Genomic DNA, 53,336 nt, shown 5'->3' on the forward strand with positions numbered 1-53,336 from the left:
TCGCCGTCATCGGCTATCGCGACCCGCGACCGGACTGATACTGTCGGCCCTGACTGTTTATCTGCGCCAGGATGCGTGCAGCGCGCAACAGCGTGCGCTGCGTGACTCACCATGCTTGGTCCCGATCCGCACGACGACACGAGTCGCGACTACGAACAGTTCGAGAAAGAACAGCTTGCCCAGGACCGCGACGCCACCAGCGTCGACATGGCGGACATCGACGACGCGTCGGTCCAGCGCCTGGTCAACGACCTCGTCGACGCGGCCGTCGTCACTCCGGTTCCTGAAGACCACGTTCTGGTTCACGAGCCGAGCGGTACGGCGTTCGACTCATCGACGCAGCTGGCCGTCTTCCATCGCGGCTGGACGGCCGGCCGCGACGCTGACGCGGAGGGCGAGTGATGCAGCAGACCCTCGTCGGCTGCGCGTTCTGCGACGCGCCGCCCGGTACCGAGACTGGCAAAGCGCACACCTGGGGACAGGACGAGCGGGTCACCCACCCGATCTGCGTCGACTGCGCGATTCAGACGCGGCCGGATCCCGACGAGCGCGATCACGTCGCCTGTGACGGCTGTGGACTGGTCGTCGACACGCTCGCGGCGCTCACCCGATTCCGGGTCGAATTGGGGCATCTGGAAGGCCCATTGCAACTGTGCGCCCGCTGTAGTCCGAGTGGTCTCGCGACGTACTGGACGCGCGATCTCGAGGAGCATCTCGTCGCGACGCCGGCAGAGTGACCCAAACACTCTTTACTGGTTCGCTGTAAACTGTAATCAAGACCGAATCGTGTCACGTACCTCAAACCGCGCCGACGGCGACATCGTCCAGGACTTCCTCTCGGTCGCCGATCTCCTCGAGGAGCCACAGCTCGCCCAGCTGTACGCGTACCTCGCCCGGGAGGGGGAGGCGACCGTCCAGGACGTGATGGACGACCTCGAACTCGCTCAGGGGACGGCCTACAGCTACGTCAACCGGCTCGTCGACGCCGGCGTCGTCGACGTCACCGACGACGAACAGCCACGCCGGTACGCCGCCCGGGAGATCGACCTGACCGTGACGACGGCCGCCGGCGACCGCGAGTACACGATCACGCCGGCGCTCATCGACGCCGTCGGCCGCCGCGAGACGGACGCCGACATCGACACCTACATCGACCGCCACGGCGTCGCCGGCCTCGCGACGGCGCTCACCTACGCCGTCGCCCGCGAGCGCGGCGAGGTGACCCACCGCCTGATGGCCGAGGATCTGGACATCTCACCCCTGGCTGCGGAGATGATCCTCCAGGCGCTGCGACCCGTCGTCCACGAACATTACGAGATTGAGGAAGCTGGGGCAGGACTCGAGCAGTTGGACATCGACGCCGACGGCGCTGGCGACGCGTGAGCCGGCTCCACATCGCCGACACCGGCCTGTTCGTCGCGATGGGGCAGCCCTCGAACAGCCGGTACAAGGCTGTTCGGCGGTTTGCTCGCAGGAACGACATCACCTTCGTCCTCCCCGAACGGGTGTACGAGGAGCTGACCGTCGACGAGTCCGACGTCGAGGCGCCACCCGTCGACACCGCGATCGACGAGGGATGGGCGACGGTTGCGGCGCCGCTCGAGTTCTCCGAGCCGGTCGTCTCGCGGGTGATGGATGGCGTCCAGCGGTACATCGCGAACGCCGATGACCGTCCTGCCGACGAAGTCGAGCGTGCCGACGCCGCCCTCGCCGCCCTAGCTGCCCAAAACCTCAGCGCGGGAACGGCGACCAATGTGTACATCTACACGACCGATATCGCGGCCGGCGAGGGGGCCGAAACCGTGCTCGCGAGCGAGGGGTACGGTGACTCGATGACGTTCGTGAACGGGTTCCGGTTCATCGAGGACCTAGTCGCCGGCGACAGCTGACGCTATTCGGGGCCAAGGTCACGAGCGTCGAGGTCGCCGGCGAGATACTGCTCTCCCGTTCGCGTGATATCGTAGACGCCGTTGCCGAGGTGGACGAGGAGGCCGTATTCGACCAGCGTCTTGCAGCGGGCATTAATGTGTTGACGGGAGAAGCGAACCCGGTCACTGTCCGCCATTTCCTTTGGGGTATCGGGACCGGCTTCAGCAAGATGCTCCAGAATGCGGTCATCAGCGCGAGACATCCAGTCGGCGTCAAAGCGCATAATCGCTTGTGGTTGCGCCGACGCTATCCCGAACGCGCTAAGTCAACCAGAAAATCTTCAAGCAACTACAATTGACTCATTGGTCTTTAAATGCCGGCCGCCCTAAGCGTCGAGCGTTGAGATGAATTGCTCTTCAAGGACGGGACCCGGGGCATCGCCGAACCTCGTCGTCGAGATTATCGAGACGCTCGAAGCGTGTGGGTTGGATCGGGACGAGTACCAGCTGTACGACGCTGTCGACGTCGAAGCACTCGAGCAGATCTTGAACTCGTCGAACGGAAACGTGGAAGTACAGTTCACCGTGGAAGGAATCCGCCTTGCGGTGACACCAGAGAGCGTCGACGTCCTGATTGACGACGAAGACTCGAATTCTACGGAGCAGTAGCTAGATCGCGGTCAACATCGGGAATGGCACCCGAAAGCCCTCGGCCGCTCGACGTCCCGCGACCGCCGCTGCGCGCCTCGTGCCTGCGGTGCTTGCGGGGTCGGGGGACGGCCGAGGCGGCCTCGCCCTTTCTGAGTCCGCCAGGCCGGTAGATGCCTCACCGAGCGACGTAGCCGGGTGAACAGGTGTGTACGTAGCGGCCCGCCCCGCTCGCCGCTGCCGTCCTCCGCGTCGCTCGCGACCGACCATTCCGGGCGTGCGGGCGCTCTCCGCACCGCCCGCGCCCGTTCCGGGCTAAAGTGCATGTGCCCTCGGCGCCAGCGGGTAAGCGCGAGGGGTTGCGCGGCGTGGCTGCTCACCCCCCACGCTTACTCCGCTGGCCGCTCGCTCCGGGCGGGTCGGCGCGCGGTGCTGGTTGGGGCCACCTCATGCAGGCGCGCTCTCGCTCGCGCCCGGTAGGGCGCTCGCGAAGGCGCGAGCGAGAGCGCGCAGATGGTTCTGTCGGTCGTTGTCGTCGGAAAACCGCGATGTAGGAGCATCGCGGAGTCGGCGCGTGAGCGCCTTCGGAATCTGGTGTGATTCCAATGTCCAGTAACAACGCTAGCGGAAAGGTCGTTTCGGTCGATGAACAGGCATTCGAGAAAGCGGGCGGTCAGGCCGTCGATGAAGACGGCTTCCCGGTCGTCGACGAGACGCCGGAGTTCGAGGCCGCGGTCGAGCAGGAGACGCAGGCGAAGGTGGATGCGAACCACCCGGACGGGATCGCGGACACGAGCGAGGACCGGATTCACGGCGTCACCCTCGAACAGGAGGAGCGCATTCGGGCGCGGGAAGCTGAACTGGAGCGCATCAGTGCCCAGGCCGAGCTGGGCACGCAGGAGAGTCGGGAGCAGCGCACGCGGGAAGTCGTCAGCGAGCAGTGTGGCCGTGACGAGCCGGCGCCGGCGGAGCGCACGGATCCCCGGGAGAAGCTGACGCAAGAGGAACTCGCGGCAGTCAACGAGCAGGCGATGCGGATCAGCGACGAGGTGCAGGGCGGTTGGTCGAGAGCGGTCGTCGCGAAGCAGCTGGCCGAGAAGGTGCAACACGGGCGGGACCTCACGAAGGCGGTGTTGGAGACCCTCGAGGAACTGAAGGCGGCGCCGGGGGCAATCGTGCCCATCGCGGATGTGCCGGACGTCCCGGTCGGTGAGGTAACGGTCGAAGGCGAGGTAATCGAACTCTGGTCTCCCAGTAGTAGCGTGATTCAACAAGTCGGGCTGATAGCAGATGACAGCGGGAAAATCAAGTTCACCTGCTGGGAGAAATCCGGGCAGACGGTGGTGCGTGAAGGTCAGACAGTGCGGTTCCGGGCAGCAGCCAAGAACTGGTACGAAGGTCGGTGCTCAATCGCGCTGACCGGGTGGTCGCGGATCGAGTTCCCGGAGCGCGGTCGGTGGTGGGAAGAGTAGCCAGCTGACGCAGCCTTCTTTTTTGCTGTGTGCCGGACCGGCCCAGGCCCCACCGCCCCACCCTCCGCTCCGTGCTCGCTTCGCTGCGCGCGCAGCCACGACCTTCGTAACCAGCCAATCACGTCAGAACTCGTCCTTGATCCGACAGTCAAGGAGATGAATTCGGAGGGATTGTTGTGGTTCAGTCCGTGTTTTGGTACAGCCGGAAGCCGCTGACAGCGCACCCGAGGAAGGCGATTCCTTCCCAGACTAGAATCTCGATTAGGCCAGTGGTGACAGCTCGCCGCACAGAGGTGATTCCCCAGAGAGCGGTAGTTCGGCGTAGACTTATCGCTCCCACTGTTTTGATGGCTTCTACCGGTGAGACACCGAGGAGTGCTGATCCGGCGAGGGCAAGTACTACGAGAAGAGCTAATTGCTGGCGGCCGAACTGGAAGAAGTTACCGACGGCACTACTGAGATAGGTGTTGATGACGTATCGAATTGTCCCGAGGACACCCACCATTCCTTACCTGTTCCCTTTCAGACGAAGTCGCATAAATTCTCTCACGGATGTAGGGTTCTATTGGCCGCCGATCCCTCGCTTACGTGCGATCCAGAGAATCAGTGGTTCGGGCGGGTACTGGATTCGGAGGCGGATATTGTGAAGGAGTCCAGCATCGGATTCTTCCTTGACCTCGTCGAGTACGGATCGATACTGTGATCGTCCGATCTTGGAGATAGCAAAGAGTTCGGCCAGTGTCTCATCGATCCAGCAAACGGCTACGAACGGAAGTATAGCGGCGATAGTGATCCCGATCCCTATGATCAGGTAGGCAGGCAGCATCACCGTGGAGGGTGCGAACTGGAAAGCTACAACGAGTGTGCGTGGTAAGGCCATTATCCCGGCGAGGAAGAGCAGGCCGAACGTTAGGTAGAATGTCCAGAACAGGGCCCTCCCAATGAATCCCATCTGGTCGTGGCCAACCTCATGGAGGAAAACGTAGTCGACGACATCTTCTGAAAAGTCCTCCTTGGCTTGCTCGTTCATCAGGAGGGTGCCGAGCGGAGAGTAGTCTCCCATCCGTTTGCTCTCGTCGTGGAACCAGTACACGGTCCGTGAGATCCCGCTGGCAGAGTATTCTCCGGTGTCGGTAACTCCTCCCCGGTTCTTTGCGTAGAGTCGAGTCAGCCCGGACTGTATTTTCCCGAACACGGCCACGTAGCACCGTCTTGGCAAATATATATGAGAAGCTTGTATTTAAGCGAACTGACGGTGATGGTCACCGGATTCCTGAGCCTTTGGTTACGGGAGCGGACCACCGTTGACGTAGAGATATTTACATGGATGGCCGAATTTCGCTACGAAGGGGGTAGGTCTGAGCTGGTAGCCGATCCGGAGGATGTCTACTATTGGCATGACGGCGTTGATGTGGTGGTCCTGTCCTATTCGGAGGTGACCGTGCGCTGTCCGGTTTCTCATGTTGCCGTCGGCGGTTTCTCCGGTTTTCTCGTTGTACGCGTACTCGATGTATTCCTGAAATTCTTCTCCTGCGTGGGTGTCGATCTGGGAGATGAGTGGTGTGAGTGTTCTTGTGCCGGTGCCGCCGTCCATTTGCCGGACGACGTCGTCTCCGAGATCGTTCAGGAGTTCGTAGAGGGTTGATTCGAGTCGGGGGATGCTGATGTGGATGGAGGCGACATATTCTTTGTCGAAAAGGTGGTTGACGGCATCCGTAAGGTACCAGATGGTGTGGTTTGAAAGCCCGGAGATCATATTCAGTAGACGGAAGAAGTCCCGTTCCCGAAGCCATCTCTCTTCGATCAGTTTGATGACCGCTCCGGAGATCACTACATGGGATTGGAGTAGGTCTTGAGCGTAGTCCTGAGTGATGTCGTCGTCAGGACCGACCTGAGTGAGGTGGCCTGACAGCTGCGGATGAAGGTTGTCTACGTGATCGATTAGCGAGAAGTGCTCCGAGTCCTGTTCTCCGAACGGTGGGAGCAGCTCGAACTCGTTTACAAGCCAGTAGAGTGCCTTCGTAGGGTTGTCGTGGACTGCGATATTTTTGAAGATATCCTGAAGAGTTTCTGACTGTGCTTTCAGCGTTCCTGGGGCTGCTTTCTGGATTTTCTTCCCGGAGTTCTTCAGCTCTCGTCCACCTTCCCGGATCGAGTCCTGCATCTCGTTCTTCCACTCCACCTTCTCATCGTCGTCCAGCGTTTCGGATACGATCGGGTCACGAAGAGCCTCGTCGATTATATTACCTTTCAGCAAAGCGTCTCGCTCGCCTTGTGTTTCGACGTATCGCCAGTATTCTTCCGTGTATCTCCGTTTGAGGCCGGCGTCGTCGATATCGAGTGCTCTTCCGATCTCGATGGCTTTTCCCAGGAAATCGCGGCAGGCGTTCTGGTCGGTGACATTCTCCCCCAGTTCGTGGTCTTCCTGTCTATACCGGTTCGCACGGACGATACAAATCACAAAGAGCCGTTGGAGTAGACCTCGGTCGAAGGATTTGTCAGGGTCCGTGTGTTCAAGTACGAGGTCTATCGTTTCCTCGAATCCGGTTCTCGTGCCCTTCTCCTCTTCGTAGTATCTGTCGTCTAAGAAGTCGACGGCGGTGGAGAGTTCAGACGAGTTGTCGTGAGATAGTTTGGCTTGGAGGGCGACCAGTTCCTGAAGAGATCTGACGATGATCGAATCGTGCTCCTCCCTTAGTCCCTGCTGAAGAGATTTGCTGAGGAGATGTTTCGCGGCTCGTGCGTGGTCGTAAGATCCATTGTTGATCTTCCACTGGCGCAGGGCTTCGATTGCTGCTATCAGAGGGTGGAAATGGGATATCGGCCCTAAGTTTTCTGGGATCTTCTCGTTCGCTGTCTCTGGGTTATCATCGATGAACCTGATAAAGATCTCTAAGTCGGAGGTGAAGCTAAAGGCTTCTCTGGGTTCTTCTTCAGCCTTCTCCCAATGTTCCTGTATAGTCTCTGTAGAAGGCACGTAGACGTACATCAGCGCTTTATTTTCATTATATCTTCCGTAGGTGTTTAACACCTGACTCCGGGTTCGCGTTTTCCTTGGGAATGACATCTGATTCCTCAGGAAATTAGATTTTCCTTATTGGTTCAACCAGCAAGTGGACCCGCTTATGTAGCTCCGTTCAGCGACATAAATAACACACTCCAGAAGTACAGAGCGTATGTTACTACTGTCATAAATATTATCAGCCCGACAGAATAGGACGAGAGGCTGACGGTATTAAGGAGGCGTAGATCCATCGCTCGAACTGTGTTGAATGTCGTCAAGTATCCTCGGAGCTCTGGAACGGTATTCTCTAGCCGACCGATTCTGTCCCAGAGTGCATCCCTTGAGTCTTTGTAGGAGTTTGCGGCGATTGCGAAGGCAAGCATCACTATTGACGCCAGCATCACTATTGCTGGTATCGCTTTGGAAGATGTCTCTGTTGTGAGGATTCCAGCGAATAATGCTATTGCACCGAGTGCGAAGTACGTTGTCCGGAGCAGCAGTTTGTCACGGTACTGTGCCTCAGATACTAGTGACTGGTATTCGACTCGGAGTGTGTCCAAGTCAGGATCCTGATTGTATTCGATCTTTGTCGGCGGTTCCACAGGATTATAATCTGGAGCCCACTTCCCTGACTGTGGAAGGCCGATAATAGTATCCAGTTCAGTTTCTCCGATCTCCCGCTGGTAGAATCCGATATCGTCGCGTGCCTCAGAGTGATGGATAACACCGATCACTATAGTAACCGTTAGAACTTTCCGCCCTTATATCGTTATTGTATCCAATGGACCATCTCGACGAGATATCCGTCGAAGAACTCCAAGACGCCCTTGACAAGGTTGAAGGAAACAGGCCGACACAACGGTTGTTAGCGGCGATTGCGTACAAGAATGGCGTGACACAGACCGAACTTGCAGAGTGGCACGACACTGGTCGAAGAACGATCTATAGCTGGCTCATGCGACTCGATACGGACGAACCGCTTGAGCAAGCCGTCTCTGATGCTCATCGATCCGGGAGAAAACGAAAGCTATCAGAAACACAGCAAGAAGAGTTTGACCAAACTGTGCACGAATCTCCCAAAGAAGTTGGGTTCGACGCGCCGGCGTGGACGCCGGCGCTCGTCCAGCAGTATCTCGACGAGACCTACGATGTCGAGTACTCAATCCCGAGCTGCCGGCGGTTGCTCAAAGAAGCGGGATTGAGCTATCAAAAACCACGCCGGACAGCCGCCGAATCCGATGCTGACGAGCAAGAAACGTTCCGCGAAGAGGTCAAAAAAAGCGGCGGGAAATGGACGCCACAGTAGTCTGTATCGATCAAACCAAGAAATCCGTGCAAGTCGAGCCGCGTGCCGCGTGGTTTCCCCGCGGCACGCGGCCGTCTGTCGAATTATCCGGCCAACGCGACTGGACATGTCTGTTGGGCGCGATCACCGAAGACGGTGATCGCTTTTTCGCTCGATTCGAAGAGTACGTAACCGCCAAACACGCCAAACATTTCATTCTTGCATTATGCAAAGAATTCGAAGATGACTTACTCATCGTGCTGGATGGAGCGCCGTATTTTCAGGCGTCGGCCGTCACGGACCTGGCGGCCCGTGACGACCTCGCCTTCGTAACGTTGCCGGCGTACTCGCCAGAACTCAATCCCGTTGAGGAGTGCTGGAGACAACTACAATCAGCACTTAGCAACCGATTCTTCGACTCGCTTGCTGAGCTCACAACAGCGATTGATACTGCTCTTGATCAACTCTCTATCCCCAAAGTGAGCAATTATTTCTAACGTCTACTATAGCCAGACAAGGGGAAATAGTAGACAAATCAAGGCCCCTATGATTTGTAGCGTAGAGTCTGGAAATGTCCAGTTCACAGCTTTGAGGATGGCAGGGATGGCGTAGATTCCCAACACAACAGGTATCTTGAGTATCTGAAGCCCGCTGTGCTTCGGGTCTCGCGGGCGTATAGGATACTGATCTGGATTGTCTTCTGTCCCCATATATCCGATATGCTGCTTAGTTCTTAGGCAAATGTCGTAAAACGTGGGAATATGGTATGGGCAAGAAATCAGCTGATGAATATGGGCGTCTTGAGACCGCTGTTACAACTTTTCATAGTATACTTCACCAGATTCTCTGATCTGCTCCACTTCGTCGTCCTCGATCGAACTCTGTGGGATATAACTCCACACTTCGACATCGTCCATTAGGCCACCGTAGTGGTCGACGTAGTATTCGGCGAGACTTTTGCCGTCGCTGTCTCTGAAGTCGTCTTGTATTACTATCATTTTCCGTTCTGCTTCGACGCGGCTCAGAAACAGCAGAGTCTCGTTCAGAGTGGATATCTTGGCAGGAGGGATATCTTCGCCATTAACCCAAGTGTAGCTCTTACATTCGATAACGATCTCTCCATCTTTCGAGACCGAATCGAACTTATGGACTTGTTCTCGACCAACTCGCCATTCTTTCTCCCGGATGAAACTCCGTCCGAAATACTGCTCAAAGTAGCGATTTACCCGGTCTTCGAATGCTCTCCAGTCGACCCGCTCCATAGAGCTATCTCAAATACTCTGAAACAATAAAGTGGCATATATCTTGAGTAGCAGACTGTTTGCTGTAAACTGTGTCTCGTGTTGGGGGCAACTCTTCTGCGCCCGATATAGGCCCTTCAGTCCCGCGTAGAGTTTATTTACCCCTCAATGGGTGAGGGGCGCGCCGAACTGGCGAGTTCCCTGAACACGGTGAGAACGATGGCAACCAGAGACATCTACGAGAGCGGATTCGACGAAGACGTCCGAACGGAATCGAGTGCGAACCAGTGTCCCGAGTGCGACGGCCGAGTCACCACGAACGCGGTCGAAACGGTCTGCGAGGACTGTGGCCTGGTCATCGACGAACAGCGCATCGATCACGGGCCGGAGTGGCGGGCGTACGACGACGAGGAGCGCGAGCGAACGGGTGCTCCACTCACTGCGGCCCGCCACGATCGCGGCCTGTCGACGGAGATCGGTCGCGGCACCGACGCGAAGGGGAACGAACTCTCCGGGCAGAAGCGACGGCGACTCGCGCGGATGCGCCGTGAGCAGACTCGGGGTCGCTGGCGGTCGAAAGCGGAACGCAATCTCGCCCACGGATTGGGCGAAGTGCGTCGGTTAGCGAGTGCCCTCGAGCTCTCCGATTCGGTCCGTGACCAGGCGTGTCAGCTCTTCCGGAGCGCCCAGAACGAGGATCTGCTTCGAGGAAGGTCCATCGAGGCCATCGCCGCGGCTAGCGTCTACGGGGCCTGCCGGTGTAACGGTCGAGCAGTGATACTCGATGAAGTCGCTGATTCAGCACGCGTCGAACTGTCTCGAGTGAGAAACGCGTACAAAACGCTGAATACAGAATTAGGGCTTCCTACCCCACCGAGGAGGCCGCAGTCATTCATTCCGCGCTTCGCGTCAGAATTGGACGTCGCTGACACGGTCCGACAGCGGGCGTTTGAACTCGCAAAGAGCGCTGAAGAGACAATTATCTCGAACGGATGCCAACCGACAGGTGTCGCAGCGGCCTGCCTCTATAAGGCTGCTCGAGAGCAGGGACAATTTCTCACGCAAACAGATCTCGCAGAGGTGGCGGAGACAACGCCAGTAACGATACGCACACGATGGAACGAACTAGAGGAGGTCGACGATTCGAAGTCAGCCCCCGCGTAGCGCGAAGGCTCTGAAACCTTGGTTAATCGTCGAAGGCTTTCACCAAATACTGACCGTTCTGGGTAAGTCGATAGATCTTCTTCCCGTCGCGTTCCTCCGCTACTTCGATCATCCCTGCCTCCTGTAGTTCACCGAGATGTGTGTAGATATACCCATGACTCAGGTTCAGTTCAGCGGCAAGCCCATAGCCGTGAAGTGGTTTAGAGCGTAGCTGTCGGAGGATATCCAATTGGCCGTGGTGAATCGCCATACGACGCTTGATTTCGCTAGTTGACGGCACGCTTGATGTTGTAGACGGCACACATCAGGACGATTTCACGGAACTCACGGTACCAACTTCGCGCACGCACGGCATCGCCGAGCGTGCGCTTGATCACGGAGAAGACGGTCTCAGACAACGCTCTCTGGCCGTAGAGAGTCCCATCGATCCGCGCGTTATGCGCGTGATCGATGGGACGGAACTCTCGATGCTTGATCAGCGGTCTTACGTCCTCTTCCCGGAGCTTATCACGTAATCGCTGCCAGTCGTAGCCTTTGTCAGCGGCGAGACTGCGCAACTCGCCCGCGTTGCGCCGGGCGAGTTGCCAGCCGATCTGCGTGTCGTGACGTTTCTCGGTCGTGCAGTGAACGTCGAGGATAGCTTGTGACGCTGTATCGACGAGAGCGGTTGTTTTGAGCGTCTGAACACGATAATTCGTCCGACGGCAGTAGTGTTTGCTCGCGTTTTCGCGGTCGAAAAACGTCGCGTCCATCGCAGCATGACCAGATGGCTCGTGCAGCTGCGCCGATAGGCGCAGCAGCACTCGCCAGACCGCCATCTTGATCCTATCAAACGCTTTTACTAGCGTCGAGTGATCAGGGAGATCGGCCTTCTCAAGGCCGATCTCCGCCAGTATTTGTGGCATCTCGCTCAGGAGATCGAGCGCTTCGCGGTAGGATTTCTCCAAGTAAATCCGCAGACAATGCAGCGAAACAACCGCGTAGTCGGCGAATCCGCCGCCACCCTGCGGGGCGGCGGATTCGCCTCTGCCACCAACAGCACTTTTAGCCAACGTCACTACTTTTCCAGTGAAGCGGGAAATTTTGGACATGAACCATCCGCCGTTTCCCGCTTCACCTTCCTAGATTTGACGGACGAAGTCCGTGCTGTCCGGCGATTCACCAGAGCCATCCAATTTGGTATCGCTGATGAGACCGCCCATTACCACAGGGTATTCTGACCGGTCTGGGGAAACTCATAGAATAGAAATCTCTGACCGGTCAGAAAAAGCAAACAAGTCAAAAGACCTATTGGACCGGGAGAATTGGAATCTATGTACTACCCCAAATTACGTTTCCGGTCCACCGATCAGGCCCGGCGGGAGAATCGTACTCAACGGTGCTACTATCAATGGGACCAAACAACGAGACCAACCCCCCATCCTTCAACTACGGCGATAGTCCGAGTACAGGAGTGATTCGAGCAGTGGCATGGTTCAAAGGTGTTGAACCGACCGCGCTCACGCCATTACAAGACGTAATCGATGTAGACGCATTGGACGCCCTGTTCAACCAACCAGAGGAGACAGATCTCTCGGTGTCGTTCGAATACGAAGAGTGTGTAGTGGAGGTTACTCACGAAGGCACGATAACGATCCGAGGAGCATCGGACGCTGGGTCCAGAGAACTTGATCAAGAGACAAACGTGCTGTTTCTCGCGCCAAGCAGCAGTCACCCCGAAGATGAAGGATGCAACGACTTGTTGTCCGCCCTCCCGTCCAGTCGAGCAAACGTGCTCGGGGTAACATACGAGTCTCAAGGCACGAACCGACTCAACGCATGGGAGTTCGAGGAAGAGACCCCCGCACGTATTTCACTCATCAATGTTGGAGACTTCACACGTTCATCTGCCTCTCGGCCTTTCAAGAATGCGCTTCCACCTGAACGGATAGAGGTTGACACCGTTCTCGACCCATCGGATCTGACAACCCTCGGAATACGAATTAGTGAACAGCTTTCGGAGTGGGGAAGTACCGATGAGCAACCCGTTATCTGCTTCCATTCACTCACAGATCTTCTCGAAGCCACAGAACTCAATCGGGCGTTCAGATTTCTCCATCTCCTTACCAGGCGTCTCTCGTCGGCAGGAGCGATAGCGCACTTCCATCTAGATCCCGAGGCGTATGACGAGAAGACGGTTGAGACCCTCCGACCGTTATTCGATGCCGTTCTCGAAATTGACGAGGACGGAACGTGGTCGATGTGCGTGCAATAGAGGACTACCACCGACTGTCTCCAATTGCCGTGCGAGGGGCTAGTTACCTTCAGCGGAGGCGTCATCCCTGAATACAACACCGTTCAAGGAGGATTGCCACCCCCTCAGGTTGAAGTACCATTACGGACGAATCCATGAGCCAATCGATGAACGACTACTACACTGACTTCGAAGAACTCCGACCGATCGGCGAAGCATTGCATATTCCGGATGAGAAACTTAGCGAATGCGGTGACAGTGAAGCCCACCGGCAGCGCGTTGCCACAACCGAGAAAGGGTATCCAGGCGACGCGACTGAAACAAACACGGAGTGTCGGTCCTGTGGTGCGTCGATTCCTGCCGGGCGGACGAAGTGCCGGTTCTGTCTCACCAACCATCTCGGTAGTGACGCCACTAGCACGAACGAGACAGCGTCGACGATGTGCCTCGGCATCGTCCACCTGGTCGTCGAGTCGACCACGTTCTACGGCGCCGTGGCGAAGGGCGGCGCCGCGGCGAACCTCCTCTCCGCCAACGAGGCGGAGCCGGCCGTCGACGACTACACACTCCTCTACGATCTCGACGAGGCGCCGGCACGCCAGCTGGCCGAGGAATGGCCCTCACTCCCTGACGCGGTACAGGTGTCGTCAGAGGAGGGAGAGCGGCTTCTCAGTGCCGCCCGTGACCGGACTGGGTGGCACGGGGAGGGAGCGTCGGAGCGTCAGGAGCAGGCCCCGACGCGGCTCTACGACCAGCGTGGGGACGGCATCCGCGACGTGTCGCGTCTCGACGCGGTCCTTGACGACGCCGACGACGCGGTGTGGCTGGTTCCAGCGATAGCGCTGACCGAATCCGCTGGCGAAGCTGGGGCTGGTCGGCAGGAGTCGTCGGTACCGACGACGCAGGAACTCGACTGTCAAACCTGTGGACGGGCGACCGACCATCGGTTCAAGACCCACGAGTCGGTCCCGGATGCGGCGTGGACGGGGCAACCGATCTGGGAGTGTCGGGTGTGTGGCTCGGCTCGCTACGGACCCAGCCTCGAGTAGCGCCAGTGCTGGGCGTCGATTAACCAACACCCTGCGAGTAGCGTCGAGGGTCGTTGGTTAAGGCAGCGAGCTCCTGCAAGCCCGACGCCAGTCTCGATGGGGTGTCTTTCCGCGCCGGCGAGTGGTGAGGCGCTTCCGATGGAGCAAGAGTTCAAACATGGCTACCGGATGCATCGTATACTCAGCAATCTCAACCGACTCGACGTCGACCGATTAGACGACGCGGATCGAGAGCGAGTCGAGACCGCGAGAGACCTCCTGGAAGAGGTGAGCCTTCTCACGCGACCGGGCGACGGAGCCGGGATGGACACCCACGCAGATTCCTAACTGGCGTCTCCGGCCATGCCTTGAGAGGCAACTCTCGCGTCGGTTTATCGCCCCCGACAGGGGTGCGGGGGCGACCTCGTGAAGTCCAGACATGGCGACACTGCAAGCTGCGACGACGTCGACTGGCGCGATCGTATCGGATCCGCAGGCAGTTCGCGAGCTCTGTGAGAGCTACTGCTTTGGGACGCTCGACTGGGAGGTGACCGAAGACGGAGAGCTCACCATCTGGGGGTACGACGACTTCGTGGTGTACGAGGCGCGGGAGAACGGCCTGCCGGACTACGAAGGCGGGATCGTGACCCACGAATTCCTGCGAGAACTCGCCAACCACCTCGAAGCCGACGAAGAGTTCGATATCCAGACGGCGGGGTTCACCAAGTGCCGCTTCCCAGTCCTGGCCAAGCGGTACGTCGTTCGAGATGGCGAAGTCCTCCACGCGGACCTCAGTTCCCTCGACCCGATCGACGAGTAGCGTTGTTCGTCCCCCGGGAGGGGTGCGGGGCGATCCAGTCGCGGTCGCCCTGTGAGGTGATTGCTCGATGGGACACCGCGCACTCGTTGCGTACGAACGCACAGACGGACAGTACACGCTCCACTACAGCCATTGGGGCGCAGCGAACCTGAAGCTCAAGCGCCGAATCTCGGCTGAGTCGCCGTTCGGTGGCGACGACACCGACTCAAAGTGGGCGAAACAGCTCCTCGCAGAGCTTGCTGATGGCCTCGAGGCAGAAGCCGTCGACGGCTACTTCGCTGACGAGGAGCGACCGTCGACGGTCGTCGAACCGAAGCCCCGCGCCACCGGGCTCACCCTTGACGAGATCGTCGCTGACCATCTCGACTACCTCCACCACGAGGCGTTCTTCGTGGTGTCGACGACGTTCGAGGTGACCGCCTATCGGACGCTGTGGTTCGGGCTCCAGTACGACTCGGAGACAGTCGAACAGGGAGAAACGGTCGGGAACGGCGCGCTCGCGACGGTGCGCTGGTACGACGGCGAGCCGGTCGGCGACGGCCACGTGCAGGGCCAGTTCGCAGCCCTCAAAGACGTCGTCGGCGATATGCTCGACAAGGGCGTCTTCACGCCGTCGACGGCGAGACAGTACCTGAAACGGAAGCTGGCCGAGCGAGTCGGAGACAGACAGGAGCTGCTCATTCCGACCGGAGAATCACCCTTCGAGAAGGCGAGCTTGAACCACTCCTAGTTCGATCTGCTTCGTGGCAGCTGCTGTTTTTCAGGGTCGGAATGGGTGAGCCCCGCCGTAGGCTCGTGATTCGATGACATCAGAGGACGACCCGTTTCACGACTGCGAGTTGGATCCCGAGGCGATCCTCGGAACACACACCTTCGAAGACGTCCTGTTCACCGACGAGACGGAAACCCCGGTGAACGTGCTGACCGGCGAGACACCGGCACATTCGCGAACGACAGTCGAGGAAGCAAAGGAGTTCGCTGCGAGTATCGACACGGAGACGCCCCAGATCGCGCTCCCCGCATCCGTCGAGTCGCAGGTCGAAACACAGAGCAAGCCCTACACGGCGGCCGCGTTCTTCCACTTCAAGGCGACAGGCTCGCTCGAACGCCACCGTGCTTACCACGCCGCCTACGAGGCGGACGCGTTCGCTGTCGACTTCGAGGTAGACTACGCGTCGGGCGACCTGACCATCACTGTCGAACGAGCGGACGAATCCTGAGAATCCGCCGTCACGAGGAGAGTTTTTCGAGCGCCGGCGATGGGTGCCGGCGCAGCTGGAGCGAGCAACGATTCCCGGTGCGTCGGCGTTTCGAGGTGTTCGAGATGCATATGGTGATTTACGCACTGGTAGAGGCATCGACGCACGACGACGCGCTGGCCACCGGAAAGACGGTGTTCGACCGACTGGTCGGCGCGGACCCACACGCCGGCGCCGTCTTCGATTACTATGTGACCTTCGACGAGGAGGACACGTCCGTTGCGGGGAAGGCACGATGGGGGGAGTTGCCGACGGCAGCCCCCGTCGACTCCGATGACGGCGAAGACCTGCTCGAGCGTGGCTGGGAGGCGACGAAGGAAGAGTTCGAGCGCAACCTCGAGCGGGTGAAAGAGGCCATCGACGAGCTCTCCGACGAGGAGATCATGCGCGACGAGGACCTCACCCGGCACGCCTTCCACCAGGTCGGTGCGTACGACGGCCCGACGATCTTCCTGTACACCGAACATGGAACTGGCATTCGCCACCGTGGACAACTGGATCGACTCCTCGAGGAGAGTGAAGAGCTCTGGATCGTACCCGCTGACGTCCACTTCTGAATAATGCCTCCCATCACCAACTGGCGACGCGAGAGCCGCTCGCCGACGCTTGCGTATCGGAACACCGAGACCGGTGCGCGAGCCGTCCTGCATCGAGCCCCGGACTCCTACCGGTACAAATGGCGTGGGGCAATCCTCGTCGACGGCTATCCGGTGTGGTCGCGGGGGTACGAGACGAAGGACGCGACGTCGTTCCGTGACGAACTCCGGGAGCGGCCGGCTCCGGACCTCAACTGCCCGGAGTGTCCGAACAACGACGTTCGCGTCGGCGAGAAGGCAGCAGACGGGGCGAAAGTCCAGCGGTGGTACGACTGCCCCGACTGTGGGTACGAAGCTCAGTCGAAGATCGTCTACGGCAACGAACGATAATCCGGCTAGACGGTACAGTTTGTGTCGGGTTATTCACCATCGGAACTGTGCATCCGTCGATACAGGTTGTTTGGCCATCATAACCACTTTATCAGGTGACAGTTAAGGTAAGGTATGCAACCGATGGCCTACCAACAGGGGTCATCAGTACTCAAGCAGTGGCTGTTGGTGCTACTACTTTTCAGTTATCTGCTGCTGTTTTTTCCGGTTCCTGAATCCCCGTTTGTGCTTGGGGCCACTCTCGCAATCATTTTGTGGATGGTCGAAAAGGCCATTCAGTAACCTATCGAATACCCCTATTGATACAGCAGCGGGGTGGTTAGTGGTGTGTGCACACGCAAATACGGCTTAGTCTATCTTTGAATCCAAAATAGACCGCGTTTCAGCTGGCCAATGCCAAATCGTAAAAAGCGCCTCCTTCATAGCGAAATACGGTTGTGGGCACTTCGAACTGTGGTTCTACTTACCGGTAGAGATTAAATCGTTGGAATATCGAACCTAGCAGGACCGCGATGGGGATGATCTCCAGACGACCCACCCACATATTGATTATCAACATCGCTTTGGCCGTACTGGGCATTGTCGGGCCCGTAATCCCGGAATCCAGTCCGACGTTGCTCTGTGCGCTCATAAGGTCGAATAGCACGTATTCGACTGGGTACGCCGGCGAGAGTACCCGCAGCAGGACAGCCAGGCCGATAATCAGGAACGAAATCCAGAGGAGGAAGACGACCGTCGCCTCGGTGTACTCACGCTGTGCCTGTTCCTCGTCGAGTTTTCGGTCACCGATTTCGAGATACCGAATCGCACTCGAGGGTTGGAAGACATCTCGGATCTGCCACGCAGTCCCCTTAATCAGGGTGACCATCCGAATGATTTTCAGCCCACTGGTTGTCGACCCAGCCGCGCCCCCAGTAAGCATCCCAAGACACAGCAACAGTGTCGCGCCGGCACTCCAGACCTGTTCGGTCCCACCACCGATCGATTCTGTACCGAATCCAGTGTTCGAGACCGCAGAGACGAACTGGAACAGACTCGCCCTGAATGTATGTTCAAGCGTATCGTACTGACCGTTCGCCCACAGGATCCCCGTCAGCGCGAGCGAGCCAGCCGTGAACCAAATAAGCACCCACCGCGTCTGTATGTCGGTGTAGAAGTTCCGTATGTCGCCCTTGAATATCAGGTAGTGGATAGGGAACGCGATACTGCCAGCATACATGATCGGCACTGTCACATACTGAACAAGCGGCGAGTAGTTTCCGATAGAATTGGCGTTGACGGCGAACCCGCCGGTCGCGATGCCAGTCATGCCGTGGTTGATCGCCGCCCATGGCGGCATCCCGGCCAGCAGGAACAACGCAATTGAACCCAACGTGAGACCGACGAAAATCTTCCAGATCTCCCGGACAGTCGTCACGATACTCGGGTGAATCTTCTCAGACCGGGCCTCGCTCTCATAGAGGGTGTAAGAGCCGCTGCTGCCGCCGCCACGTCGCAGAATCGCGACCGTGAGGACGATCACGCCGACGCCGCCGATCCATTCGATGAACGAGCGCCACCAGTGGATCGAGCGGGGGAGGTTCTGTTCCGTCGTAGCCATCGTGAGCCCTGTCCCCGTGAAGCCACTCACACTCTCGAACACCCCGTCCAAGGGCCGAAGGAAGGCAGCCGTAGTGTCGTTCATCGGGGGTGTATTCATCCAGACCGGGAACGGGTCGATCTGGATCGTCCAGGCAATGAGTAAGAATGGTAGTCCACCGAGGACGCCGACGACAGCCCACGCTGTCGCCGCGGTTACCATCGCCTCACGCTTCTCCGGGGGTGCTGCGTCCCGGTAGTGCCGGACCAATCCTGTGCCAATACCTGCCGTTATGATTGCAGAGGCGACGAATGCTGGAATCGTGTAGAATTCACGGTTGATGGCCGCAACGATGATCGATACCACCATCATCAGCGAGACAGCCTGCACTATCCGACCGACGTCGCGGCCGACTGTGTTCGTATTTACTCTCAGCATAGCCACGCGATAGTTATGTTGTCAGATGCCTCAGTCTGTAAACCAACTGCCTCATTCGGTACCAACGCAGCGCGAGCTTGTGAGATTAGAGCATTCATAGCAATCGAATTTGGCCTCGACATCCTGTATCGTCGCGCATCATCCGGTGCGTTCGTTTGTATCTGAGTTTTCCATCGCCCGTGTGTATCGGTAATAGAGCGAGCGCGTTGTCCGATCGGCATCACGCCCCATCAATACCGTGACATCTCTTTCCCCAACAAGGGTTTCTTGTACTGGCTTGAATACTAAATCGCGAAGCCTGAACTTCTGTTCTGGAGAACCAATCGATGTGAAGTCGTGTTTCTGGGCCTCCTCGATGATGACATCAGTTGGGTCCGATGCTTCACTTAGTTCGGTCTCAGACTCCACTTCGGGTCCGAGAATGTACTCCGCGAACGTCAGCAGATCCTTCGCATCGCTACGCTCTTTCCCGGACGCGTCCGGATCGATGACGTGCAGAACTGTTACTGATGCATCAAATGTACGAGCGACAGCCCGCGCTGCCTCAGCGGCGAGCGCCGAGTGTGGCCCTGCTCCGACCGGCAGAAGGATCGAGTCAATCGTTTCTGCTTCAGATTCAGCAAGCGAAGCGACAGTATGCCCTTCGACGTCGGGGACATACAGCGCATGTGATCCCTCTTGAACGCCGACGTTCTCTACGAACACATCACACTCGGCCTCATCAACGACTGCATCAATTGTGCTGTTCCCGAGTAACCATCCCTCTTCAAATCCGGTTCCGCGGAGGAGAAGGACAGCAGTCTCGCTCCCAGTACCGAGAGCATTTAGAATCCCCTGTGTCGTGTTGGTTACGACTCGTACCACCGCTCGGACCGGCAGGTCTTGATTAATTCCCTCTGCAACGTTCACTACCTGCGCCAGCTGCGATTGTCGCTCAGTGACGACTTCAGGCATCAGCTGCTCCTCTCCGCCTCTTTCGTCATCAGATTGCGAGTCCTTTCGTATCTGCTCGAGAGCGGCCTCATCATCCACGGTTGCGATTCCCAGCAATACCACTCGTCCGTCATTGTCATCTGCCAGAGCTATCGCTGTTTGAAGGAATCGACGAGCGTTGATTCCAGTATTGCTGTCGAACAGATCACTAACGACTGGGACGACCACGGAGTAATCCGGATGATGGATGACCTCCCCATCGTATCCGTACGAATCCGCGTCGGTCTCTGAAGACAGCTCCTGAACCGTAATCGGAACAGTAGCCTTGTTATTAGTGTTGGACATAGTTACGGTCCAGTGAATGCATCGGTAATGTTGTCGCTGGCTCCATTCTTGGCGAAGATTGTCACAGTATCCCCTGCCTGGATATCCGACTCTCCTCGCGGGATGTGCAGGTCGTCATCACGGACGATTGCCACGATAATCGTCTCTTGGGGAAGCAATCCTTCCGAGTCGGCGTCGATGAGACTGAGTCCGGCGATTGGCGCCCCCTCCTCTACCGTTAGCTCGAAGATTTCGCCACCACCACCGATCTCCATGAAGTCCCGGATAGCGGGGCGTTGAACGGCACGATAGAGGTGCTGTCCGTTGAGTTCGTGGGGGCTTTCGACAATATTCACACCGAGATCGCCGAACAGTTCCATGTGTTCGGGATCATTGATCGAACTCACGAGCGTCTCGACGCCGTACTGCTTGCCAAGCATCGAGATCATGAGGTTCACCGAATCGTTCTCCGTCGTGGAGATGAGTGCGTCAGCTTCCTGTACGCCAGCTTCGAGCATGATCTCCTTCGACGCTGCATCCGCGTTGATGACCATGCAGTCGTAGGTGGCACTCACCTCCTCGGCGAGTTCCTGATCGCGTTCGATGACGACCACTTCGTTATCGTCCTTGGTTGCGAGTTCGATGACTTTGCTTCCGGTGCGGCCGGCGCCGACGACGATGATGTACATTGGGATTTGTGTGGGATGTTCGCTGGTTAGGAGACGATGCTATCGGCCGGGTTCGAACGGTATGGTGGCCCAGGAACATTGAGCACGGGCGCACTGAAGGCGTTGAAATCGTGCATACTGATCACCTCCTGATGACGCTGTTAATGAGCACCAAGACGGGAATTATCTCCAGTCGCCCCATCCACATCTGGAAGATGAACAGTGCCTCCGCGATGACCGGCATTTGCGGTCCAGTGATGCCGGCAGAGAGACCGACAGTCCCCTGTGCTGTTGCTACCTCGAAGATCGCGTCCGCGAGTGTGAACTCAGATGGTAATACCGCCAAGAGCACGAACAGCGAGATGCCCAGCAGGATGAGATACGTGAACGCGAAGGTCGCTGCGGCGCGAATCTCGTCGTTCGCCTCGTCGGTCTTGAACGTCTGCTGTCCGATCCGGAGATCGTCGACGGCGTGTCCCGGAAGGAAGACGCGCGAGACTTCCCAGCCAATCCCGCGAGCGATAATGTAGCCACGGAGGATCTTGATCCCGCCGACGGTCGCACCAGCAGACCCACCAAGCAACATCGCGCCGAGGACGATGAACATGACTGCGCCGTTATTCCAGTCCCCGATTGCAGACGTTTGCCAGCCGGTGGTCGTCTGGGCGCTGATGAACTGGAACAGACCATCGCGGAATGCCTGGCTCGTCGCCACCTGCCCGACATACCCTACCGGGTCACCGCTATACGGAACACCGACCCATCGGGCGAGGAACGCCGTAAGGCCGATTACACCAACGACGAACATACCGAAGAGGACTCTGACCTGCGGGTCCCGCGTGAATTCCCGAATATTCCGCTCGGAAAGTACCCCGTAGTAGACCGGTATCGAGATCGCCCCGGTGATCATCGCTGGGATGTGGACGAGTTCCATAGCGTAGGAGCCGTAACCGGCGATCGAATTGTCGAGGGTGCTGAACCCGCCGGTCGACTGTCCAGTCATCGCGTGATTGACCGCATCGAAGATCGTCTGCTCGATGCCGTAGTTCGGTTGGACGAGGAACGTCGCCGCTGCGAGATAGACCGCGACCAATGCAGTGATTCCGACGTATATCTTCCAAATCGCACGCGCAGTCCCAACGATACTCGGTCGTAACTTCTCATTTCGCGCTTCCGACTGGTACAACGAGATCCCTGCGGTTCCGTGCGGCTGTCGGAGGATCGCCAGCGAAAGGACGATCATCCCCGCCCCGCCGACCCACTGCATTTGGGAGCGGTACCAGAGGAACCCGTGCCCAACCGACGGTTCGTGAACACTCATCGTCAGGCCGGTGGTTGTGTACCCGCTCATACTCTCGAAGAACGCGTGTAACGGGTTCTGGAAATTGAGAAGGCTCGATTGGTAGCTCGCTCCCGCCGGCACGAACGACTCGAGTACAGCAGGTGGCGTAATGTACGCCGCGATGATGAACGGAAGGGCGCCAAATGCTGCCGTGACGAACCATCCGAGTGCAGCGACGATCATCGCGTGATGGCGTTTCGGTTCGGGCGCATCGTTACACAGTCTGTACGCGGTCCCGCCTGCAAGTGCTGTAACCCCCGCAGCAATCAGGAATGACAGTGCACTGTGCCACTCCTGATAGAGTAGCGAGACGAGCAGTGGTACTAACATCAGCCCGCCGATGAGTACCTGGAGCGCTCCGATGTCTCTCACAACTGTCTTCGAGGCAGTCACGGCGCCAAGCCGACCGGCGGATGATTCTGACATGATGGGTTCTCGTTCGGTGTTCTATCGGTCGGTCCGGTCTTCGTAATGTCCGAAGATATCCGTGAGCTCTGGCTCTGCTCCTGTCGCGGAATATACCGTCAACAAATCGTTTGCCTCGATCTGGGTGTTCCCCCGCGGAGTCAACGGCTTGTCCTTAGTCTCCCGCTCGATGGCAACGATCAAAACGTCGTCTGGCAGAAGGTTTGCTTCCCCAGCTTCCGTGAGTGTCTTTCCGGCGATCGGTGCGTCTTCTGTGACCGTGATCTCAAATACTTCTGCTTCATCCCCGATTCGCATATAATCGACAATCGCTGGTCTGGCGACTGCCCGGTAGAGGTATCCGGCGATGAGTTGTTGCGGATTTTCAATCGTATTGACGCCGATCTGCCGGAAAAGGTTCATATGCTCTGCATTATGAACGACTGACGTAATCGCCGGAATTTCGAACTCTTTTGCAAGCAGACAGACCATTACGTTCGTCGCGTCCTGGTCGGTCGTCGAAATGATGGCGTCAGCTCGTTCAGCACCGGCATCGTCCAACGTCTCTTTTACCGTCGCATCCGCGTTGAGAACCAGACAGTCGTACTCACTCGCGATTGAGTCGGCTTTCTGTGTGTTTCGCTCAATAACGACCACTTCGTTTCCGGAGCGAGTCGCGATGTCGATCAGCGGCGTGCCAATGTCGCCTGCTCCAACGATTATGATGTACATGTATCAGTTTATTGTTATTAGTTTGTTAATTTCCGTGTGCCGAGAATCCGATCGGGTCTACTCTTCGTACTCCTCTCGGTCTGGTAGAACCAGAATCGGGATGTCACTACTCTGAACGAGGTTATGCGTGACGTCGCCCGTCAACAGTTTGCGCCAGCGGCTCCCTCCACGAGGAGTGAAGACGATTGCACTTGCCTCCCTGTCGTGCGCTGTACCGACGATAGAGGACGCGATATCGGTTCCGTAGCGGAGGTCTGTTTCGAGAGTAACATCAGTGTCATCGAATCCGTCTGTAATGATGGAGAAGATCTCTTCTGCACGCTGTTCGCGTTGTTCGACGGATGCTTTATCGGGTGCTCCTCCAGCCTTCTCAATGACGTGAACGGCAATCACCGTAGAGTCCGCAGTAAGGTACTGACTGAGTGTAGCCGCCGTAGATGCGGCGTCATCGCGGTTAGCAACCGGGACGACGACGCGGTGGAAGAACGCTTCAGTCATTTCGACCACCTCGGCCATCACCGTAGACTCTCCCAAGATAATGCCACTTGTACCGGCCCCCCTCATCGTCGATATTGGGCTCCCATTTGACCCTATACGCGAATGGCCCCCGTGCTTCACCTGTTTCATCCGGGCGCTCTACGATTGCGATGGTGTACCCACCGTGATCCTCTACGCGGACGAGTTCTTCTCCGTGGCGGGATTCGATTGCATCCGTAATCGGAGGATGTTCGTGGAGTAGTTGCTGTGCGTAATTGATGATCTCCCTGAGTTGGGAATTATTACTGCTTCTGAGTGCAGCAATTAGTTCGTCAGGGACATCTTCCGGAGGGTTAGGGTCAGATGAGGTCATACGTAATTTTTGGTCTTATCTCAGCCGGCCGGTCGGACCCGATGTCCACCAAACCGGTCCTTGAACGACGAGATGTTATTGTTGGCTCAGTCTACACCATCCCGAGTTTTCGCACTGTCATAAGTATTGCCCTTCAATTTCGCCAGAGGCCATTTTTCCACCAGTATATTTTTGCCTGGCGAATTCAACTCAACAGACCGAACACAAGTGAACAATAGATGAGCTCCCCCTCAGAATCCGATGGCCCCGAGATCCCTCCGAAATCACTTCGTGCACGAATCGCAGAATCCATTGAAAACGTATTCGTGACTACTGCACGATGGTCTATTCCACTGTTTCTTCCTGTTGGTGGTCTATTCGTGGTGTATCTTTTCGGCGGCTATTTAGCGATCTCACTGGGATTTTGGACACCTTCATATGAGTTCCTAGCCATTTCGGAGGACGTTTATTTTGCGTGGCTTGCGTTCAGTATTGGAATCATTGTCTGTTGTGGAACAGGTTCATTGATTGGTATTGCATTTCTCACCAACGGAGAGGGACGAGTCCACAACGAGGTCTCGATTTTGTCTTCGTTCATTGGCTTTGGCTTTGGAGCAGGGCTGATTCGAATCACCCATATGACGGTTTTAGCGACAGTATCGCAGCTATTGTGAGGTGTAATTGTGGAAGCGTGTGACTTGCTTTGACCACGAGGTTAAACCGTCCAAGCTACATTCGTAGCTAGTAGGATTCGATAGAACGGCAGGGAAGACGCTTTATTACCGCTGACCCTAGTTTCGGTATGGCCCATCGCGTCGACGAGATCGACAAACGCATCCTCTACTACTTTGCACTGGACGCTCGGAACACGTCTACATCAGATATCGCAGAGGAAACGGGAGTGACATCGGCAACGATTCGAAATCGGATTGATCAGCTCGAAAAGCAAGGTATTCTACAAGGATATCTTGCGGACATCGACTACAAATCGATTGAGGGCTATGTCACCTATCAGTTTATTTGTACAGCCCCTATCCCAGACCGTCCCCAGCTGGCCCAGTCGGCTCGGGAGGTTTCCGGGGTAATCACGGTACGGGAGTTAATGGCCGGGTCTGAAAATCTCATGATCACAGTCGTTGGTGCAGACACCGACGACATCAACCAAATTGCGGGTGAATTAGCCGACCTTGGCATGGAAATCGAGGATGAGAGTGTAATTGAGGGCGAGTATCATACACCGTACAACCCATTCGGACCGGATAACGTACCGAAGGGGCCTTCACTGACTGACTTTATGAGTCTCGCCGGTGACGCGGAAGTTGTCGAGTTCACCGTCTCGGAAGGTGCACAGATCGCTAATATGACGATCGAACAAGCTGTCAACGAAGGTCTGCTGGCCGACGAAATGCTCGTGGTAGGGATTGAACGCGGGGGAGATGTACTCACACCCAAGGGGGAAACTGTGATTCAAACCGGGGATGTTGTCTCCCTATTTTCAAAATCACCTCTCAAAAAGGATTCCTTAGAAGCGTTTGGAACCGAATAGCCCTGGAAGATGTGGGGTTTCTTTCGGAGGGAATAGAGAATGACCCGGGCAAACCGGGTCAATCAACCATGAGCCTCGAAGTTCTCGATCGACACAGCGAGGCACTGTTCGAATTCCTCTGGTGTCCTGTTTGCGGACACGAGGTTTTCAGCCACATTCCGTTCGAGGGAGTGTTCTGCAAGAACTGCAACACACAAGTCGTCCTCCGAGAGTCCCGAGAAAACCGAGGCTACGAGGAGGCTGTGCTCGCGTGCTTCGACACCGACTCCACCTGGAACCTTCACGTCGACGAAAAACTGCGTCGTGACCTGCCTAACGGCTCGGCACGGGTGAAAATCCTCGGCGCACCGGGTGCCTACGAGGTCGACTGGTGGAGTCCGGAGCCGGGTGAAGACTGGGAGCCTGTCGAGCGCGGCGAGTTCGACGACATCGAGGAGCCAGACGAGGTGTCGCACCTGGCGTAGCGAAGGATTCCCTCCGGCAGATTGAGACGGCCACTTATCAGAGTCGGCGGTGTAGAGCATAGTGTATGCCCGAAGAAGTATTATTCAAGTCCGAAAGTGCCCAGAGCCGGGATGAAATCGCGTCGTACCTCCGGAGCGTCGCTGACAAACTTGAACAGGGAGACGCCATCACGCTGAAGGCAGGGTCTGAGTCTGTCACGATGGATCCGCCTGCACGACCCACGTTCGAGGTCAAGGCCGAACGGGAAGGCCCAGTGGATGGCTCTGGAGAGTTGAGTATCGAATTCGAACTCGAATGGGACGAGAATGGTGAGGGTGCTGAGGGCAGCTCAGAAAGTCTCGAGATCGAATAAACACAGGGGGACTAACCTAACCGGTACGACCGATCGGGATGGTGATAACCTGGACAAGTGCTGATCGGACCTACCTTTAGTGCGTACTATCCGCCGAGACCAATCATTTCCAGACAGAAACTGATTTGGCACATCAGATGCTTGTATGGGCTCTCACAATAGTGATACATGCCTCCTGCACAGGAACTCAAGGAACTCCTCGCTGACGGCGAGGAACTTTCCATCGTCTGTCACAACAATCCCGATCCGGACTGTCTCGCAAGTGCGTTCGCACTTGGCCGGATCGCGATGGCTGCCGGCATTGACGAACACCACATTCTGTACAGTGGTGATATCTCCCATCAGCAGAACCGGGCGTTCGTAAATCTCCTCGACATCGACCTGAAACCCTTCGAGCCCGCAGCCGTCCAAGACCGCCCCGAGGGGTCACTGCTTGCGTTCGTCGATCATGCGGTTCCGGGGGCGAACAATCGGGTCCCGGAAGCGACCCCGGTCGATATCGTGATCGACCACCATCCGAGCGAGAACATCAAGGCGCAGTTCATCGATCACCGTGAGCAGGTCGGCGCAACGGCGACGATTCTGACGGAGTACGTGCGAGAATTAGCTATCGAGATGGACGCCGCCCTCGGGACGGCCCTCCTGTTTGCAATCCGTCGCGAGACGCTCGGGTTCCTCCGTGGCGTGACACGCGACGAGTACGACGCTGCTGGCTGGCTCCACGAACACGCGGACGGTGCGTTACTCCGGACGCTCTCGAACCCGTCGGTCACCGGCGCGACCGTTGATGCAATCGCGGAGGCGATCACGAATCGGACCGTGCGTGGCTCGGTCCTCATCTCGGGGATCGGCCGGTCCAGCGAGCGTGACGCGTTACCCCAAGCGGCCGACTACCTCGCGACCTTGGAGGGTGTCGAGACGGCTATCGTGTTTGGCATCGTCGAGGACGGCATTCAACTGTCCGCCCGGTCGACCGATTCTCGGATCCACATCGGTGACGTGCTCGACAAGGCATTTTCCGATGTCGGCAGCGCCGGCGGTCACCGCGAGATGGCCGGTGGCGAAGTGCCGCTCGGTATTTTCGCGGACTATACCACTGACGATGCTCAGTTGGTCGGAATCGTCGAACAGGTCATGACTGCCCGTCTCGTTGCCGAACTCAATCTTACGGCGGAGACGGAGACACGGGGTACCGCGGATGGCGAAGACGAGTAGTGCGGACAGCGTCACTCTTGCCACGATGTTCGTCTCTAGCTCGTGGATGCCATCGATGGGCACCGCTGGTCGAGACTCCCCTGTCGGGAGTGGATATTATGAGTGTGACTCTTGATGCCGAATACGATATACCGAGGAAGCGCGGTTTGAATTCGAAAGCACACAGAGTCGAGAGGAAATCGGCTTTTGGGAAAATATTCCCTACTCGATTCAGAGCCAGCTCGACAGGAACGCAAAACAAGACGGGAGAAACACTCGTAGGGCGGCCCCACCGAACCCAAGCCCGATAGAGCTCACCAAGAGGACAAACTGCGACCGTTCGTCTTCGAACCCCGTGAGCCAATTGTACAGCATGAACGACGCCGTGCCCTGAACGATGAACAGGCAGACGAGTGTACCTGTCAGCACGAATCCGGGATCGGCCGTCATCGAGAGGAAATGTGCCGGTGCCCATCGACTCTCAACGTGGGTTAGAACACCGCCAATTACGATGTACCCTAAGAAAGGGACCGCGCTAATGAGCATCCCCCGAGTTCCCCAGATGGCACCCCAGCGGAACCATCGCTCGAGGAACCCCGCTAATCGAGCGCGCCTCGATTTCGGTGGAATCTCGGTTGACATCCCATACTGGAGATTATGTTCGAACGCCTCGATACAGCGTGTACCCGACGAATGCGGCGATATAGGCTATCGCGACTGCCTCGGTGACGAGCGACCGCCCGAGAACGACGATCAGCCCGATGACGAGCGGCCCGGTGAGCAGGAGTGAGTCGAAAACCCGGTCGTCGGCCCCTGCCTCCAACACGGCAGACACAAAGGGGATGTCACGCGATTTCATCGGTAGACCCCTCCGCGCTTGAAGATCGTTCGGAGCATCACGAGGACCGGGATGATCTCCAGCCGGCCGATCCACATGTGGAAGAGGAACGCGATTTTCCCGATCGTGGGCAGCGAGTCAGGACCGGTAATCCCCGACGAAAGGCCCACGTTCCCCTGGGCGCTGGCGACCTCGAAGAGGACGTTCGCGAGCGAATACTCCCCCGACGGCAGTGTGAGTAACAGGAGGAACGTCCCCAAAACGAGGAACGTACTCCAGAGGACGACGATGATCGCGGCCTCCATAAATTCGCGACTCGCCTCTTCCTCGTTGAGTCGCCGATTGTTGATTTCCAGCCGACGCACTGCACTCTCGGGGTAGAACACGTCCGCAATCTGGTGGCGAATCCCCTTCACGAGCGTCAGGCCCCGAATGAGCTTGATACCGCCCGCCGTCGATCCCGCTGCCCCGCCGACGAACATTCCGAAGGTGACCGTAAGCTGGGCGTACGACGGCCACCGGCCGAGCGCGACGTTGGTCGCGTCGACGGCCGTCTGGAAGCCCGTACAGGTCGCCGCCGAGACGAACTGGAACAGCCCATACCGGAGGGCCGCAAACGGCGTCTCGTAGGGACCGGCGAAGTAGAGGAACGCCCACAGTAACGCCGACCCGATGCCCATATAGCCGAACACCCAGCGCGTCTGGAGATCCGAGTAGAAGTTCCGGAGGTCGCCCTGGAGGATGAGGTAATGGACCGGGAACGCGATGCTCCCGAGTAGCATGATCGGAATCAATACGAAGTCAATTGCGACGCTGTCGTAGGTCGCAATCGAGTTGTCCGTAATCGAGAACCCGCCTGTCGCGAGCCCCGTCATCCCGTGGTTGATCGCCCCCCAGATTGGCATCCCTGCCAGCCACAGGGCGAGAATCGACCCGAACGTGAACAGGATGAAGATCCACCAGATCGTCCGCACTGTCGAGACGATGCTCGGGTGGATCTTCTTCGAGCGAGCCTCACTCTCGTAGAGCGTCAACGAGCCACTCCCGGGGCGTGAAAGAATCGCCGTCGTCAGGACAATCACGCCGACGCCGCCAACCCATTCGGAGAACGTCCGCCACCACTGCAGCGTCCTCGGCAGCACCTCCTCGTTGTCGGTCATCGTGAGACCCGTCCCGGTGAAGCCGCTCATACTCTCGAAAATGGCGTTCAACGGCTCGGTGAACGCCGCGAGCGTCGCCGTCTGCGCCGGCGTCGAGAATCCAGGCACGCCGAGCTGGACGCTCCACGCAATCAGGAGGAACGGCAGCGAGCCGAAGATGCCCACCGAGAACCACCCCGACGCGGCAACGATCATCCCGTGGAACCGACCGGGAGCTTCCGCCCCCTCGAATCGTCGGTAGAGCACCCACCCGATGCCGAGCGGAACGAGGGCGGAGACCAGTAGCGCCGGGAGCGCGAAGTACTCGCCCCAGACGATCGGCACGACGAGCGAGATGAGCATCAACCCACCGAGCGCTTCCAGGATGCGTCCGAGGTCCCGCCCAACGGTCGCGACAGCCCCGTTCATACGTTCCCTGTGATGACTGGTAGCTGGCTCGCGCGGTGCCAGGACGAAATCATGGACACCTCACTCCTCCCGGTCTTCATAGTGGCCAAAGATGTCCGTAATCTCCGGGTCCGCACCGACGCCGGAGTAGACAGTTAGCAGATCGCCCGCCTGAATCGTCGTCTCACCGCGCGGGGTTATCGGGTGGTCGTTTTCGTCCCGTTCGATCGCCACGACGAGCATCTCGTCGGTGAGCAGCCCCGATTGGGCAGCCTCCTTGAGTGTCTTCCCCGCGATTGGTGCCTCGTCAGTGACCGTGATCTCGAACACTTCAGCATCGTCCCCGATCCGCATATAGTCGACAATCGCCGGCCGTGCCACGGCGCGGTACAGGTACTCGGCGATGAGTTGCTGGGGATTCTGCATCGTGTTCACGCCGATCTGCTCGAACAGCCCCATGTGCTCGGGATTGTGGACGACCGAGAGGATAGCGGGCACCTCGAACTCTTTCGCGAGCAGGCAGGTCATCACGTTCGTCGCGTCCTGGTCGGTCGTCGAGATGAGCGCATCAGCTTGGGCTGCCCCTGCATCGTCTAACGTGTCCTTCGACGTCGCATCGGCGTTCAGCACCAGACAGTCGAACTCGTCGGCCGCTCGATTCGCTCGGGTTTCGTCGCGTTCGATGACGACGACCTCATTCCCGGACTTGGTCGCAATATCGATGAGTGGCGTGCCGATGTCGCCGGCGCCGATGATGATGAGGTACATATAGGTTACACCTCCAGTCGCCGCAGGAGCGCTTCACGGACCGACATCGCCGACTCCTCCGGTCCGCGAGCCATCACGACCGTCTTGTCTACTTCTTCGCCGATCGTCTCCGAGAGCGACCCGAACACAGCCTGTGAAATCGCGCCGGAGCGAGTCGCCCCAACGCAGATCGTATCGTATTCCGCCGCCGCTTCCAGAATCGTCTGTTCGGTATCCTCAGCAACTCTGATCTCGGTCTCGTAGGACATATATTGAATTCCTGCGCGTTCAGCTAGCTCCTCGATTACCGCTTCACCGCGCTCGGTGGGGGAGCCCTCATCGTCAGTATCGGTTTCCGGCGACTGTACGTTGAGCAGCGTCAGCGAGGCGTCGTCGGCCGCTGCGACGAACTCCGACGCTCGCCGGGCCGCAATCGGCGCGTGTGGCCCCTCTCCTGCGAGAACCATAATGTCACCCTCGCCACGCTCACCTTCGGTGCCGAGTTTCACGAGCGTCGCATCACAGGGTGCGCGTCCGATGACGGGATCGATTGTGGATCCGAGGACGTGCTCTCGACGACTTCGGGTTCCTTGCCAGCCGAGGAGGACGTGATCCGCGTTCTCCTCCTCGATGACATCCAGAATGACTGAGCCAGCATTGCGACCGACGATCGCCCGCGTCTGCAGGCCGATATCGAGGTCGGCGGCGATATCGCGAGCGGAGTCCAGCAGTTCCTGCTGCCGTTCGACCCGCTCCTCTTCGAATTCGAGGTCCTGCGAGAGCGACGTCTGGCGGGGAACTTCGATGACGTTCACGGCGATGACCTCGGCGTTCTCGTCTTCGTGGGCATGCGCGCTGGCCGCGGCCATCCGGAGCAAGTCTTGCTCCGTCTCCGGGTTCGCGACCGGAACCACCACACGGTAGCGGTCGTCACCGTTGGCGACCGCCGTCGGTTCGGGCGCAATCGCCTCGCCGACGAGACTCTCGCTCAGGGCTCGGTCCCGCGCGTAGAGGTAGTACCAGGCGATGCCGAAGGCGACGAGTACCGTCCCGATCGCACCGACCGGTGTCGGCGTAACGGGTAGGGCGAGTTCGACCGGCCCGAACGTGACGACAGTCGGGACGAACTCGACCGACATCTGAAAGAGGACGGCCAAACACGACAGCATTCCGACGATCGGGACGACTGGATACAGGACCGACGGAATCTGGAACGCCGGGTCGTACGCCTCCGGATTCGCCCGGCGCAACACGACCACAGTGACGTGCACGAGGGCGTACGTGACGAGGTACATGAAACTCGCCACCTCGGCGAGCGTCCCGATCCCGACGCCGATGGCGATCAGCACGAGCGTGATGATCCCCGTCGCCGAGATGGCCCGGTAGGGCGTTCGGAACCGTTCGTGGACCTCGTTGAGCCAGTTGACGAGAATCCGGTCCCGTCCCATCGCGAAGTTGACCCGGGCGGCCGACAGGATGCTCGCGTTCGCACTCGAGACTGTCGCGAGGACCGCACCGACAATCATCGCGAGCGCGCCTATCGACCCCATGAATTCGGTTGCAACGTCGGCCACCGGGACCTCGGAGGTCGCGAGTGCGTCTATCGACAGGGTGCCCGTCGAGACGAACATCACACCGACGTACATCAGCGTCGGCGTCACCACCGACGCGATCATCGCAAGCGGAAGGTTTCGACTCGGGTTCTTGATCTCCTCGGCGCTGGTCGCGATAACCTCGAACCCGATGAACGTCACGTACACAGTCCCGATGGTCGCCGCGACCGCCGGCCACCCGTTCGGATTGAACTCCCCGATGGTCGGGCCACTGATGAAGCCCAGCGCGAGGAACGCGACGATGAGGCCGACGAGCGTGAGGACGATGACGTTCTGCAGCGAGCCGGTCTCCTTGACGCCGTAGTAGTTGACCGCGGTCAGGAGCGCCGCCATCACGAGGGCAGCAACAGTGATTCCGAGCTGCCCCCAGCCAGCGAGGAAGCCAATGTACTGGCCGAGGCCGGGGAGGAGATACTGACCGAAGCCGATCATGTAGAACGCCGACGCGAAGGTGAGTCCGGCCCACATCCCCCAGCCGACGATACTCCCGAAGAACGGCCCGAGGGCGCGGTTGACGTAGTAGTAGCTCCCGCCAGCCTTCGGCATCCCCGTCGCCAGCTCCGAGAGGGAGAGTGCGGCCAGCAACGAGACGATCCCACCGGCGAAAAACGAAATCATACTGGCCGGACCTGCTTGCTGGGCAGCGATGCTCGGGAGGACGAAAATCCCCGCTCCGATCATCGTTCCCAGGCCGATCGTGTACGCCTCGAGGAAACCGAGGTCGCGGGCGAGCTCCTGATCGGTTTCACTCATCGACAGTCACCTCCGTCGTGGCCGTCGCTCCGGGCGTGAGAACGCGTGCTGTATCGACCATCATTCGGTATCGTCCTCGTCTGGGAGTGCGATGACTGGGCGGTCAGCGTCGGTGACCAGCTTCAACGCTGTGTCTCCGGACAGGAATTTGACGATCCGGCTCCCGCCTCGGGGGCGGAAGGCAATCGCGCTGGCGTCCACATCAGCCGCGACGTCGATGATGGCGCCGACCACGTCCCGACGGTAGGCGGTTTCCGTCTCGGCCTCGGGAATGACCCCCCGAAACGCCGCGAACGCGTCCGCTGCCCGTTGCTCGGCCTGTTCGACGGGAATCTTGTCGGGAACCCCCTCCCCTTTCTCGATGACGTGAACGACAGTTACGCGGTCGTATTCGTACGCGTCGAGCGCCCGCGCGGTTTCTCGTGCATCCGCTTCGTCCACAACCGGGACAACGAGATGTGCTGTGAGTGAATCTGGCATATCTTATTCCTCCGTGTCAGAATGGTCGACGTCGTCGCTGCCACAATGCGCGCAGCTATCGACGTCTTCGTCGAGCGTTCGTCCGCATGTTTCACACCGGGTCTGCACGTTATTGTGGACGTCTCCGAGATACGCCCAGTGCAGTGATTCCGTGCCGTCGAGCTGGGGCTCCCGTCGGACGTGATAGAGGGAAGTGATCTCGGCATCCACGCCCTCACCATCCGGGTCGGGTGGGTGCTTTCGAACGATGGCGTAGGCACCGTGATTCTCGATGTCGAGGATCTCCCCTGCCGCGTTCGCCTCGATTTCTTCTTCGATCGGCGTTCGTAGCGCGTCGATGCGCTGCTCAACGTACGACAGGAGAGATTTCAATTCCGGGAGCTCCAGTGCGTCGATCCGCTGAATCAACGCCTCGGAGAGATCGTCCGGTGGCGTGGGCTCTCCATTCGAGTTCCCCATCGTCTTACCTCCGTCTGGGGGGAGCTGCGAAGTCATCCGGTTTGCGTGCCCATTCAGTCGAGGGACCCGACGGAAATCGTTTGAATCCGGATCTCCGACAGGGATTCCGACGGACCGTTCGCTTCCCCGAATCACTCAGCGAATTCACACTGGTTGCTGGCGCGGTGAAGGTGGTCTCTGAAGTCATATACGAAGTCATATTGCGAACCAATAAATAATCTCGGTATTAGCAAACGATAGCGTATTATCTACGCAGTTTGTTTTCTATTCGTTCGGTAGCGGCCTTAGGGCCTCTCCCACAGAATTTTCGTAGTTGAAGGGAAGATACAGAGGGGCGCAATAAGAACGTCCACCGAGAACTCAAACAGTCACGTAACGGTAATATAAAAGAGCCTGTGGAGTCAATCGCGTTGTATAAATATGCCCGTTCAAATCGATTCAGTCGACGAGCAAATCCTGTATTATCTGTCCCAGGAGGCCCGTCACACCTCTGCACCGGATATCGCAGAGAAAGTCGACGTCTCGGCACCGACGGTGCGAAACCGGATCCGACGCCTCGAGAAAGAAGGGGTGATTCGAGGCTACCACGCCGACATCGATTATCAAAAGGTCGGTGGACGGCTAACCAATCACTACGTCTGTAGTACAGGGAATCGGGACCGCGAGGAGATGGCTCAACGCGTTCTCGATATCCCGGGCGTGATCAACGTCCGAGAGATCATGTCCGGAAAAGGCGACCTCCGGATTACGGTCGTCGGGACAGATACCGACGACCTCACGCGTATTGCGCAGGGAATCACGTCACTCGGAATCGAGATCGACGACGAGGACCTAGTTCACAGAGAATACTTCCGCCCGTACGCCCCATTCGGGCCCCGCGACGAAGAAGGAGCCTCACCAGTGACCGGCGTCGCGGGGCTTGCGGGCGACGCCGATGTCGTCGAAATCATCGTGCGAGAGGAGGCTCCAATCGCCGGGAAAACGCTCCAGGAAGCGAACGAAGAGGAGCTCATCCCCTCCGATGTGCTTGTCGTCCGGATCAACCGTGACGAGGGGACCATCACCCCAACGGGAGAGACGTTGATCAAGGAGGACGATTTCGTCACGATCCATTCACGCTCAGGAGTAACTGAAGAGACACTCGAAGCCTTCACTGGGGACTAAGACAGGAGCTGAGGGTTCGCGGGCGGGCTCGATGGTTCGCGTCAGTGACTGTTTTTCTGGCGCCGGCGATGGGTGCCGGCGCACACGTGCCGGCGATGATCGATGTCGACACGGAGTCAACTCAGATTCGTCGAACGAGTGGACCAGGACGGCGAACCAACCGATAATGACCGCGTCGCACAAGTGTACCGACATTCGGACGGCTACCCGGAGAGCGTGCTTCGCGATCTTGCGCAGTTGAAGGAACTTCTCGACGCGACTCGTGCCGAGCGAGGACCGGGGTACACGGCAGCGTCGTTCGTGTTCCTAGACAAGCTCTCGACAGTCGACCTGTATCTGGATGGTGACGCAGATCGAACAATCGACGCAACACAGCCAGCGGATCTCCTCGAGCCGGACAATATGGAGCATCTTGACCAGCCGCTGTTCCTGCTCGGACACGGTGTCGAGAATCCGGCCGACGGCATCCACGGCGACGAAGAGTTCCTCTACGTCGTCGAGCTCCCGACCCGGAACCCGTTCGAGGAGCCGTCCGAGTGGACGGTCAAAGTGAGCAGTCACTCTGCGTTCCCCCGGTGGGATGGCCCAACCGAGGAAGCCTTCGAGCGGGCTAGCTGGCAGTTCCACGGCCCGCTTGAGCACGCGCTCGAAGAGCTGGTCGCTGAGGCGGCGTAAACACCGAGCCCGCTCAGATGATGCCGCCGATGACGAGTAGTCCGACGACGAGCAGCAGCGTCGCGACCACGCTCCCACCGACCAGCCACTTGTTCGCCATCGCTTTCTCGTGGAGGGGCATGTCGGCGTACTCCTCGCGGAACGCTTCGAGGTTCTCCTCGTCGTAGAAGTACTTCGTCTTCAGCGCAAACCGTTCGGTCACCGCACAGCCCGTACAGACCGGTTCGCCTTCGAGCCGCTCCGTTTTGGTGTGGCTGGTGCAGGCGATTGCCCCGCAGTTCGGACAGTAGGTGTACGTCTCGTCGCCGCTCGTGTCACAGTGGACGCACTGATGGATGCCGTCCTCGGCGGTCACTCGTGACGGGCCTGCCGCGTAGTACTCGTAGGGGTAGGTGTACTCCTGGAGCTCGGTCGTCTGTCGAACCTCGGGGAGGTACACTGGTTCGATCGACTGGACAGAGATGTCCGAGCGGTTCGGCTCGCAGGTCTTGTTGTACGTGACGTTGTTGTCGCCCGTGTAGGTCACCGTCGTCGTGTGGTGCTGCTGGAGTCGCTCGACGGCCCACTCCTTATACTCCGTTTGGGTCTGCCCGAACCGGCGCTCCTCGACGTCGTCGAACACCTCCGCGAACTGCTCGGCGTCGAGGTCGACCGTCGCGTGGAGGTTCTCGGTGACCAGCGTCGCGACATCCTCGTCGACGACCTGCGGCTGCCCGCGTTCGGCGTGGGCCACGAATCGCGTCCGGTCGTTGATCCGGTGGATGACGCCCACAGACGTCTCGAAGACGGCGTTCGTGTCCGCGGTGACCGCGACCACCGGGCGGAACGTCACCGCCGAATGCCGTTCTGGGAGATCGGCAGCCTCGATGTTCTCGATATCGCGGAACGCCTCCATGACGGGCGCGTCGACGTCGGCGGCCGGGTCGTGCGGGCGGAGCGTCTCGTCGCAGAGAATCTCGATGCGACCGTTGTAGAGGTCGAGGCCGATCTCGTCGGCGATCTCCCGGAGGTCCTCGCCATCGAGCAACTCGATTGGATGGGGATCGTCGTTCTGCTGGAGGCGGTCGGCGTACTCCTGGGCGGGATTCGTGAACCGGCCGGTCGTGACGACCATCCCGCGTTTGGGGCCGTCGAAGTCGAACGTCGCGATCGCCGAGTGGAGCTTCTGGACGACCGGCCGTCCGACCGTCCCCGTGTGCTTGCACTCGACGATGATCGCACGCCGCGTGCCGTCGACGACCTCCTCCATGATGACGTCGCGACCCTCGTCAGCCGTGCGGTCGGCCTGGCGGACGTTCTCGTAGCCGAGGTTCCGGAACACGTCCTCCATCACGTCTTCGAACTCGAACCCCGAGAGATCGTCCAGTACAGCCATCCTCAATTATGTGGACAGTACGTTGCAACTGCCAAATACGTTGCCGAACGCTACGCCGTCCTGTTTGTTGAACCCCAGAGAGGGGTGCGGGGGTCACCGAACCGCCCGCGAGCAACGATGAACGGGAATGTACCTGTAGCAAGTTCGGAATCGGTTCCAGTCGCATCGCCCGGTCAGTCTCACCGAGACGCAGTCGAGTACGTCGGCTTCCGCGTCGACGGCCAAGCCGTCGTGCTGAACCTCTCGGAGCATCGGCGACTCTCCCTCGAGGGCAGTCTCGACCTCGTCAACCACAGTCCGAGCGGGTTCGAGTGGGGGTACAGTGGTAGCGGGCCCGCCCAGCTCGCGTGCGCGCTCCTCCTCGACTACTACGACGATGAACAGTTCGCCCGTGAGCACTACATCGCGTTCCGGAATCAGGTGGTCTCACAGCTGGAGTGCGACGGTGCAGTGGCGTGCTGGCACCTCACTGGCGAGGAGATCGACACCGCAATGGCGACCCTTACCGACGACGTCGTCGCGCTCGCGGACGGCGGACGGCCGTCACCGTCGCTTCCCGAGAACTGGCGAACCGTCTCTCGCCCGGACCGGCGGGTCTTCCAGCGCGCTGATCGCGACCACTACATCGTACTCGGGGATGGAAGCGACGAGTGGCTGGTCGTGCTCTGCAGCCAGGGTGACCGAGCATATCCAGCCCCGCTCGCACATCGGATGGTTACCGAGGAGGCTGACGTAGAACGGGTGATCCAGGAACTTGCAGAAGAGAGCAACAACCTCATCGAGCCCCCGGAGGGGGAGCACTGATGGAGACGCTTCGGCTGGCGCGAGCCACCCACCAGCTCCTCGAACGTGGTGTCGAGGCGCTTGAGAAAATCGGGCGCGAACTGGAGCGATACAACGACCGACAGGAGCGCACCGACGACACCGACTCGTGATCGAAACTCACTCTCTAGACCTAATACGGAGTACCGGCTTCCAATATACGCCTACCCCCGAGGGGTGCTCGTGTCCCATCCATCGGGAAGGCCAGCCGGTCACGGCGCCGCTCGGTTTGCGGTTCGCAGAGCGCGTCCATATCGAATCGATCCCGCGCCATGTCGCCGGCGCGATCTACGAAGCACATCACTCCTATATGGACGATGTCCCCCGGACGAATCTCGTCCATCACGGACTCTGTTACCAGAACCAGCTACTAGGTGCGATTACGTGGCGCTATCCGCTGATTCGCTCGCTGGAGTACGACGGGACGCGATTCGAGGGCGACGAAATCGTCGAGGCAGCACGGATTTGCATCGGCGTCGATTTCCCCAATCTCGCCTCTGCCGCCCTCGCCCGGTCGATGGAACAGTTCGTGCGTCGGCACGGTCGGCGACGAGGCGTTCGGCTCCTGCTGACGTTCGTGCGAGCCGACTTCGACGGCTCGATGATCAAAGCGCTCAGAGACAAGGGCTGGCACTGTGCCGGTAAAACGGATCCCGGCCAAGCAGGAAATCGCCCCGATAAGCAGATCCGAGAGCAGCCAAAGTGGCGGTTTCTCTGCGAAGTTCCAGCTGAGTCCGACCGGGAACAGGCCTCACTCGGGAGGTGGTCCCCGTGACCACGAATGCCAGTCTCGATGAATTCGTAGCGGAGGCTGATTCGGCTTGCCGGACAGATGACGGCCCATCGGTCGTTGACCAGCTTTTGAAACCGGTATCGCCGTCGCTCGGACTACAGCTCGTTCCCGGCAGGGGTGACCCAATATACCTCCAAAACAGGGGGACCGAACGCTACCTGTTCCGAGATGACCACGAGCGATGGTTCATCCTCCAGCCCTCAGCCAAGAAATCGGTCGACGACTTCGTTCGCTGGGTGTATCTCCCCGAGGACAAGCCAACCGAGATCGCCCGAACAGCGATGGGGCAACGGACGGTTCTCGGCTACAGGTACGTTACGCGGAGCGAGGCCCCCGAGCCGGTGGCGACGACGGTGACAGCGATGTTCGTCAGCGAGCCTTGGCCCGATGCCACCTACGAGTGTGGATCCTGTAGTAGAGAGTTCGACTCACCGCATAGTCACGCTCGGCATTGCTGGGAAGCACACCCCTGGGTTCCAAATCCTGAGCAGGTCCGGCGTCGACGCCCTAACACCAAGTAGAGACAGAGCCGTGTTCCCCCACTAACTAGGGACCAGGTTAACCAACAATCAGCCACTTCTTACGCTGGACGTTGGTTAATATAGATGCCCTTGCGATGGTCGCCCTATGTGATGTGAGAGCGACTTCAATCTAATACGCTCAGAGCGGTCCGCCTACGATGGTTTGTGGACGCCGAGGCTTTCCTGAATTCCGAGTCCAGGTGTGGTCGCAAGCTTCACTACGAGATCAGCCACGCTCTTGCGTGACACCTCCGCAGAGGGATTTTTGAACGCCTCGCCCTTCTCGGTCGTCCCGTAGTCGATCTCATCTCGGTCGTTGAGCCATGCCGGCCTGAGAATCGTGTAGTCGAGATCCGATCCCTCGATCACGTCGGCTGCATCACGGTAGGGGTCGAGAACACTGCCAAAACTCTCGCCCGAGGCTTCATCGTAGATCCCCATAGAGGTGACAAAAATCAGGCGTTTGAGGCCGAGTTCTTCCATCGTCTCCGTGATTACGCGGGCCTGATCACCGAGATCGCCTGCGAGGTTCGCGTAGACGACGTCTTGCCCTTCCATCGCCGCTTTGAGCGTGTCCTGGTCGAAGACATCACCTTCAACGAGCTGAACGCGGTCGTGATCGCGGAGCGCGCTGAGACGCTCGGCGCGACGGAGGTAGAGGGTGAGCTCGACATCCGTCTCTTCGAGGAAGAGTTCAGTTGCGATACGTGCGATTTGTCCGTGAGCGCCGAGGATGAGAACGTTGGTCATTATGAGATTTGAGTGCCGTGTAAAGAGGGCTTTACGCGCTCTCGAAACGGAGAGATACAGGACTACTCGTGCCCTTCGACCGGCACCGGTTCGTACGGCTCTTCGAGGTACTCGATATCCGAGTCCGAGAGATCAATATCGAGTGCTTCGACGGCGTCCTCTAGGTGTTCGACGCTCGTCGTGCCAACGATCGGTGCATCGACAGCATCCTGCTGCAGTAACCAAGCTAGCGAGATCTGCGCCATCGTCACGCCTTTCTCCTCGGCGAGTTCCTCAATCCGATTGTTGATTTCGCCGCCACCACCCGCTCGATAGATCGCTAACCGGTCGCTCCAGGAGTCTGCATCGTTACTCCCTCGTTCGGTCGATTCGTATTCTTCGTGGGGACGAGCCCCGTATCCTCTAGCCAGCGGGCTCCACGGCATACAACCAATTCCTTCCTTCCGACAGAGTGGAAGCATCTCCCGCTCTTCCTCGCGGTAGAAGAGGTTGTAGTGGTTCTGCATCGTCGCAAACCGCTCGAGGCCAAGACGGTCGCTGGTATGTAACGCGTCTTGGAATTGGTGTGCCCACATCGACGACGCCCCAATGTACCGGATCTGGTTGCGGCGGACCGCGTCGTCAAGTGCGCGCAGTGTCTGCTCGATGGGTGTGTCGTAGTCCCAACGGTGAATCTGATAGAGGTCAATGGTGTCCATCCCCAACCGGTCCAGAGAGTTCTGGAGTTCCTGCTCGATGGCCTTCCGAGAGAGCCCGGACGCGTTCGGATGGGGTTCATCCTCGTCCGACATGAGATTCGTGGGGAAGAACCCCTTCGTCGCAACGACCTGCTCGTCGCGGTCGTACTCCAAGAGGACATCCCCAATTATCTCCTCGGACCGTCCGTTCGAGTACGCGTTCGCGGTGTCGAAGAAGTTGATCCCGAGGTCAATCGCTCGTTCGATGATCTCGCGCGAGTCCTCCTCGTCGAGGGCCCACTCGTGATGCTCATTCGACCCGAAGCTCATGCCGCCGAGACAGATACGGCTGACTTCCATTCCGGTCGAACCGAGGGTTGTGTATTCCATGGTTAGAGACAGAAAGAGAAATGAGTGCGACTCACTTGGGTTCGATACTATCTGGAAAGCGTCTTTATGTACCCGCGTGAGTCGAGCGTTGCAGTGAGCAGTTGGCGCTCACCCCGACGGAGGAGATCCGACATGGAAGGTTGTGAGATACCGAGTTCATCCGCGAGTTCCTCGGCGGTGGTCTTGCGTGGCCGTTCGTAGTAGCCACGGGAGAGTGCGAGGGACAGTGCTTCGTGCTGTCGCTCTGTCAATCCGTACGGTGAGTCGTCCTCGAAGGACATCGAATCGTGGGTGAGAGCGACGATCTCGATTGAAATACCGTTCTCCTCGCACGTCGATTGAAATTCCTTAAGCGCGGTGTAGTCCTTGAAGAGCTTCTCCTCGTACCACCCCTCCGAGGTGACGAGTATCGAATCCATCAACGCTCCATCGGTGCTCCCGTCGAACGCGTCCGCAATCTTCTCGTTGAGCTCGACAGTCAGTTTGAAGATCGTCTTCCCGCTCGACTGCCCGAGTGTCGTCACCTCGACCACTTCGTCGAGCGTCACGAGACGCTCTTCGGACAGGTCTTCCCCGGTGTCGATTTGGATGATGAACAGCTGGCGGTCCGGCTGGAGGCTGAGTCCGTGTATACACTCGATTTCGCCGGCATGAGTAGCTTCGGCGATACTGACGAGGGGCAGCGACGGCGAGCTGAGATGGAGGTTGGTGGTAATCGTCATAGTGAGGTGCTGCGGTGGGAGATGGGGCGAGTGGGTTAGATGTCGTATTCGACCTCGCTCAGTTGTTTCACCATCTCCGGGTCGCGGTGGCTGAAGAACAGGCTCTCACCTTCGTTCAGGCCCGAGATTTTCTCCATGTCTTCGGAACTCAATTCGAAGTCGAAGACATCGAAATTCTCCGTGATTCGCTCCTCGTGGACAGATTTCGGAATTGCAATGACATCGCGCTGAATCAGCCAGCGAAGCACTACCTGAGCGGCCGTCTTGCCGTACTGGTCGCCAATCGACGTCAGGACATCGTGCTCGAAGATGTTGTTCTGCCCCTCAGCGAACGGCCCCCAGGACTGGTGCTGGATGTCGTACTCGTTGAGGAACTCTGCGTCCTCTGTACGCTGGTAGAATGGATGAGTTTCGATCTGGTTGACCGCGGGGACAACGTCGTTGTGGACGATCAGGTCCATCACGCGGTCGGGGTGGAAGTTGCTGACACCGATTGCCCTGACCTTGTCTTCGTCGTAGAGGTCCTCCATGGCCTGCCACGACCCGTGGACGTCGCCGAACGGCTGGTGGATCAGGTACAGGTCTAGATAGTCGAGGCCCAGTCGGTCAAGTGACCGTTCGAACGCCTCTTTCGTGCTCTTGTAGCCGGCGTCTTGAACCCAGAGCTTTGTCGTGACGAAGATGTCCTCTCTTGGGACGTCGCTGTTCTCGATTGCGCTGCCGACGGCCTCTTCGTTCTGGTAGGCTCCTGCGGTGTCGACCAGCCGATAGCCGGTATCCAGCGCCTCAGAGACGCTCTGCTCGCACACATCGAGGTCGTCTATCTGATACGTGCCGAAGCCCAGAATGGGCATCTCTACGCCGTTGTTGAGTTCGACGGTCGGATAATCCATGATTTGTACTCAATGTAAACCAACCCCTCCTATCGATTAACTCCAGTCCTATTTAGAAAGCGTATTTAAGTCATCTCCTCCCCAACTCGGTCAAGTCGATCGGCGTGTCTTCCATCTACGGAGCTTCTTGAATAGTTAGTTCGCCGTCGTCCGGCTCCGCGAGGAAGTATACGTGACTGAATGGCTCGTCAGCATCTTCAGCGGTGCCGTGCCAGTGTTCCTCGCCAGGGTCAAAGACGATAAGATCCCCCTCAGATACCTCTTGTTCACCCTTACGATTGCCGACCATCCCAACACCGGCGGTGACGTAGAGAATCTGGACGCCGGCGTGGGCATGGAACTTGGTTCGCTCTCCCGGCCGAAAGGTCACTTCTGCAGCGGTGACACTGGTCTCGTCAAACGGACTTTCGACCCCTGCAGATACGAGCGGTGAGCCCTCTTGTACCGGGTGGTCGGATTCCTCTCGACTTGCGGACGGAAGGTTCGTCACATCCATAGCTCATCTATGATTGACGCGGTCAATTCCTTCAGAACGATGCTATCAAGAAAGCCTGTTTAAGCGACTGTATCTGACGCAGACTCTCCTTTGGAGAGAGGGACGTTCTTGACCACCAGCGAAAACATCTCAAACGACAGTACGAGCCGAAAACAAGAACCCCTGATAGAATTCGATCCTGACTCTTTACTCTTCGATCTTCACCAGCGTCTTGATTGCCTCCCGCTCATCCATTGCCTCGTACCCCTCGGGAACGTTGTCGAGATCGACGGTCTTCGTGAAGATCGGAGACGGATCGAGAGTGCCCTGAAGTACGTCTTCCATGAGGTCATCGATGTAGTTTCGCACGGGAGCGCCACCGCCGTTAAATGAAACGTTCTTGAAGAACAGCGGCTGGACGAAGTCAGCAGACCCGACGTGCGGAACGCCGACATACCCGACAGTTCCACCGGGACGAGCCACCTGAGCAGCGGTTTCCAACGAAGACTCTGCACCGACGCATTCGAGGACGTGATTTGCCCCGCCGTACGTGAGTTCCTGAACTTCTTCGACAGCCTCCTGGCCGCGACTGGAGACGACTTCGGTCGCGCCGAAATCACGGGCAATTTCGAGACGATCCTCGTGGTGCCCCATCGCAATAATCCGCTCCGCTCCGAGGCGCTTCGCTGCGAGAACACCACACAGCCCGACCGCACCGTCACCAACGACTACTGCGGTATCTCCTGCCTCGACGTCCGCACAGACAGCGGCGTGATGACCCGTTGCCATCACGTCCGTCAGCGGGAGGAGGGATTCGAGGACGTCCTTGTCGTCGGCGTAGCGGTCGGGAACGCGAACGAGCGTCCCGTTAGCAAGCGGGGCGCGAAGCTTCTCGGCCTGTGCGCCACCGGTCTCACCGTCTGGTCCCCAGAATCCACCGTTCACACAGGACGTGTGAATTCCTTTCCGGCAGAACTCGCATTCCCCGCAACTAATCGCGAACGGGGCAAGCACGCGGTCGCCCGGCTCGACGTTACGGACGTCTTCACCCACTTCTTCGACGATTCCCATCGGCTCGTGGCCGACAGAGACACCGGGTTCGTGGTCTTCCTCGCCTCGGTAGAACCAGAGGTCGGATCCGCATACTGCGGTATGGGTAACCCGGATGACTGCGTCTGTCGGTTTCTCGATTTCTGGCTCAGGTTTTTCTTCGACACGGATATCGCCCGGACCTCGGTAGACTGCTGCCTTCATGAGTACACTCTATTGTGGGAGCCTTTACGGCATGGGGCTGGTGCTATCCAGAAAGGCGTTTAAGTACTCAAGAGAAGTTGAGAGAGGAGCCGTCTCGACGAACCACAGATCTGGATTGATCTAGTTGGACGGCGTAGGTAGGTGAACTTGAGAGCCGAGGGATGATGTGATGAGCTGTTGTTCTCCACGACGGAGGAGACTTGATAGCGACGGCTGTGAGATTCCGAGTTCCTCGGCGAGTTCTTCGGCTGTGACCCGGCGTGGACTCTCGTAATAGCCGCGAGAGATAGCGAGTGTGAGGGCCTCGCGCTGCCGATCGGTGAGACCATCCTGGGATGAATCCTCTGACGCAGACGGCTCGGAGGAAATCGAGACAAGGTCGAGCGAAATACCGTGACTCTCACAACTCTTCCGGAAGTCGTTGAACTCTTCGTACTCCTTGAAAACCTTCGTCTCGTGCCAGCCCTCCGGCGTGATGATCGTCGGGTCAAGCTGTGCGCCCTCGAAATCGGGCGCGAACGCTTGCGAGACGGATTCTTCCAGTTCGACAGTGAGCTTGTAGACTGCCTTCTCGCTTGTTTCTCCCACCGAATCCACCTCCACGACATCGTCGAGAGCTAGCAAGTCTTCCTCGGAGATGTCATCGTCGTGGTCGAATTGAACGGTGAATATCTGCACGTCCGGCTGGAGACAGAGGGCGTGAATGCACTCAATTTCGTCCGGTTGCAGTGTCTCCGGGATACTGACGAGCGGTAGCGAGGACGACCGCAGAACGAACTCAGTCGTGATCGTCATTATAGAGAGATACGCTGTCTGTACAGTTAACCTTCTGGGTCCACCCAGATAGAACAATTTGGTGATGGGCTAGCTACGGTAGCGCCGCGAGATATGCGACCCTGTTTCGGGCTGGTTGAAGGGGTAGCCACCTCGAACTATCCTTTGGTTCAGAGGCAAGCTGATAATCCTCCAAAAACAGGAGTGCTCTCTGACAGATGGCCATCCAGCTTCATTTCGAGCGGTTTTTAGAGCCTCTCAGCGAAGAACCTGATTAACCAACGATTGGCGGGTTCAAGGGAGAGCGTTGGTTAACGCGGTGTTGTTTTTGCGCCCGGGAGAGGGGCGCAGGGCGCGAGACGATGCAGTCGCACGTCGACGAGGATTCCTGAAGTGAGGTGACCGAGATGAAAGATCCCGAGTCCAGAACCTTCTTCGCTGGCGTCGATGGACGTACCGACACCGAACTACCAGAGTGGTATCGAGAGCGACACGGGGATGCAGACCCTGTGACCTTCGCCGAGGCGGTCCATGATCTTCTACAATCCCTCATCGGGTCAAGAGTTTATAACCCATTACGGGGGAACCGCGGAGGGAGGTGACGGAGCTTTGACCGACCATATCTGTGACTACTGTGGCGAGGCATTTGCGACCTCCAACGAGTTGGGAGGGCACGTAACCGCGGTCCATCGTCGCGACCAGATCGTAACGGACGCGGACGTTATTCTCGATGATATTCGGCGTGTCGCAGACAAATTAGGAAAACCGCCGACAGCAAAGGAGATGAGCGAGCACGGGGAATACTCCCAGCGCGTCTGCCAGAACAAATTCGGGAGTTGGAACGAGGCGCTTCGTGAGGCTGGCTACGCTCCAAACCGGAAATTCCGACTCACCGATCAGGACCTGGTGGATGAGATCGACCGCCTAGCGGAGCAGTTCGGTCGCCCGCCATCAAGCGGAGAGATGGATCGGGTTGGAGAATATCACAGATGGACGTATGACCACCGGTTTGGCGGGTGGGAAGAGGCACTCACCGAAGCTGGCTTCTCACAACCACGGTCCTATCAAGAGCGTTCAGAGATTCCATACGGGCCAAATTGGCGGGAGCAACGGCGACAAGCATTAGAACGCGATGACTACGAGTGTCAAACGCCGTGGTGTGAGATGACCCAAGCGGATCATCAAGAGCAGGTCGGGAAGGACATCTCTGTCCACCATCTACTCCCACGGAAATTCTTCGTCGGTCCCGACGGACGGTTTGACTACGAACAGGCAAACCGGGTTTCGAATCTCGTGACAGTCTGTTCGAAGCATCATCTCATCTGGGAAGCCGTCGCCCCGCAGCGTTTGGATACAATTGTCGACGCCACACGGCCACCAGAGCGAGGTAGGCTGGTGGGTGTTGCTCTCCCCCTCCGAGGGGATGAGGGGGAACCCTCGTGATTCAAATGCGAGAGACAGACGAGTCTATCCCGACGCCCGATACAGACGATTTCACGAACAGAGAACGACTCCACTGGCACCTCACCACTGCCCTCGAAAGCGCTGAGTCGGTAGAGACGAAAGTTCATCTCCGAGAAGCCCTTGCTGCGTGGCAGAATCTCCCGCCGACACCACTCGTCGAGTGTCCGCTCTGTGGAAAAGTCGGGCTTCCAGAGCGAATCCAAGCTCACGAGTGTCGACAGTCGTAGCGTCGTTTTTTGCGCCTCAATGGGTGGAGGCGCAGATCAGAACGTTCGCGCCTTCGGAGGATGCTATGAAAGACCCAGAGGAAGCTACGGTATTCGCAGCCCTCGATGGGCGAACCGAGACTGAACTACCCGAGTGGTACGCCGAGCAACACAGCGGTCCCGAACCAATCAGCTTCAGTGAGGCGATTCGAAACCTCCCGCAGGCAGTCGGTACAGCAGTCGCGTATCGCAACCCGTACAAAGAGGAATGGGTTGAAACGGAGCGATTCAATGCCATCGTCGAGCCATCCCGGCTACAAGCAGAAGCAGACGGTGATACCGAAGCAGAGTCGCTATTTCACATTCCGACTGACTCGTACTCGATCATCAACCCGGTCGACGTCTACGGGCCGCTGGAGGAGGTCCTCCGCGAGGAGACCATCGACGGGACCCCGCTGGGCGAGGTGATGTTCGGAGAGATTCGGCGCTACCGGGGAGGCGGCGAGGTCCACATGGACATTATGTTCGATGGTCTCGAGGTGCGCCTCCCCGGCCGGTCGGACCCGATTACGATGGGCGTCACGTCGGGCTACGACTTCTTCGGCGAGCACGCCGTCTACGTGGAGGGGTTCGCCCAGGACGGCTACTGCTCGAACACGATGCGCTCGCTCACCGACAAGGAGGTCATCAAACACGTCGGCGACGTGCGGAACTTCCGGACCTGGTGGGAGGAACTCCTCGCACAGGTCGAACTCGTCGCGGACGACCTCTTCGAGTTCATCCGGGACGCTCAGGATATCGACCTCGACTTCTCGGAGCTCCCGTTCACCGTCACGGAGTTCTACACCCTGCTGGGCTTCCCGGACTACCTGGCCGAGCGTGCCGCCGGCGATGCAGAAGCCAACGCCGCGTCACCGTTCGAGATCGATATGTGGACGCTGCATTCCGGCGCGACGTACGCGCTCACCCACTTCTTCCAGGGGAAAGAGGGGGCATCCCTCGATCAATACGTTCGGATCGCCAACGACATCCTGTTCAACCCGGAAGGTACGATCGAGCGCGTCGAGCAGGCGTACGAGCAGCAGCTAGAGGCGGACGGTGACGACGGGTCACAGGCGTCGCTGGCCGGCGAACGAGCGCTGGCGAGCATCGAGCGCGTTAGCGACGACCTGCAGGAGAAAGTCGAGCAGTTCGAAGAGCGCGAGGACGCGCTGCGTGAGCGGTTCCAAGAGGCGATGGGCTAAGAGCAGTCGGAGAGAAAATTCGCCAGGCGTGCTCCCGTTCTAGCGGCTGGAATCCACTGCTGACAGTATTAAGTGAGTAGGGGCGTACCCAGAGACCATGTCTATTGAGCATAATCCGACTCTCGACGCGCGAGAGCCACAGCAGGGGGATATAGAGACTTTTGAAGAGTTGGAGCGTGGTGACTCGGTCAAATTCTTTGAATGGCCCGTCGAGCCGTTGACCGTGATCGGCTGGGAAGAAGACGATAATGTCGGGAAGCGAGTACGAGTTGAAGCAGAAGGCGGCGAGTCGTTTCTCTACCAGGTAGACGGCCATCTCTGGCATTACGTCCCTGAGGACGAGTTCGCCGGCGAGAATAACCCATACCCTGTTCAGAACCTCGTTTTGCTCGAATCCTCGGAAGCCTGATTGGGCTTCGAGACAGCTCGAATCCTGTCGTGAAGGCCTCTATTTTGATGGTCTCATTCGCAGTGGGTGCACCTTCCCAAGATCTACTGCTTCAATTCTCTGCTGTTGCTCGTGCCCTCGATAGGTGGAGGCATCCGTTATGGGTACTTCTACAGACTACTCAGAGGCGTCAGACGAATTTCCGCCTGAAAAGCGGCTTGAAGCACCGAACACGCGCCTGATCAAGGCAGGGATCGCGACGATTCCGGATATGGAAACCCTCCAGGAGTGCGTTGCCTACGAGAACGCCCACCAGAATCGAACGCAAATTCTGCGCCGGCTCAAGTGGAAGGCTGAAGAGCTGCGTGAGAACGAAGAGTAAGCTCTATTCTTAACCAACACACTCCACGTGAGTTTCCCTATTGTTGGTTAACTGCCTGAGTCTCGGTTTTTCGGGCCCCTGAATGGGTGCGGGGCAGCCAGCAGCGGCCTCGCGAGCCTAATCATGTCCCTCGAGCTGAGCTCCAGCGCCAGCACCGCCCGCGAAATCGCCGCCGCCAGACAGGCAGACTACGTGGCGTTTCTGCATCGAGCGCCGTTTGTCGTGGACGCTGTCGACCTCGGCTTCCTTCCCGGGTTTCGCGAGGATTGTGGGTACCAAGAGACGCAGTATCAGAACCTCAGCCTTCCCGTTGGGATGCTCGACAACGATTTCCGAAATCCCGATCTGGAGCGGTTCGTCGACCGCTTCTTCGAGCACGAACCTCAGGTCGGGGTCATCGGGGACGTCGACGAAATCGACGACGTCGACGCCCACGTCGCTGCTGCTCGTGAGATCCAAGCGAGCTATCCAGAGGCCGAGCTCATCGTCGTTCCGAAGTCGCGGGCGGTGATCGACGCGATTCCCGAGACCCTCGTCCTCGGGTATTCACGAGGATACGCCGACCGCCTGGCCCACGAGTTCTCCGACCCTGCCGATTGGAGAGGGCGGCGCGTCCACATCCTCGGCGGGAGTCCGCCTAAGCAGCTCGATGCCATTCGACAGTTGACCCGACCGACACTCACGGACGAGCCACCAGCCGACATCGTCGGCGTCGACTGGAACGGGCTGCATCGCGGCGCGCAGTTCGGTGAGTTCTGGACGGCCGACGGCTGGGACGACAGCGGTCGCGACGCCGACCACGTCACCGTGCGAAAGACGGTGCGCCACAGCCTCGCTCGCGTCCGTGAGTTTTGGAGGACCCACGGAATCTGGCCCGAAACGACACCGCAAAACGAGGGGCTCAACGTCGAGTACGAGGGACCGAGTCCTGCCGATCTCGAGGACGCCGCCTGTACCGAGTGCGGGACGAACGTCTGGCGAACTCGCCGCGGCCCGTACGTCGCCGAATACGATACCGGCGCAATCTGTGGATACTGCAGCTACGAGTGCTACTTCAGCCACCGTCATCGGAACAACCTGGAGGAGATCGCCGGCGAGCAGAGTGTCTACCTGCCACCACCGTGAATTCACGTTTTGACGCTGATAGATGCGATCGGAGAGTAGCCTCCAATGTGATTAGGGATGTCCAATCAGCTCGTCTAACCTGTCGACGAAATCCACGCCGACATCCTCTTCGATGAATACCTCGTCTCGGATGTCCGCATAGACATCTTGTAACTGCTCCGCATACTGTGGGGTCGCTCGTCTACCCGTGAGCCGCTCTTCAAGATTTGCGAGCAACAGCTCACTGTATTCCCACGGCAACGACCCCTCCCCATGGTTTCGGAGTTCGACCCCGGTCAGGAGGATTCTCTCCGTAATGTCTCGTTTGAACCGATCCGGGATTTCGCTGGTGGTCAGTATCTCCTCGTTGCACGATACCAAGATGATTCCGGTCATCTTGGGGATGCTGGCAGAATCACGCCCAGTGTATGAGCTCCGAATAGTGAGGTACTTTTCAAATTCGTCCGTATCACCCGTTTCGTCCTCGGTACTGGCGGTTTCACTAGAAACTGAACTCTTGTCTTTATTTGTCGAGGTCCGGGCGGCGGACGTCGTTGCCTCTTCAGGTGCGTGCAGTGGCACATCACAAGCTTCGGTATCGCTGGTTCGTGAGACTACCTCTGCCTGCATCATCCGCATCCAGTCACACATATTCCCGACCATCTCGTTCAGGAGCCGAGAGTAGTCGTTTGGCACTGAAGCATCTGGGTCACTGTACTCCGTTATTTCGTAGTTCCGGCAGATCTCTCGTGTGAACGTCTCATAGTAAGAGAGCCACACATGCCACGAAACCTTCTGATGGAACGCCTCTTTCACCAGCACGTCGAAAAACTGGATGCCGATGAACACCGGATCTCGAAAAATATGGTCGTCTGAGATTCTCGTATCAGTTAGCCGTTGATCATTGTACTCGTCGAATTCCTGCCTGCGCTGGTCTACAATTATATCCCGGACGGCATCACCGACCGGCTTGTATATATCTAAGTCCTCAACTCGATCCATATCCGAAAACAAGGCGTGAATGAGCCGATTATCTTCCTCGATCTTGTATCGATACATTCCGTCTGTGCTGGTGTTATTCTGCAGATCCCGATATAGGAGACTGTTCTCGGTCTTTACCAACGTGCGAAGATATCGATGAACAGCTTTCCGTCTTTGAAAGCCCTCCAGAGAATCATCACGAATCAATTTCACTCCAAGATCGGGGTCGATCACCGGATACTGCGCACTGAATTCTGGATCAAGGAACAGGGTTTCAGTGTAGGACGACGCCTCCGGAGCAGTATCCATCAACCAATAATTAACCAGCTGAACATAGTATTGAGCCCGGTACCACCGGATTACCCTCTCTCTCAGTGAATCAGGCTCATCTTCCACCTCCTCTCTCAGTTCTCGCGCGTAAACCTCTGCTAAACTGGGCTGCCTCTGTGGTTCCTCCGGGTGGTGAACAAGAGGCCGATAATGGTTCTGAAGGAGATTGACTAGTGTGCTATAATCGCCCTGATTATTCAGATCACGAAGAATAGACACTATTTTCCCTTCGTTCTTCACCCTGACAGAGGACTTCAGAAAGACCCCCAAGAACAATCCGACAATCCCTAGTACGGCAACTAATTGGAGAGATTCAACCAGCAGCGGGGTGACCTCCACAGAACCAACCCCATAGCTAACCGGTACGCTGGCCGCCTCAAGACTCTCCAAATAGATTGAGAGCCAATACGATCCGATAATCACCAGGAAGGCGATCAAGATATACGCGAATCTGGGCTTCGTCCATAGATTGTATCGAACACGGAGTTGGCGGTGTCGAGGAAGGATAGAATAGACGGCAACGATAGAGGCGAGAAACGTGAAAACCAATAATTCAGCCATAAATTCTCTGTCTTAGTCTGGTCCCATAACACTTGCCGAGAAAGAGTGTGCCACCCCAGACAGGCAGGCGCGAGGGACGGGATTCCTCAGGGCGTCAGATTACATGTGCCATATCCAATACAGCTTTGAAAACCAATTACTAGTATAGAAATCCGCGTGCTGGTTTTTCGCGCCCCCGGAGAGGGCGAGGGCTCCATCAAGAGTCCTCAGAGGTGACTGCCTGTGAGTCAACAACAGAGTCCCGACAACGTCTCGATCGACGACATCCCAGTCGATATCGCAAACACGCAATCAGAGGAGATCAATCCCGCCGATGTCCCCGACGAAATCGAGTCTATCACCCGTGGGCTCGCCGGTGAGCAGCCGCCGACGAATCCCATAGTGGTTCTCAAAGCGGCTCGCTGGTGGTATCTACACGGCAAGGGCGGCACGGATCCCGCCTTCCAGTGGGCCATCGAGTGGGCGCGTCATCTTGCGACGGACACGCCCAGCGATGTCGAACGGTTCGACGAGTTCCTCGAGTACCTCGTCTCGGTTGGCTTTGCGGACGAACGCCACGATCTCCGGTGACCGACAGAGCGGTTTTTTGAACGCCCCTGAGGGGTGCGGCGCGGTCTGAACAGACGCAGTCGCCGTGAACTCGATTCGGTGATCACGATGTCTACGACCAGTGACTCGTCGGTCTCCTTCGACCAGACCGACACGCGATCAGACGAGATGAACAGTACGATCGAACAGTGGATCGACGACCTCGTCGCCGGCGTCGACGACGCGCAGGCCAGCGAAGAGTTCCAAGAGTGGCTCGATGTCCAGAGTCGTTTCCACGACTACTCCTACCGGAACGCGCTCCTCATCAAGCGACAGTGTCCCGAGGCGAGCCGGGTGGCGGGCTATCGGACGTGGCAGGAGGAGTTCGACCGTCACGTCAAGGAGGGCGAGTCGGCCATCTGGATCTGGGCACCGATCATCACCAAGCAGTGCCCGGAGTGCGAGAACTCGCCGAGCTACCACGAGGACAGCGACTGTGAGTACGACGAGACGCCACCCGAGGAGTGGTCCGAGGGCCTGGTCGGATTCAAGCCTGCTCCGGTGTTCGACGTCTCCCAGACCGAGGGCGAGCCGCTTCCTAATCTCGACACGGAAGCGACCGGGGACGCCGGCGACCTCGTCGAACAGTTGACTGCCGCCGCTGACGACCT

66 protein-coding genes (2 of these 66 cut by a window edge) are annotated in these 53,336 nt (G+C 58.3%); 36 read left to right on the plus strand and 30 right to left on the minus strand.

The annotated features are described in order from the left end of the window. The 5 genes from ACY9XZ_RS19700 to ACY9XZ_RS19720 form a co-directional block, all read left to right on the plus strand. Positions 1-38, plus strand: the 3' end of a protein-coding gene (locus ACY9XZ_RS19700) for a hypothetical protein (RefSeq protein WP_463458691.1). The gene continues 508 nt to the left of window position 1, outside the view; only the last 38 of its 546 coding nucleotides appear in the window; its start codon lies beyond the left edge, outside the window; its stop codon occupies positions 36-38. Between the two features lie 73 nt (positions 39-111). Then, on the plus strand, positions 112-402 hold the full coding sequence (locus ACY9XZ_RS19705) for a hypothetical protein (RefSeq protein WP_463458692.1): 291 nt from the start codon (positions 112-114) through the stop codon (positions 400-402). Continuing rightward, positions 402-737, plus strand: a complete 336-nt coding sequence (locus ACY9XZ_RS19710; RefSeq protein WP_463458693.1) for a DUF7558 family protein — start codon at positions 402-404, stop codon at positions 735-737. The genes ACY9XZ_RS19705 and ACY9XZ_RS19710 overlap by 1 nt, the downstream gene beginning before the upstream one ends. Before the next feature lie 49 nt (positions 738-786). Next, positions 787-1,383 carry a DUF7437 domain-containing protein gene (locus ACY9XZ_RS19715; RefSeq protein ID WP_463458694.1) on the plus strand — a complete coding sequence of 199 codons (597 nt, stop codon included), beginning with the start codon at positions 787-789 and terminating at the stop codon, positions 1,381-1,383. Then, entirely contained in the window at positions 1,380-1,889 is a 510-nt protein-coding gene (locus ACY9XZ_RS19720; protein ID WP_463458695.1) for a hypothetical protein, read from the plus strand. Before ACY9XZ_RS19715 ends, ACY9XZ_RS19720 begins: the two co-directional genes overlap by 4 nt. A gap of 2 nt (positions 1,890-1,891) precedes the next feature. On the opposite strand, the gene ACY9XZ_RS19725 is transcribed toward ACY9XZ_RS19720, so the two are convergent. Further along, positions 1,892-2,152, minus strand: a complete 261-nt coding sequence (locus ACY9XZ_RS19725) for a MarR family transcriptional regulator (protein WP_463458696.1) — start codon at positions 2,150-2,152, stop codon at positions 1,892-1,894. A gap of 121 nt (positions 2,153-2,273) precedes the next feature. On the opposite strand from ACY9XZ_RS19725, the gene ACY9XZ_RS19730 reads away from it, so the two are divergent. Then, on the plus strand, positions 2,274-2,537 hold the full coding sequence (locus ACY9XZ_RS19730) for a HalOD1 output domain-containing protein (RefSeq protein ID WP_463458697.1): 264 nt from the start codon (positions 2,274-2,276) through the stop codon (positions 2,535-2,537). A gap of 584 nt (positions 2,538-3,121) precedes the next feature. Then, positions 3,122-3,988 (plus strand): DNA-binding protein, encoded by an 867-nt coding sequence (locus ACY9XZ_RS19735; RefSeq protein ID WP_463458698.1) that lies wholly within the window; start codon positions 3,122-3,124, stop codon positions 3,986-3,988. Between the two features lie 562 nt (positions 3,989-4,550). On the opposite strand, the gene ACY9XZ_RS19740 is transcribed toward ACY9XZ_RS19735, so the two are convergent. The 3 genes from ACY9XZ_RS19740 to ACY9XZ_RS19750 all read right to left on the minus strand — a co-directional run bounded on the left by ACY9XZ_RS19740 (position 4,551) and on the right by ACY9XZ_RS19750 (position 7,726). Further along, on the minus strand, positions 4,551-5,189 hold the full coding sequence (locus ACY9XZ_RS19740; protein ID WP_458262626.1) for a hypothetical protein: 639 nt from the start codon (positions 5,187-5,189) through the stop codon (positions 4,551-4,553). Between the two features lie 84 nt (positions 5,190-5,273). Beyond that, entirely contained in the window at positions 5,274-6,977 is a 1,704-nt protein-coding gene (locus ACY9XZ_RS19745) for a hypothetical protein (protein ID WP_463458699.1), read from the minus strand. A 134-nt stretch (positions 6,978-7,111) separates the two neighbouring features. Then, positions 7,112-7,726 (minus strand): hypothetical protein, encoded by a 615-nt coding sequence (locus tag ACY9XZ_RS19750; RefSeq protein ID WP_463458700.1) that lies wholly within the window; start codon positions 7,724-7,726, stop codon positions 7,112-7,114. 47 nt (positions 7,727-7,773) lie between these two features. Here ACY9XZ_RS19750 and ACY9XZ_RS19755 point away from each other — a divergent pair. After that, positions 7,774-8,774 (plus strand): IS630 family transposase gene (locus tag ACY9XZ_RS19755; RefSeq protein WP_463458701.1). Its coding sequence is split into 2 segments (ribosomal slippage): positions 7,774-8,263 and positions 8,263-8,774, totalling 1,002 coding nucleotides; the frame shifts between segments, so codons are not numbered across the junction. A 315-nt stretch (positions 8,775-9,089) separates the two neighbouring features. On the opposite strand, the gene ACY9XZ_RS19760 is transcribed toward ACY9XZ_RS19755, so the two are convergent. Next, positions 9,090-9,539, minus strand: coding sequence for a hypothetical protein (locus tag ACY9XZ_RS19760; RefSeq protein WP_463458702.1), 450 nt, complete (start codon positions 9,537-9,539; stop codon positions 9,090-9,092). Between the two features lie 198 nt (positions 9,540-9,737). Here ACY9XZ_RS19760 and ACY9XZ_RS19765 point away from each other — a divergent pair, with 198 nt between their 5' ends. Further along, the gene (locus ACY9XZ_RS19765; protein ID WP_463458703.1) at positions 9,738-10,682 is read left to right on the plus strand and encodes a transcription initiation factor IIB; all 945 of its coding nucleotides are present in this window, start codon (positions 9,738-9,740) and stop codon (positions 10,680-10,682) included. 22 nt (positions 10,683-10,704) lie between these two features. Here the strand turns inward: ACY9XZ_RS19765 and ACY9XZ_RS19770 are convergent, their stop codons facing one another. Both ACY9XZ_RS19770 and ACY9XZ_RS19775 read right to left on the minus strand, forming a co-directional pair. Beyond that, on the minus strand, positions 10,705-10,932 hold the full coding sequence (locus ACY9XZ_RS19770; RefSeq protein WP_463458704.1) for a PadR family transcriptional regulator: 228 nt from the start codon (positions 10,930-10,932) through the stop codon (positions 10,705-10,707). Between the two features lie 16 nt (positions 10,933-10,948). After that, on the minus strand, positions 10,949-11,773 hold the full coding sequence (locus ACY9XZ_RS19775) for an IS5 family transposase (protein ID WP_463458705.1): 825 nt from the start codon (positions 11,771-11,773) through the stop codon (positions 10,949-10,951). Between the two features lie 299 nt (positions 11,774-12,072). On the opposite strand from ACY9XZ_RS19775, the gene ACY9XZ_RS19780 reads away from it, so the two are divergent. From ACY9XZ_RS19780 to ACY9XZ_RS19815, 8 genes are all read left to right on the plus strand, one after another. Beyond that, on the plus strand, positions 12,073-12,936 hold the full coding sequence (locus ACY9XZ_RS19780; RefSeq protein ID WP_463458706.1) for a DUF7504 family protein: 864 nt from the start codon (positions 12,073-12,075) through the stop codon (positions 12,934-12,936). 146 nt (positions 12,937-13,082) lie between these two features. Beyond that, complete coding sequence (locus tag ACY9XZ_RS19785; protein WP_463458785.1) at positions 13,083-13,964, plus strand: biosurfactant protein 1; 882 nt, start codon at positions 13,083-13,085, stop codon at positions 13,962-13,964. 138 nt (positions 13,965-14,102) lie between these two features. After that, a complete protein-coding gene (locus ACY9XZ_RS19790) occupies positions 14,103-14,291 on the plus strand; it encodes a hypothetical protein (protein WP_463458786.1) in 189 nt (62 codons plus the stop codon). A gap of 91 nt (positions 14,292-14,382) precedes the next feature. Continuing rightward, positions 14,383-14,763, plus strand: coding sequence for a hypothetical protein (locus ACY9XZ_RS19795; protein WP_463458707.1), 381 nt, complete (start codon positions 14,383-14,385; stop codon positions 14,761-14,763). Between the two features lie 67 nt (positions 14,764-14,830). Then, positions 14,831-15,493: a DUF6735 family protein gene (locus tag ACY9XZ_RS19800; protein WP_463458708.1), complete on the plus strand. Its 663-nt coding sequence runs from the start codon at positions 14,831-14,833 to the stop codon at positions 15,491-15,493. 73 nt (positions 15,494-15,566) lie between these two features. Then, complete coding sequence (locus tag ACY9XZ_RS19805; protein ID WP_463458709.1) at positions 15,567-15,983, plus strand: hypothetical protein; 417 nt, start codon at positions 15,567-15,569, stop codon at positions 15,981-15,983. 104 nt (positions 15,984-16,087) lie between these two features. Continuing rightward, positions 16,088-16,579: a hypothetical protein gene (locus ACY9XZ_RS19810; protein WP_463458710.1), complete on the plus strand. Its 492-nt coding sequence runs from the start codon at positions 16,088-16,090 to the stop codon at positions 16,577-16,579. 3 nt (positions 16,580-16,582) lie between these two features. Further along, positions 16,583-16,948, plus strand: a complete 366-nt coding sequence (locus tag ACY9XZ_RS19815; protein ID WP_463458711.1) for a DUF7568 family protein — start codon at positions 16,583-16,585, stop codon at positions 16,946-16,948. A gap of 463 nt (positions 16,949-17,411) precedes the next feature. Here ACY9XZ_RS19815 and ACY9XZ_RS19820 read toward each other — a convergent pair whose 3' ends face one another. The 7 genes from ACY9XZ_RS19820 to ACY9XZ_RS19850 form a co-directional block, all read right to left on the minus strand. Continuing rightward, positions 17,412-18,965: a TrkH family potassium uptake protein gene (locus ACY9XZ_RS19820; RefSeq protein ID WP_463458712.1), complete on the minus strand. Its 1,554-nt coding sequence runs from the start codon at positions 18,963-18,965 to the stop codon at positions 17,412-17,414. A gap of 138 nt (positions 18,966-19,103) precedes the next feature. After that, positions 19,104-20,243, minus strand: a complete 1,140-nt coding sequence (locus ACY9XZ_RS19825) for a universal stress protein (RefSeq protein WP_463458713.1) — start codon at positions 20,241-20,243, stop codon at positions 19,104-19,106. Positions 20,244-20,245: 2 nt separating this feature from the next. After that, positions 20,246-20,911 (minus strand): potassium channel family protein, encoded by a 666-nt coding sequence (locus ACY9XZ_RS19830; protein WP_463458714.1) that lies wholly within the window; start codon positions 20,909-20,911, stop codon positions 20,246-20,248. A 121-nt stretch (positions 20,912-21,032) separates the two neighbouring features. Further along, complete coding sequence (locus ACY9XZ_RS19835) at positions 21,033-22,658, minus strand: TrkH family potassium uptake protein (protein ID WP_463458715.1); 1,626 nt, start codon at positions 22,656-22,658, stop codon at positions 21,033-21,035. Between the two features lie 21 nt (positions 22,659-22,679). Beyond that, on the minus strand, positions 22,680-23,369 hold the full coding sequence (locus tag ACY9XZ_RS19840; protein ID WP_463458716.1) for a potassium channel family protein: 690 nt from the start codon (positions 23,367-23,369) through the stop codon (positions 22,680-22,682). A 57-nt stretch (positions 23,370-23,426) separates the two neighbouring features. Further along, entirely contained in the window at positions 23,427-23,867 is a 441-nt protein-coding gene (locus ACY9XZ_RS19845) for a universal stress protein (protein WP_463458787.1), read from the minus strand. Continuing rightward, positions 23,860-24,219 carry a hypothetical protein gene (locus ACY9XZ_RS19850; protein ID WP_463458717.1) on the minus strand — a complete coding sequence of 120 codons (360 nt, stop codon included), beginning with the start codon at positions 24,217-24,219 and terminating at the stop codon, positions 23,860-23,862. The genes ACY9XZ_RS19845 and ACY9XZ_RS19850 overlap by 8 nt, the downstream gene beginning before the upstream one ends. A 218-nt stretch (positions 24,220-24,437) precedes the next feature. Here ACY9XZ_RS19850 and ACY9XZ_RS19855 point away from each other — a divergent pair, with 218 nt between their 5' ends. The 5 genes from ACY9XZ_RS19855 to ACY9XZ_RS19875 all read left to right on the plus strand — a co-directional run bounded on the left by ACY9XZ_RS19855 (position 24,438) and on the right by ACY9XZ_RS19875 (position 27,776). Further along, the gene (locus tag ACY9XZ_RS19855; protein ID WP_463458718.1) at positions 24,438-24,872 is read left to right on the plus strand and encodes a hypothetical protein; all 435 of its coding nucleotides are present in this window, start codon (positions 24,438-24,440) and stop codon (positions 24,870-24,872) included. 128 nt (positions 24,873-25,000) lie between these two features. Next, a complete protein-coding gene (locus tag ACY9XZ_RS19860) occupies positions 25,001-25,744 on the plus strand; it encodes an Lrp/AsnC family transcriptional regulator (RefSeq protein ID WP_463458719.1) in 744 nt (247 codons plus the stop codon). Between the two features lie 68 nt (positions 25,745-25,812). After that, positions 25,813-26,208 (plus strand): DUF7567 family protein, encoded by a 396-nt coding sequence (locus tag ACY9XZ_RS19865; RefSeq protein ID WP_463458720.1) that lies wholly within the window; start codon positions 25,813-25,815, stop codon positions 26,206-26,208. 65 nt (positions 26,209-26,273) lie between these two features. Then, complete coding sequence (locus ACY9XZ_RS19870; protein ID WP_463458721.1) at positions 26,274-26,561, plus strand: amphi-Trp domain-containing protein; 288 nt, start codon at positions 26,274-26,276, stop codon at positions 26,559-26,561. A 168-nt stretch (positions 26,562-26,729) separates the two neighbouring features. Next, positions 26,730-27,776, plus strand: coding sequence for a DHH family phosphoesterase (locus ACY9XZ_RS19875; RefSeq protein WP_463458722.1), 1,047 nt, complete (start codon positions 26,730-26,732; stop codon positions 27,774-27,776). Between the two features lie 210 nt (positions 27,777-27,986). Here ACY9XZ_RS19875 and ACY9XZ_RS19880 read toward each other — a convergent pair whose 3' ends face one another. The 7 genes from ACY9XZ_RS19880 to ACY9XZ_RS19910 form a co-directional block, all read right to left on the minus strand. After that, the gene (locus ACY9XZ_RS19880) at positions 27,987-28,205 is read right to left on the minus strand and encodes a hypothetical protein (protein ID WP_463458723.1); all 219 of its coding nucleotides are present in this window, start codon (positions 28,203-28,205) and stop codon (positions 27,987-27,989) included. 205 nt (positions 28,206-28,410) lie between these two features. Next, complete coding sequence (locus ACY9XZ_RS19885) at positions 28,411-28,614, minus strand: hypothetical protein (RefSeq protein WP_463458724.1); 204 nt, start codon at positions 28,612-28,614, stop codon at positions 28,411-28,413. Beyond that, positions 28,611-30,161, minus strand: a complete 1,551-nt coding sequence (locus ACY9XZ_RS19890) for a TrkH family potassium uptake protein (protein ID WP_144906807.1) — start codon at positions 30,159-30,161, stop codon at positions 28,611-28,613. The genes ACY9XZ_RS19885 and ACY9XZ_RS19890 overlap by 4 nt, the downstream gene beginning before the upstream one ends. Positions 30,162-30,221: 60 nt before the next feature. Next, positions 30,222-30,908: a potassium channel family protein gene (locus ACY9XZ_RS19895; RefSeq protein ID WP_173230987.1), complete on the minus strand. Its 687-nt coding sequence runs from the start codon at positions 30,906-30,908 to the stop codon at positions 30,222-30,224. 5 nt (positions 30,909-30,913) lie between these two features. Beyond that, positions 30,914-33,253: an amino acid permease gene (locus ACY9XZ_RS19900; RefSeq protein ID WP_463458725.1), complete on the minus strand. Its 2,340-nt coding sequence runs from the start codon at positions 33,251-33,253 to the stop codon at positions 30,914-30,916. 60 nt (positions 33,254-33,313) lie between these two features. Further along, positions 33,314-33,733, minus strand: a complete 420-nt coding sequence (locus ACY9XZ_RS19905) for a universal stress protein (protein WP_463458726.1) — start codon at positions 33,731-33,733, stop codon at positions 33,314-33,316. Positions 33,734-33,736: 3 nt separating this feature from the next. Beyond that, on the minus strand, positions 33,737-34,192 hold the full coding sequence (locus ACY9XZ_RS19910) for a zinc ribbon domain-containing protein (RefSeq protein ID WP_463458727.1): 456 nt from the start codon (positions 34,190-34,192) through the stop codon (positions 33,737-33,739). Between the two features lie 420 nt (positions 34,193-34,612). On the opposite strand from ACY9XZ_RS19910, the gene ACY9XZ_RS19915 reads away from it, so the two are divergent. Both ACY9XZ_RS19915 and ACY9XZ_RS19920 read left to right on the plus strand, forming a co-directional pair. Further along, positions 34,613-35,356 carry an Lrp/AsnC family transcriptional regulator gene (locus ACY9XZ_RS19915; RefSeq protein ID WP_095637910.1) on the plus strand — a complete coding sequence of 248 codons (744 nt, stop codon included), beginning with the start codon at positions 34,613-34,615 and terminating at the stop codon, positions 35,354-35,356. Positions 35,357-35,458: 102 nt separating this feature from the next. After that, positions 35,459-36,031 (plus strand): hypothetical protein, encoded by a 573-nt coding sequence (locus ACY9XZ_RS19920; RefSeq protein WP_463458728.1) that lies wholly within the window; start codon positions 35,459-35,461, stop codon positions 36,029-36,031. Positions 36,032-36,044: 13 nt separating this feature from the next. Here the strand turns inward: ACY9XZ_RS19920 and ACY9XZ_RS19925 are convergent, their stop codons facing one another. Next, positions 36,045-37,406 (minus strand): restriction endonuclease, encoded by a 1,362-nt coding sequence (locus tag ACY9XZ_RS19925; RefSeq protein WP_463458729.1) that lies wholly within the window; start codon positions 37,404-37,406, stop codon positions 36,045-36,047. A 117-nt stretch (positions 37,407-37,523) separates the two neighbouring features. Between ACY9XZ_RS19925 and ACY9XZ_RS19930 the strand changes: the two genes are divergently transcribed. The 4 genes from ACY9XZ_RS19930 to ACY9XZ_RS19945 all read left to right on the plus strand — a co-directional run bounded on the left by ACY9XZ_RS19930 (position 37,524) and on the right by ACY9XZ_RS19945 (position 39,542). Then, the gene (locus ACY9XZ_RS19930; RefSeq protein ID WP_463458730.1) at positions 37,524-38,210 is read left to right on the plus strand and encodes a DUF6166 domain-containing protein; all 687 of its coding nucleotides are present in this window, start codon (positions 37,524-37,526) and stop codon (positions 38,208-38,210) included. Beyond that, positions 38,210-38,341, plus strand: a complete 132-nt coding sequence (locus ACY9XZ_RS19935) for a hypothetical protein (RefSeq protein WP_008458061.1) — start codon at positions 38,210-38,212, stop codon at positions 38,339-38,341. Before ACY9XZ_RS19930 ends, ACY9XZ_RS19935 begins: the two co-directional genes overlap by 1 nt. A 197-nt stretch (positions 38,342-38,538) precedes the next feature. Continuing rightward, the gene (locus ACY9XZ_RS19940; RefSeq protein WP_188884125.1) at positions 38,539-39,003 is read left to right on the plus strand and encodes a hypothetical protein; all 465 of its coding nucleotides are present in this window, start codon (positions 38,539-38,541) and stop codon (positions 39,001-39,003) included. Beyond that, positions 39,000-39,542, plus strand: a complete 543-nt coding sequence (locus ACY9XZ_RS19945; RefSeq protein WP_463458731.1) for a hypothetical protein — start codon at positions 39,000-39,002, stop codon at positions 39,540-39,542. Before ACY9XZ_RS19940 ends, ACY9XZ_RS19945 begins: the two co-directional genes overlap by 4 nt. 153 nt (positions 39,543-39,695) lie before the next feature. Here the strand turns inward: ACY9XZ_RS19945 and ACY9XZ_RS19950 are convergent, their stop codons facing one another. From ACY9XZ_RS19950 to ACY9XZ_RS19980, 7 genes are all read right to left on the minus strand, one after another. Next, complete coding sequence (locus ACY9XZ_RS19950) at positions 39,696-40,292, minus strand: NAD(P)H-binding protein (protein ID WP_463458732.1); 597 nt, start codon at positions 40,290-40,292, stop codon at positions 39,696-39,698. A gap of 62 nt (positions 40,293-40,354) precedes the next feature. Beyond that, positions 40,355-41,359: an aldo/keto reductase gene (locus ACY9XZ_RS19955; RefSeq protein WP_463458733.1), complete on the minus strand. Its 1,005-nt coding sequence runs from the start codon at positions 41,357-41,359 to the stop codon at positions 40,355-40,357. 47 nt (positions 41,360-41,406) lie between these two features. Beyond that, on the minus strand, positions 41,407-42,081 hold the full coding sequence (locus tag ACY9XZ_RS19960; protein ID WP_463458734.1) for a helix-turn-helix domain-containing protein: 675 nt from the start codon (positions 42,079-42,081) through the stop codon (positions 41,407-41,409). Positions 42,082-42,116: 35 nt separating this feature from the next. Further along, positions 42,117-42,974, minus strand: coding sequence for an aldo/keto reductase (locus ACY9XZ_RS19965; protein WP_463458735.1), 858 nt, complete (start codon positions 42,972-42,974; stop codon positions 42,117-42,119). Positions 42,975-43,089: 115 nt separating this feature from the next. Further along, positions 43,090-43,470, minus strand: coding sequence for a cupin domain-containing protein (locus ACY9XZ_RS19970; RefSeq protein WP_463458736.1), 381 nt, complete (start codon positions 43,468-43,470; stop codon positions 43,090-43,092). Positions 43,471-43,656: 186 nt separating this feature from the next. After that, positions 43,657-44,703: a zinc-dependent alcohol dehydrogenase family protein gene (locus ACY9XZ_RS19975; RefSeq protein WP_463458737.1), complete on the minus strand. Its 1,047-nt coding sequence runs from the start codon at positions 44,701-44,703 to the stop codon at positions 43,657-43,659. A 120-nt stretch (positions 44,704-44,823) separates the two neighbouring features. Beyond that, a complete protein-coding gene (locus tag ACY9XZ_RS19980) occupies positions 44,824-45,498 on the minus strand; it encodes a helix-turn-helix domain-containing protein (protein ID WP_463458738.1) in 675 nt (224 codons plus the stop codon). Positions 45,499-46,008: 510 nt separating this feature from the next. Between ACY9XZ_RS19980 and ACY9XZ_RS19985 the strand changes: the two genes are divergently transcribed. The 6 genes from ACY9XZ_RS19985 to ACY9XZ_RS20010 all read left to right on the plus strand — a co-directional run bounded on the left by ACY9XZ_RS19985 (position 46,009) and on the right by ACY9XZ_RS20010 (position 50,286). Beyond that, the gene (locus ACY9XZ_RS19985; protein ID WP_463458739.1) at positions 46,009-46,920 is read left to right on the plus strand and encodes a homing endonuclease associated repeat-containing protein; all 912 of its coding nucleotides are present in this window, start codon (positions 46,009-46,011) and stop codon (positions 46,918-46,920) included. A gap of 5 nt (positions 46,921-46,925) precedes the next feature. Then, a complete protein-coding gene (locus ACY9XZ_RS19990) occupies positions 46,926-47,168 on the plus strand; it encodes a hypothetical protein (RefSeq protein ID WP_463458740.1) in 243 nt (80 codons plus the stop codon). A 65-nt stretch (positions 47,169-47,233) separates the two neighbouring features. Then, positions 47,234-48,391: a hypothetical protein gene (locus tag ACY9XZ_RS19995; protein WP_463458741.1), complete on the plus strand. Its 1,158-nt coding sequence runs from the start codon at positions 47,234-47,236 to the stop codon at positions 48,389-48,391. A 97-nt stretch (positions 48,392-48,488) separates the two neighbouring features. Next, complete coding sequence (locus ACY9XZ_RS20000; RefSeq protein WP_054584773.1) at positions 48,489-48,800, plus strand: hypothetical protein; 312 nt, start codon at positions 48,489-48,491, stop codon at positions 48,798-48,800. A gap of 139 nt (positions 48,801-48,939) precedes the next feature. Continuing rightward, complete coding sequence (locus ACY9XZ_RS20005; RefSeq protein ID WP_463458742.1) at positions 48,940-49,161, plus strand: hypothetical protein; 222 nt, start codon at positions 48,940-48,942, stop codon at positions 49,159-49,161. Between the two features lie 123 nt (positions 49,162-49,284). Beyond that, a complete protein-coding gene (locus ACY9XZ_RS20010) occupies positions 49,285-50,286 on the plus strand; it encodes a DUF6610 family protein (protein WP_463458743.1) in 1,002 nt (333 codons plus the stop codon). A 51-nt stretch (positions 50,287-50,337) separates the two neighbouring features. On the opposite strand, the gene ACY9XZ_RS20015 is transcribed toward ACY9XZ_RS20010, so the two are convergent. Next, the gene (locus tag ACY9XZ_RS20015) at positions 50,338-52,137 is read right to left on the minus strand and encodes a hypothetical protein (RefSeq protein WP_435197488.1); all 1,800 of its coding nucleotides are present in this window, start codon (positions 52,135-52,137) and stop codon (positions 50,338-50,340) included. 222 nt (positions 52,138-52,359) lie between these two features. Here ACY9XZ_RS20015 and ACY9XZ_RS20020 point away from each other — a divergent pair, with 222 nt between their 5' ends. Both ACY9XZ_RS20020 and ACY9XZ_RS20025 read left to right on the plus strand, forming a co-directional pair. Beyond that, entirely contained in the window at positions 52,360-52,707 is a 348-nt protein-coding gene (locus tag ACY9XZ_RS20020; protein ID WP_463458744.1) for a hypothetical protein, read from the plus strand. A gap of 87 nt (positions 52,708-52,794) precedes the next feature. Beyond that, positions 52,795-53,336, plus strand: the 5' portion of a protein-coding gene (locus ACY9XZ_RS20025) for an ArdC-like ssDNA-binding domain-containing protein (RefSeq protein ID WP_463458745.1). Its footprint extends 385 nt past the window's final position; the window shows 542 of its 927 coding nt (coding positions 1-542); the start codon lies at positions 52,795-52,797; its stop codon lies off the right edge, out of view.

The sequence above is a fragment of the Haloarcula sp. HT12 genome, assembly GCF_055271655.1.

Excerpts from the sequence above, each read along its gene's own strand:
- ACY9XZ_RS19980 (WP_463458738.1), bottom strand. The coding sequence starts at position 45,498 with ATGACGATCACGACTGAGTTCGTTCTGCGGTCGTCCTCGCTACCGCTC.
- ACY9XZ_RS19775 (WP_463458705.1), bottom strand. The coding sequence starts at position 11,773 with ATGTCCAAAATTTCCCGCTTCACTGGAAAAGTAGTGACGTTGGCTAAA.
- ACY9XZ_RS19895 (WP_173230987.1), bottom strand. The coding sequence starts at position 30,908 with ATGTACCTCATCATCATCGGCGCCGGCGACATCGGCACGCCACTCATC.
- ACY9XZ_RS20005 (WP_463458742.1), top strand. The coding sequence starts at position 48,940 with ATGGGTACTTCTACAGACTACTCAGAGGCGTCAGACGAATTTCCGCCT.
- ACY9XZ_RS19855 (WP_463458718.1), top strand. The coding sequence starts at position 24,438 with ATGAGCTCCCCCTCAGAATCCGATGGCCCCGAGATCCCTCCGAAATCA.
- ACY9XZ_RS19725 (WP_463458696.1), bottom strand. The coding sequence starts at position 2,152 with ATGCGCTTTGACGCCGACTGGATGTCTCGCGCTGATGACCGCATTCTG.
- ACY9XZ_RS19835 (WP_463458715.1), bottom strand. The coding sequence starts at position 22,658 with ATGTCAGAATCATCCGCCGGTCGGCTTGGCGCCGTGACTGCCTCGAAG.
- ACY9XZ_RS19710 (WP_463458693.1), top strand. The coding sequence starts at position 402 with ATGCAGCAGACCCTCGTCGGCTGCGCGTTCTGCGACGCGCCGCCCGGT.
- ACY9XZ_RS19830 (WP_463458714.1), bottom strand. The coding sequence starts at position 20,911 with ATGTACATCATCGTCGTCGGCGCCGGCCGCACCGGAAGCAAAGTCATC.
- ACY9XZ_RS19870 (WP_463458721.1), top strand. The coding sequence starts at position 26,274 with ATGCCCGAAGAAGTATTATTCAAGTCCGAAAGTGCCCAGAGCCGGGAT.
- ACY9XZ_RS19840 (WP_463458716.1), bottom strand. The coding sequence starts at position 23,369 with ATGTACATCATAATCGTTGGAGCAGGCGACATTGGCACGCCGCTGATC.
- ACY9XZ_RS19735 (WP_463458698.1), top strand. The coding sequence starts at position 3,122 with ATGTCCAGTAACAACGCTAGCGGAAAGGTCGTTTCGGTCGATGAACAG.
- ACY9XZ_RS20010 (WP_463458743.1), top strand. The coding sequence starts at position 49,285 with ATGTCCCTCGAGCTGAGCTCCAGCGCCAGCACCGCCCGCGAAATCGCC.
- ACY9XZ_RS19765 (WP_463458703.1), top strand. The coding sequence starts at position 9,738 with ATGGCAACCAGAGACATCTACGAGAGCGGATTCGACGAAGACGTCCGA.
- ACY9XZ_RS19905 (WP_463458726.1), bottom strand. The coding sequence starts at position 33,733 with ATGCCAGATTCACTCACAGCACATCTCGTTGTCCCGGTTGTGGACGAA.
- ACY9XZ_RS19745 (WP_463458699.1), bottom strand. The coding sequence starts at position 6,977 with ATGTACGTCTACGTGCCTTCTACAGAGACTATACAGGAACATTGGGAG.
- ACY9XZ_RS19790 (WP_463458786.1), top strand. The coding sequence starts at position 14,103 with ATGGAGCAAGAGTTCAAACATGGCTACCGGATGCATCGTATACTCAGC.
- ACY9XZ_RS19860 (WP_463458719.1), top strand. The coding sequence starts at position 25,001 with ATGGCCCATCGCGTCGACGAGATCGACAAACGCATCCTCTACTACTTT.
- ACY9XZ_RS19850 (WP_463458717.1), bottom strand. The coding sequence starts at position 24,219 with ATGACCTCATCTGACCCTAACCCTCCGGAAGATGTCCCTGACGAACTA.
- ACY9XZ_RS19985 (WP_463458739.1), top strand. The coding sequence starts at position 46,009 with ATGATCTTCTACAATCCCTCATCGGGTCAAGAGTTTATAACCCATTAC.
- ACY9XZ_RS19925 (WP_463458729.1), bottom strand. The coding sequence starts at position 37,406 with ATGGCTGTACTGGACGATCTCTCGGGGTTCGAGTTCGAAGACGTGATG.
- ACY9XZ_RS19900 (WP_463458725.1), bottom strand. The coding sequence starts at position 33,253 with ATGAGTGAAACCGATCAGGAGCTCGCCCGCGACCTCGGTTTCCTCGAG.
- ACY9XZ_RS19920 (WP_463458728.1), top strand. The coding sequence starts at position 35,459 with ATGTCGACACGGAGTCAACTCAGATTCGTCGAACGAGTGGACCAGGAC.
- ACY9XZ_RS19845 (WP_463458787.1), bottom strand. The coding sequence starts at position 23,867 with ATGACTGAAGCGTTCTTCCACCGCGTCGTCGTCCCGGTTGCTAACCGC.
- ACY9XZ_RS19970 (WP_463458736.1), bottom strand. The coding sequence starts at position 43,470 with ATGGATGTGACGAACCTTCCGTCCGCAAGTCGAGAGGAATCCGACCAC.
- ACY9XZ_RS19955 (WP_463458733.1), bottom strand. The coding sequence starts at position 41,359 with ATGGAATACACAACCCTCGGTTCGACCGGAATGGAAGTCAGCCGTATC.
- ACY9XZ_RS19950 (WP_463458732.1), bottom strand. The coding sequence starts at position 40,292 with ATGACCAACGTTCTCATCCTCGGCGCTCACGGACAAATCGCACGTATC.
- ACY9XZ_RS19890 (WP_144906807.1), bottom strand. The coding sequence starts at position 30,161 with ATGAACGGGGCTGTCGCGACCGTTGGGCGGGACCTCGGACGCATCCTG.
- ACY9XZ_RS19935 (WP_008458061.1), top strand. The coding sequence starts at position 38,210 with ATGGAGACGCTTCGGCTGGCGCGAGCCACCCACCAGCTCCTCGAACGT.
- ACY9XZ_RS19975 (WP_463458737.1), bottom strand. The coding sequence starts at position 44,703 with ATGAAGGCAGCAGTCTACCGAGGTCCGGGCGATATCCGTGTCGAAGAA.
- ACY9XZ_RS19865 (WP_463458720.1), top strand. The coding sequence starts at position 25,813 with ATGAGCCTCGAAGTTCTCGATCGACACAGCGAGGCACTGTTCGAATTC.
- ACY9XZ_RS19820 (WP_463458712.1), bottom strand. The coding sequence starts at position 18,965 with ATGCTGAGAGTAAATACGAACACAGTCGGCCGCGACGTCGGTCGGATA.
- ACY9XZ_RS19770 (WP_463458704.1), bottom strand. The coding sequence starts at position 10,932 with ATGGCGATTCACCACGGCCAATTGGATATCCTCCGACAGCTACGCTCT.
- ACY9XZ_RS19760 (WP_463458702.1), bottom strand. The coding sequence starts at position 9,539 with ATGGAGCGGGTCGACTGGAGAGCATTCGAAGACCGGGTAAATCGCTAC.
- ACY9XZ_RS19915 (WP_095637910.1), top strand. The coding sequence starts at position 34,613 with ATGCCCGTTCAAATCGATTCAGTCGACGAGCAAATCCTGTATTATCTG.
- ACY9XZ_RS20015 (WP_435197488.1), bottom strand. The coding sequence starts at position 52,137 with ATGGCTGAATTATTGGTTTTCACGTTTCTCGCCTCTATCGTTGCCGTC.
- ACY9XZ_RS19885 (WP_463458724.1), bottom strand. The coding sequence starts at position 28,614 with ATGAAATCGCGTGACATCCCCTTTGTGTCTGCCGTGTTGGAGGCAGGG.
- ACY9XZ_RS19875 (WP_463458722.1), top strand. The coding sequence starts at position 26,730 with ATGCCTCCTGCACAGGAACTCAAGGAACTCCTCGCTGACGGCGAGGAA.
- ACY9XZ_RS19990 (WP_463458740.1), top strand. The coding sequence starts at position 46,926 with ATGCGAGAGACAGACGAGTCTATCCCGACGCCCGATACAGACGATTTC.
- ACY9XZ_RS19995 (WP_463458741.1), top strand. The coding sequence starts at position 47,234 with ATGAAAGACCCAGAGGAAGCTACGGTATTCGCAGCCCTCGATGGGCGA.
- ACY9XZ_RS19780 (WP_463458706.1), top strand. The coding sequence starts at position 12,073 with ATGGGACCAAACAACGAGACCAACCCCCCATCCTTCAACTACGGCGAT.
- ACY9XZ_RS19795 (WP_463458707.1), top strand. The coding sequence starts at position 14,383 with ATGGCGACACTGCAAGCTGCGACGACGTCGACTGGCGCGATCGTATCG.
- ACY9XZ_RS19910 (WP_463458727.1), bottom strand. The coding sequence starts at position 34,192 with ATGGGGAACTCGAATGGAGAGCCCACGCCACCGGACGATCTCTCCGAG.
- ACY9XZ_RS19730 (WP_463458697.1), top strand. The coding sequence starts at position 2,274 with ATGAATTGCTCTTCAAGGACGGGACCCGGGGCATCGCCGAACCTCGTC.
- ACY9XZ_RS19815 (WP_463458711.1), top strand. The coding sequence starts at position 16,583 with ATGCCTCCCATCACCAACTGGCGACGCGAGAGCCGCTCGCCGACGCTT.
- ACY9XZ_RS19930 (WP_463458730.1), top strand. The coding sequence starts at position 37,524 with ATGAACGGGAATGTACCTGTAGCAAGTTCGGAATCGGTTCCAGTCGCA.
- ACY9XZ_RS20000 (WP_054584773.1), top strand. The coding sequence starts at position 48,489 with ATGTCTATTGAGCATAATCCGACTCTCGACGCGCGAGAGCCACAGCAG.
- ACY9XZ_RS19810 (WP_463458710.1), top strand. The coding sequence starts at position 16,088 with ATGCATATGGTGATTTACGCACTGGTAGAGGCATCGACGCACGACGAC.
- ACY9XZ_RS19960 (WP_463458734.1), bottom strand. The coding sequence starts at position 42,081 with ATGACGATTACCACCAACCTCCATCTCAGCTCGCCGTCGCTGCCCCTC.
- ACY9XZ_RS19705 (WP_463458692.1), top strand. The coding sequence starts at position 112 with ATGCTTGGTCCCGATCCGCACGACGACACGAGTCGCGACTACGAACAG.
- ACY9XZ_RS19825 (WP_463458713.1), bottom strand. The coding sequence starts at position 20,243 with ATGTCCAACACTAATAACAAGGCTACTGTTCCGATTACGGTTCAGGAG.
- ACY9XZ_RS19940 (WP_188884125.1), top strand. The coding sequence starts at position 38,539 with ATGGACGATGTCCCCCGGACGAATCTCGTCCATCACGGACTCTGTTAC.
- ACY9XZ_RS19965 (WP_463458735.1), bottom strand. The coding sequence starts at position 42,974 with ATGGATTATCCGACCGTCGAACTCAACAACGGCGTAGAGATGCCCATT.
- ACY9XZ_RS19785 (WP_463458785.1), top strand. The coding sequence starts at position 13,083 with ATGAACGACTACTACACTGACTTCGAAGAACTCCGACCGATCGGCGAA.
- ACY9XZ_RS19805 (WP_463458709.1), top strand. The coding sequence starts at position 15,567 with ATGACATCAGAGGACGACCCGTTTCACGACTGCGAGTTGGATCCCGAG.
- ACY9XZ_RS19880 (WP_463458723.1), bottom strand. The coding sequence starts at position 28,205 with ATGACGGCCGATCCCGGATTCGTGCTGACAGGTACACTCGTCTGCCTG.
- ACY9XZ_RS19800 (WP_463458708.1), top strand. The coding sequence starts at position 14,831 with ATGGGACACCGCGCACTCGTTGCGTACGAACGCACAGACGGACAGTAC.